Origin of the sequence: Arthrobacter sp. MW3 TE3886, from assembly GCF_041262145.1 — a bacterium.
GTDB lineage: Bacteria > Actinomycetota > Actinomycetes > Actinomycetales > Micrococcaceae > Arthrobacter.
In genome coordinates this window covers 230,687-286,708 of sequence record NZ_JBGCAN010000001.1, presented here as the reverse complement: position 1 = coordinate 286,708, position 56,022 = coordinate 230,687, and the positions used below count along the sequence as shown (strand labels likewise).

54 protein-coding genes, 1 tRNA gene and 1 pseudogene (2 of these 56 only partly in view) are annotated in these 56,022 nt (G+C 67.3%); 33 read left to right on the top strand and 23 right to left on the bottom strand.

Translation table 11 applies throughout. The annotated features are described in order from the left end of the window. Positions 1-953: the 5' portion of a CHAD domain-containing protein gene (locus tag ABH915_RS01355; RefSeq protein ID WP_370116952.1), read on the bottom strand. Its footprint begins 397 nt before the window's first position; 953 of the gene's 1,350 nt are visible here — the first part of the coding sequence; it begins with the start codon at positions 951-953; its stop codon lies beyond the left edge, outside the window. 431 nt (positions 954-1,384) lie between these two features. On the opposite strand from ABH915_RS01355, the gene ABH915_RS01350 reads away from it, so the two are divergent. The 6 genes from ABH915_RS01350 (at position 1,385) to ABH915_RS01325 (ending at position 8,156) form a co-directional block, all read left to right on the top strand. Continuing rightward, positions 1,385-2,599: a PP2C family protein-serine/threonine phosphatase gene (locus tag ABH915_RS01350; RefSeq protein WP_370116950.1), complete on the top strand. Its 1,215-nt coding sequence runs from the start codon at positions 1,385-1,387 to the stop codon at positions 2,597-2,599. A gap of 89 nt (positions 2,600-2,688) precedes the next feature. Then, on the top strand, positions 2,689-3,978 hold the full coding sequence (locus ABH915_RS01345; protein WP_370116948.1) for a PP2C family protein-serine/threonine phosphatase: 1,290 nt from the start codon (positions 2,689-2,691) through the stop codon (positions 3,976-3,978). Positions 3,979-4,070: 92 nt separating this feature from the next. Continuing rightward, positions 4,071-6,041 carry a glycosyltransferase family 2 protein gene (locus tag ABH915_RS01340; RefSeq protein WP_370124910.1) on the top strand — a complete coding sequence of 657 codons (1,971 nt, stop codon included), beginning with the start codon at positions 4,071-4,073 and terminating at the stop codon, positions 6,039-6,041. Then, positions 6,025-6,357, top strand: coding sequence for an STAS domain-containing protein (locus tag ABH915_RS01335; protein ID WP_370116945.1), 333 nt, complete (start codon positions 6,025-6,027; stop codon positions 6,355-6,357). The genes ABH915_RS01340 and ABH915_RS01335 overlap by 17 nt, the downstream gene beginning before the upstream one ends. After that, on the top strand, positions 6,350-6,778 hold the full coding sequence (locus ABH915_RS01330) for an ATP-binding protein (protein ID WP_370116942.1): 429 nt from the start codon (positions 6,350-6,352) through the stop codon (positions 6,776-6,778). The genes ABH915_RS01335 and ABH915_RS01330 overlap by 8 nt, the downstream gene beginning before the upstream one ends. A gap of 151 nt (positions 6,779-6,929) precedes the next feature. Beyond that, positions 6,930-8,156, top strand: coding sequence for a glycosyl hydrolase (locus tag ABH915_RS01325; RefSeq protein WP_370116940.1), 1,227 nt, complete (start codon positions 6,930-6,932; stop codon positions 8,154-8,156). A gap of 76 nt (positions 8,157-8,232) precedes the next feature. Here ABH915_RS01325 and ABH915_RS01320 read toward each other — a convergent pair. The 4 genes and pseudogenes from ABH915_RS01320 to ABH915_RS01305 form a co-directional block, all read right to left on the bottom strand. Further along, positions 8,233-9,985 (bottom strand): annotated as a pseudogene (locus ABH915_RS01320) (biotin carboxylase N-terminal domain-containing protein). Continuing rightward, positions 9,985-11,592, bottom strand: coding sequence for a 5-oxoprolinase/urea amidolyase family protein (locus ABH915_RS01315; protein WP_370124909.1), 1,608 nt, complete (start codon positions 11,590-11,592; stop codon positions 9,985-9,987). The pseudogene ABH915_RS01320 and the gene ABH915_RS01315 overlap by 1 nt, the downstream one beginning before the upstream one ends. 130 nt (positions 11,593-11,722) lie before the next feature. Beyond that, positions 11,723-13,063 carry an MFS transporter gene (locus ABH915_RS01310; protein ID WP_370116937.1) on the bottom strand — a complete coding sequence of 447 codons (1,341 nt, stop codon included), beginning with the start codon at positions 13,061-13,063 and terminating at the stop codon, positions 11,723-11,725. Positions 13,064-13,157: 94 nt separating this feature from the next. Then, complete coding sequence (locus ABH915_RS01305) at positions 13,158-13,916, bottom strand: LamB/YcsF family protein (protein ID WP_370116935.1); 759 nt, start codon at positions 13,914-13,916, stop codon at positions 13,158-13,160. 106 nt (positions 13,917-14,022) lie between these two features. On the opposite strand from ABH915_RS01305, the gene ABH915_RS01300 reads away from it, so the two are divergent. The 6 genes from ABH915_RS01300 to ABH915_RS01275 all read left to right on the top strand — a co-directional run bounded on the left by ABH915_RS01300 (position 14,023) and on the right by ABH915_RS01275 (position 18,861). Further along, a complete protein-coding gene (locus ABH915_RS01300) occupies positions 14,023-14,715 on the top strand; it encodes a GntR family transcriptional regulator (protein WP_370116933.1) in 693 nt (230 codons plus the stop codon). 140 nt (positions 14,716-14,855) lie between these two features. Continuing rightward, entirely contained in the window at positions 14,856-15,791 is a 936-nt protein-coding gene (locus tag ABH915_RS01295; RefSeq protein ID WP_370116930.1) for a LacI family DNA-binding transcriptional regulator, read from the top strand. Then, positions 15,751-15,882: a hypothetical protein gene (locus tag ABH915_RS01290; protein ID WP_370116927.1), complete on the top strand. Its 132-nt coding sequence runs from the start codon at positions 15,751-15,753 to the stop codon at positions 15,880-15,882. The genes ABH915_RS01295 and ABH915_RS01290 overlap by 41 nt, the downstream gene beginning before the upstream one ends. A gap of 76 nt (positions 15,883-15,958) precedes the next feature. Further along, a complete protein-coding gene (locus tag ABH915_RS01285; RefSeq protein ID WP_370116924.1) occupies positions 15,959-16,909 on the top strand; it encodes a ribokinase in 951 nt (316 codons plus the stop codon). A 21-nt stretch (positions 16,910-16,930) separates the two neighbouring features. Further along, the gene (locus tag ABH915_RS01280) at positions 16,931-17,401 is read left to right on the top strand and encodes an RpiB/LacA/LacB family sugar-phosphate isomerase (RefSeq protein WP_370116921.1); all 471 of its coding nucleotides are present in this window, start codon (positions 16,931-16,933) and stop codon (positions 17,399-17,401) included. A gap of 101 nt (positions 17,402-17,502) precedes the next feature. Continuing rightward, the gene (locus tag ABH915_RS01275) at positions 17,503-18,861 is read left to right on the top strand and encodes an MFS transporter (RefSeq protein WP_370116918.1); all 1,359 of its coding nucleotides are present in this window, start codon (positions 17,503-17,505) and stop codon (positions 18,859-18,861) included. A gap of 88 nt (positions 18,862-18,949) precedes the next feature. Here ABH915_RS01275 and ABH915_RS01270 read toward each other — a convergent pair whose 3' ends face one another. Beyond that, on the bottom strand, positions 18,950-20,014 hold the full coding sequence (locus tag ABH915_RS01270) for a LacI family DNA-binding transcriptional regulator (RefSeq protein WP_370116915.1): 1,065 nt from the start codon (positions 20,012-20,014) through the stop codon (positions 18,950-18,952). A 1-nt stretch (position 20,015) separates the two neighbouring features. Further along, positions 20,016-21,266 carry a Gfo/Idh/MocA family protein gene (locus tag ABH915_RS01265; protein WP_370116912.1) on the bottom strand — a complete coding sequence of 417 codons (1,251 nt, stop codon included), beginning with the start codon at positions 21,264-21,266 and terminating at the stop codon, positions 20,016-20,018. A 170-nt stretch (positions 21,267-21,436) separates the two neighbouring features. On the opposite strand from ABH915_RS01265, the gene ABH915_RS01260 reads away from it, so the two are divergent. The 6 genes from ABH915_RS01260 to galK all read left to right on the top strand — a co-directional run bounded on the left by ABH915_RS01260 (position 21,437) and on the right by galK (position 29,391). Continuing rightward, a complete protein-coding gene (locus tag ABH915_RS01260) occupies positions 21,437-22,393 on the top strand; it encodes a carbohydrate ABC transporter permease (RefSeq protein WP_370116909.1) in 957 nt (318 codons plus the stop codon). Between the two features lie 12 nt (positions 22,394-22,405). Further along, the gene (locus ABH915_RS01255) at positions 22,406-23,338 is read left to right on the top strand and encodes a carbohydrate ABC transporter permease (protein WP_026538061.1); all 933 of its coding nucleotides are present in this window, start codon (positions 22,406-22,408) and stop codon (positions 23,336-23,338) included. A gap of 70 nt (positions 23,339-23,408) precedes the next feature. After that, positions 23,409-24,749, top strand: coding sequence for a sugar ABC transporter substrate-binding protein (locus tag ABH915_RS01250; protein ID WP_370116906.1), 1,341 nt, complete (start codon positions 23,409-23,411; stop codon positions 24,747-24,749). 107 nt (positions 24,750-24,856) lie between these two features. Next, on the top strand, positions 24,857-27,022 hold the full coding sequence (locus tag ABH915_RS01245; RefSeq protein WP_370116903.1) for an alpha-galactosidase: 2,166 nt from the start codon (positions 24,857-24,859) through the stop codon (positions 27,020-27,022). Between the two features lie 63 nt (positions 27,023-27,085). After that, positions 27,086-28,222 carry a galactose-1-phosphate uridylyltransferase gene (gene galT, locus ABH915_RS01240; protein ID WP_370116900.1) on the top strand — a complete coding sequence of 379 codons (1,137 nt, stop codon included), beginning with the start codon at positions 27,086-27,088 and terminating at the stop codon, positions 28,220-28,222. Then, positions 28,219-29,391, top strand: coding sequence for a galactokinase (gene galK / locus ABH915_RS01235; RefSeq protein WP_370116897.1), 1,173 nt, complete (start codon positions 28,219-28,221; stop codon positions 29,389-29,391). The genes galT and galK overlap by 4 nt, the downstream gene beginning before the upstream one ends. A gap of 69 nt (positions 29,392-29,460) precedes the next feature. Here galK and ABH915_RS01230 read toward each other — a convergent pair whose 3' ends face one another. The 8 genes from ABH915_RS01230 to ABH915_RS01195 all read right to left on the bottom strand — a co-directional run bounded on the left by ABH915_RS01230 (position 29,461) and on the right by ABH915_RS01195 (position 35,409). Continuing rightward, positions 29,461-30,303 carry an urease accessory protein UreD gene (locus ABH915_RS01230; protein WP_370124908.1) on the bottom strand — a complete coding sequence of 281 codons (843 nt, stop codon included), beginning with the start codon at positions 30,301-30,303 and terminating at the stop codon, positions 29,461-29,463. A gap of 143 nt (positions 30,304-30,446) precedes the next feature. Then, a complete protein-coding gene (gene ureG / locus ABH915_RS01225; RefSeq protein WP_370116894.1) occupies positions 30,447-31,064 on the bottom strand; it encodes an urease accessory protein UreG in 618 nt (205 codons plus the stop codon). A gap of 46 nt (positions 31,065-31,110) precedes the next feature. Next, complete coding sequence (locus ABH915_RS01220) at positions 31,111-31,776, bottom strand: urease accessory protein UreF (RefSeq protein ID WP_370116891.1); 666 nt, start codon at positions 31,774-31,776, stop codon at positions 31,111-31,113. Positions 31,777-31,965: 189 nt separating this feature from the next. Continuing rightward, positions 31,966-32,448: an urease accessory protein UreE gene (gene ureE, locus ABH915_RS01215; RefSeq protein ID WP_370116888.1), complete on the bottom strand. Its 483-nt coding sequence runs from the start codon at positions 32,446-32,448 to the stop codon at positions 31,966-31,968. Between the two features lie 19 nt (positions 32,449-32,467). Further along, positions 32,468-34,258, bottom strand: a complete 1,791-nt coding sequence (gene ureC / locus ABH915_RS01210; RefSeq protein WP_370116885.1) for an urease subunit alpha — start codon at positions 34,256-34,258, stop codon at positions 32,468-32,470. Then, positions 34,255-34,650, bottom strand: a complete 396-nt coding sequence (locus tag ABH915_RS01205) for an urease subunit beta (RefSeq protein WP_370116882.1) — start codon at positions 34,648-34,650, stop codon at positions 34,255-34,257. The genes ureC and ABH915_RS01205 overlap by 4 nt, the downstream gene beginning before the upstream one ends. 8 nt (positions 34,651-34,658) lie before the next feature. Beyond that, positions 34,659-34,961 carry an urease subunit gamma gene (locus tag ABH915_RS01200; protein ID WP_018775629.1) on the bottom strand — a complete coding sequence of 101 codons (303 nt, stop codon included), beginning with the start codon at positions 34,959-34,961 and terminating at the stop codon, positions 34,659-34,661. A 127-nt stretch (positions 34,962-35,088) separates the two neighbouring features. After that, positions 35,089-35,409 (bottom strand): DUF6221 family protein, encoded by a 321-nt coding sequence (locus ABH915_RS01195; protein ID WP_370116879.1) that lies wholly within the window; start codon positions 35,407-35,409, stop codon positions 35,089-35,091. Between the two features lie 97 nt (positions 35,410-35,506). Here ABH915_RS01195 and ABH915_RS01190 point away from each other — a divergent pair, with 97 nt between their 5' ends. Then, positions 35,507-35,842 (top strand): hypothetical protein, encoded by a 336-nt coding sequence (locus ABH915_RS01190; protein WP_018775631.1) that lies wholly within the window; start codon positions 35,507-35,509, stop codon positions 35,840-35,842. Between the two features lie 105 nt (positions 35,843-35,947). On the opposite strand, the gene ABH915_RS01185 is transcribed toward ABH915_RS01190, so the two are convergent. After that, positions 35,948-36,118: a hypothetical protein gene (locus ABH915_RS01185; RefSeq protein ID WP_018775632.1), complete on the bottom strand. Its 171-nt coding sequence runs from the start codon at positions 36,116-36,118 to the stop codon at positions 35,948-35,950. A gap of 147 nt (positions 36,119-36,265) precedes the next feature. Here ABH915_RS01185 and ABH915_RS01180 point away from each other — a divergent pair, with 147 nt between their 5' ends. Continuing rightward, positions 36,266-36,700 carry a Type 1 glutamine amidotransferase-like domain-containing protein gene (locus ABH915_RS01180; protein WP_370124907.1) on the top strand — a complete coding sequence of 145 codons (435 nt, stop codon included), beginning with the start codon at positions 36,266-36,268 and terminating at the stop codon, positions 36,698-36,700. A 193-nt stretch (positions 36,701-36,893) separates the two neighbouring features. Further along, positions 36,894-37,457 (top strand): dihydrofolate reductase family protein, encoded by a 564-nt coding sequence (locus tag ABH915_RS01175; RefSeq protein ID WP_370116874.1) that lies wholly within the window; start codon positions 36,894-36,896, stop codon positions 37,455-37,457. Positions 37,458-37,614: 157 nt separating this feature from the next. Here the strand turns inward: ABH915_RS01175 and ABH915_RS01170 are convergent, their stop codons facing one another. After that, entirely contained in the window at positions 37,615-38,370 is a 756-nt protein-coding gene (locus ABH915_RS01170; protein WP_370116872.1) for a LysR family substrate-binding domain-containing protein, read from the bottom strand. A 133-nt stretch (positions 38,371-38,503) separates the two neighbouring features. Here ABH915_RS01170 and ABH915_RS01165 point away from each other — a divergent pair, with 133 nt between their 5' ends. Together ABH915_RS01165 and ABH915_RS01160 are read left to right on the top strand one after the other, a co-directional pair. Further along, entirely contained in the window at positions 38,504-38,908 is a 405-nt protein-coding gene (locus ABH915_RS01165) for a DUF5997 family protein (protein ID WP_018775636.1), read from the top strand. A gap of 141 nt (positions 38,909-39,049) precedes the next feature. Continuing rightward, a complete protein-coding gene (locus ABH915_RS01160) occupies positions 39,050-39,658 on the top strand; it encodes an NADPH-dependent FMN reductase (RefSeq protein WP_370116869.1) in 609 nt (202 codons plus the stop codon). A 29-nt stretch (positions 39,659-39,687) separates the two neighbouring features. Here the strand turns inward: ABH915_RS01160 and ABH915_RS01155 are convergent, their stop codons facing one another. Continuing rightward, complete coding sequence (locus tag ABH915_RS01155) at positions 39,688-40,065, bottom strand: VOC family protein (protein WP_370116866.1); 378 nt, start codon at positions 40,063-40,065, stop codon at positions 39,688-39,690. A 198-nt stretch (positions 40,066-40,263) separates the two neighbouring features. Between ABH915_RS01155 and ABH915_RS01150 the strand changes: the two genes are divergently transcribed. Then, positions 40,264-40,896, top strand: a complete 633-nt coding sequence (locus ABH915_RS01150; RefSeq protein ID WP_370116864.1) for a hypothetical protein — start codon at positions 40,264-40,266, stop codon at positions 40,894-40,896. A gap of 52 nt (positions 40,897-40,948) precedes the next feature. Continuing rightward, positions 40,949-41,587: an NADPH-dependent F420 reductase gene (locus ABH915_RS01145; RefSeq protein WP_370116862.1), complete on the top strand. Its 639-nt coding sequence runs from the start codon at positions 40,949-40,951 to the stop codon at positions 41,585-41,587. A 54-nt stretch (positions 41,588-41,641) separates the two neighbouring features. Here the strand turns inward: ABH915_RS01145 and ABH915_RS01140 are convergent, their stop codons facing one another. From ABH915_RS01140 to ABH915_RS01125, 4 genes are all read right to left on the bottom strand, one after another. Then, on the bottom strand, positions 41,642-42,124 hold the full coding sequence (locus ABH915_RS01140; RefSeq protein ID WP_370116859.1) for a pyridoxamine 5'-phosphate oxidase family protein: 483 nt from the start codon (positions 42,122-42,124) through the stop codon (positions 41,642-41,644). Between the two features lie 139 nt (positions 42,125-42,263). After that, positions 42,264-43,838, bottom strand: a complete 1,575-nt coding sequence (locus ABH915_RS01135; protein WP_370116856.1) for an APC family permease — start codon at positions 43,836-43,838, stop codon at positions 42,264-42,266. Then, positions 43,835-44,773: a universal stress protein gene (locus ABH915_RS01130; RefSeq protein ID WP_370116853.1), complete on the bottom strand. Its 939-nt coding sequence runs from the start codon at positions 44,771-44,773 to the stop codon at positions 43,835-43,837. Before ABH915_RS01130 ends, ABH915_RS01135 begins: the two co-directional genes overlap by 4 nt. A 54-nt stretch (positions 44,774-44,827) precedes the next feature. Further along, positions 44,828-46,216, bottom strand: coding sequence for an NAD(P)/FAD-dependent oxidoreductase (locus tag ABH915_RS01125; protein WP_018775644.1), 1,389 nt, complete (start codon positions 46,214-46,216; stop codon positions 44,828-44,830). Positions 46,217-46,410: 194 nt separating this feature from the next. Here ABH915_RS01125 and ABH915_RS01120 point away from each other — a divergent pair, with 194 nt between their 5' ends. Then, positions 46,411-47,103 (top strand): TetR/AcrR family transcriptional regulator, encoded by a 693-nt coding sequence (locus ABH915_RS01120; RefSeq protein ID WP_370116850.1) that lies wholly within the window; start codon positions 46,411-46,413, stop codon positions 47,101-47,103. 198 nt (positions 47,104-47,301) lie between these two features. On the opposite strand, the gene ABH915_RS01115 is transcribed toward ABH915_RS01120, so the two are convergent. Beyond that, positions 47,302-47,384, bottom strand: a tRNA-Leu gene (locus ABH915_RS01115). Between the two features lie 384 nt (positions 47,385-47,768). Here ABH915_RS01115 and ABH915_RS01110 point away from each other — a divergent pair. The 7 genes in view from ABH915_RS01110 to pknB are tightly spaced (at most 6 nt apart) and all read left to right on the top strand, a layout consistent with a single transcriptional unit that may run on beyond the window. Continuing rightward, the gene (locus ABH915_RS01110) at positions 47,769-48,518 is read left to right on the top strand and encodes a DUF3662 and FHA domain-containing protein (RefSeq protein WP_018775646.1); all 750 of its coding nucleotides are present in this window, start codon (positions 47,769-47,771) and stop codon (positions 48,516-48,518) included. After that, positions 48,515-48,997 carry an FHA domain-containing protein gene (locus ABH915_RS01105; RefSeq protein ID WP_018775647.1) on the top strand — a complete coding sequence of 161 codons (483 nt, stop codon included), beginning with the start codon at positions 48,515-48,517 and terminating at the stop codon, positions 48,995-48,997. The genes ABH915_RS01110 and ABH915_RS01105 overlap by 4 nt, the downstream gene beginning before the upstream one ends. Before the next feature lie 2 nt (positions 48,998-48,999). Continuing rightward, a complete protein-coding gene (locus ABH915_RS01100; RefSeq protein ID WP_370116845.1) occupies positions 49,000-50,787 on the top strand; it encodes a PP2C family serine/threonine-protein phosphatase in 1,788 nt (595 codons plus the stop codon). Continuing rightward, positions 50,784-52,229, top strand: coding sequence for an FtsW/RodA/SpoVE family cell cycle protein (locus tag ABH915_RS01095; RefSeq protein WP_370116842.1), 1,446 nt, complete (start codon positions 50,784-50,786; stop codon positions 52,227-52,229). Before ABH915_RS01100 ends, ABH915_RS01095 begins: the two co-directional genes overlap by 4 nt. Further along, positions 52,226-53,683, top strand: a complete 1,458-nt coding sequence (locus ABH915_RS01090; RefSeq protein ID WP_018775650.1) for a penicillin-binding protein 2 — start codon at positions 52,226-52,228, stop codon at positions 53,681-53,683. The genes ABH915_RS01095 and ABH915_RS01090 overlap by 4 nt, the downstream gene beginning before the upstream one ends. After that, positions 53,680-55,515 carry a protein kinase gene (locus tag ABH915_RS01085; RefSeq protein WP_370116839.1) on the top strand — a complete coding sequence of 612 codons (1,836 nt, stop codon included), beginning with the start codon at positions 53,680-53,682 and terminating at the stop codon, positions 55,513-55,515. The genes ABH915_RS01090 and ABH915_RS01085 overlap by 4 nt, the downstream gene beginning before the upstream one ends. Positions 55,516-55,521: 6 nt before the next feature. Further along, positions 55,522-56,022 carry the 5' end (the start) of a Stk1 family PASTA domain-containing Ser/Thr kinase gene (gene pknB, locus ABH915_RS01080; RefSeq protein ID WP_370116836.1) on the top strand. The gene runs 1,470 nt beyond the window's last position, so the window shows 501 of its 1,971 coding nt (coding positions 1-501); it begins with the start codon at positions 55,522-55,524; its stop codon lies off the right edge, out of view.

The following is a 56,022-nucleotide window of genomic DNA, read 5'->3' as shown; positions in this document are numbered from 1 at the left end:
ACTTGGCCCAGCCACTTCAGTTCGGCCTGGAGTTCCCGCACCGCTGACCGGTTGAAGAGTTTGCGATAGGTGGCCAGGGCGGACCGCGCCCGGCGGGTCGCGGACCGCATCTTGTGGACGGAATCCGGTGTCCCCATCCGCACGCCCGGATCGTTGGCGATGAAGTCGCCGATCCGCGCGTCCAAGTAGGCGGTCACGACGTCGACTGCCGGCCCCTTCTTCCGGGGCGTCGGAGTCCGGGGACTGAACTCGGCCGGCCAGGCATCGCCCAGGGCACGGGCGACTTTGGAAGGAAAAGCGGAGTGGCCGGCTCCGGTAGATGCCAGGGTTGCGGCGGCAGCCTCGAAGAGCTCCGCTGTGCCGTGGACGAGTTCGAGCTCCCATTCACGCCAATCGACGGCGGGTCCCCGCGGCCGCAGGGCCTCGGCATGAACGTGGTCGTCGGCGAAGTCGGCCAGGTGCTCACCGCCAGGCCCATAGAGCCGGTAGGTGGTTCGCCGCGTGCTCAGCCGGGCGACGGGCACGAGTGCGTCGCCGCGGATGAAGACCTGCAGATGGTCGGACAGTTCTTCCGGAACAGTCTCCGGCTGGCCCAGCGGCGCATGGATCTCCTCCCGCTGGTCCGTTCCGGCGGGAAGCTTGAGGTGCCAGCCCTCATCGGCTCCGCCCGTGCGGCGCCGCAGGGTCATGCGCCGTGCCCCGAGGGCCAGGGCCGGCGTATCGAAGTACACAGCCTCAAGCTGATCCGTCACAGGCTCCGCGACGTGGTCCACACCCTCGATTTCCTGCAGCTCCGGCAGCGCCGCGGAGATCCCGGCGTCGTATTTTTGTTCCGTTTCAAGTTTTCCCGGGGTGTCCATGGCGGTCAGGACTCCCCACGGGACGCGCGTTCCCGCGGCAGCGAACTCATGGGCCTGTTGATGACCGTCATGGCGGGCCTCCTCTACTGGCACCGCTGGAACATGGCCTTGGTTCTGCGGCTGGGCGTGTCCGGCGGTGCCTTGGCCGGTGCGCCCAGCCCGATTCTAGGCTCTGCGCGAACCGGCGACCAGACCGGTCGTCGACGGCTGTTTGGCCCGTTCGGCAAAGACATCGGGACAGGCCTCCTGCGGCTGCCCCCACGCCGCGTGAGACAGGAACGCCCAGGACTTACCCGGGCGGGCGTTTCACCGTTCAAAGTATTTGCGGACGGCACGGGAACGCACGTTTAAGACGCGACAACGCCCCGGGCCCCGATCGACGGTAGGGTAGCCTGACCGAGTTCCCGCCGGCTGGCGATGAGCTCGATCGAAGGTGGGAGCCCGCCGCGGGGGCAGCGTACTCCCACGTCAACCGGCCGTGACAGCCTCGATGGGCTCAATCGCCTCAGATGTGTGAAGGACGTATGACAAGCACGGGCCACGAATCCGAATCCCGACTCCGTGGGGCTGAAGCTCCGGAATGGGCGCGGCTGGAGGACCTTTCCAGAACCGGCCTTCTGGACACACCCTCGGAGGAACGGTTCGACCGGATCACGCGGCTCGCTCAGGGGCTTTTCGGCGTCAGTGCGGCCAGCATCTCCCTGATCGCCGAGAACCGGCAGTTCCTGAAATCCTTCGTCGGTCCGCTCGCCCGCGAGTCGGAGCGGCGTGACACGTTCTGCACCGAGACGATCAAGTCCCAGGGAACCATGATCGTGGAGAACGCCCTCACCGACGAACGCTTCCGGCAGAGCCCGCTCGTGACCGGCAATCCCCACATCCAGTTCTACGCGGGCCATCCCCTCACCGGGCCCGGCGGGACGCACGTCGGAACGTTCTGCATCATCGACCAGGCGCCCCGGGCATTCAGCGCAGAGCAGCAGAAGATCCTCGAGGACCTCACTGCAATCATCCAGCGCGAAATGAACCTTTCGTGGGACATCGACAACGGAGCCCGGGTGCAACGGGCCCTGCTTCCGCCCACTCCCCCCGCGCCGGCCGGCTACTCGCTGGGCACCTGCTTCTACCCCGCCTCCGGACTCAGCGGTGACTTCTACGAGCTCGGCACGACAGCGGCCGGCCAATTCCGCATTACCGTCGGCGACGCCATGGGCAAAGGCATCGGTCCGGGCATCGTGGCCGGCACCGTCCGGTCCGCCTTCGCCCACACCGGCTGGGAAGCCGAGCCCTCCCGCGTCTTCGAGGACGTGGCCGGGAGCCTCGACGATACCCTGGCCCGTGTGGGGTCTTATGCGACCGTGTTCCATGCGCTAATCGACCCTGCCACCGGCACAGGCCATTACGCGGACGCCGGCCAGGGACTGAGCTACATCCTCCGTTCCGACAACACGATTGAACGCCTGTCCCCGACCGGGCCGCCACTGGGCCTGATATCCGGCCAAAGCTGGGACACGCACGCGTTCAGGCTCGCCCCGGGTGATGCCATCCTGATTCCGACCGACGGCCTCCTGGACCTGCACGGCGGCGACCTCGGCCGTCTCGCCGCAGCCCTGGACAGCCGCCAGGCCCAGGATCATCCGGACACCGCCGTGAAGAAACTGTGCGACCGGCGGGGAAAGCGCGGCATCCTGGACGACATCACGGCGGTCCTGTTCCAGCGCGAACCAGAATCCGCCTAAGTGCGCCCGCCGTGTGCGCCGCACCGAGGCCCGGTAGGATTCCTTCGGGACGAACGCCGGGCAAGACTTGGCGGATCAAGGGGGAGTCAGTGGCTGTAACGCGTGAAGCCATCCTGACGGGTGTGGACGAACTCTCACCGTTCTGGAAGCAGGTCCCGTTCCTGGTGTTCTTCATCGTGGCCGCGGTCATGAGCAGCACCATCCCGACCCTCACAGTGAGCGATTGGGGTGCCCTGGTTGCCGGTGCGGCCCTGACGGCTGCCGCGACCGGGTACGCCGCGGCGGCGGCCCAGCCGGGTCCGGCACGATTTGCGGCGATCGTACCGTCCCTGGATTTCCTGGCGGCCGGCGCTTTGCGCCACGGCACCGGAGAGAGCCACTCAATCTACGCCTCGATCGTCCTGCTGCCGGTACTTTGGTTCGCGGCCAGGGAGGGCCGCCACAATGTTGGCTACGCGGCCGTGGGCGCCACGGTGGCGATCATGGTCCCGTTCGCCCTCGGCTCCAGCATCGATGCGAACCCGAACGAACTTTTCCGCGGGCTCTACAGCACGCTCATCTTCGTCCTGGGCGCCTTTGTGGTCAACGAGCTGGCGCGGCGGGCACGCCGCCGCCTGCACTCCGCACGGGCCCAGGCGGCCGCGGCAACGGCGGAACTCAGCCGGGCCGCCCAGATCCAGCGCTTTCTGCTGCCGAAGAACGCCGCTCCCCTGCCCGGTTACCAGACTGCCGGGGCCTGCATCCCCTCCAAGGCCGTCGGCGGAGACTTCTTCGACTGGTACCTGATCGAGGACGGCCTTGGGTTCACCCTCGGCGACGTCATGGGCAAGGGCGCCGGGGCCGGCATGATCGCCGCGACCACCCGCGCCGTCATCCGCAGCGCCAAAAACAGCGAAGACCCTGTGACGGCGCTGACACTGACGCAGGACTGCCTTGCCACCGACCTGAGCCAGGCCGGCTCGTTCGCGACACTGTTCCACGCCCGGCTCCGGGCCTCCGACGGGCGGATCCTGTTCTCGGACGCCGGCCACGGCTTGACCCTGGTTATCCGGACAGATGGCACTTGGGAGAGGCTCTCCTCGGAAAACATGCCGGTGGGCCTGCTTCCGGACAGCCGGTGGGAATCGTTCGAGACCCGGCTGAACCCGGGAGACATGATTGTCAGCTTCAGTGACGGCGTCTTGGACCTCTACGACGGAACCCTCGCCGCCGTCGACGAAATCGGAAAACTCGGCGTCGCCGCGGAGTCCGCGAAAGACCTCGTGGACTCCGTGCACCGGCGGGCACAGGGCACCTCCAACCCCGATGACGTCACCATCCTCGCCGTCCGGCGGGACGGCCAACGCCCGCTCACCCCTCGCGAAAGGACGCTCGTGTGACCGAAACGCCGCGCAACCCAGACCCCGACGGCGCCGACGCGCCACAGCAACGCTCCGGGAGCGCCGCGCAGCTCTTCGGGGTACGGCTCCTCGTGCTCCTGACGTTGCTGGCCGGCGTCAACTACGTGGCCTGGCGCTGGCTCGCGTCACTGAACTGGGACGCGTGGTGGATCGCCGTGCCGCTGGTCGCCGCCGAGACCTACAGCCTGATCGACGTGCTGCTCTTCGGGATGACAGTCTGGCGGCTAAAATCCCGCACACCCCCGGCACCGGCCCCCGCGGACGCCACAGTTGACGTTTTCATAACGACGTACAACGAGCCGCTGGATCTGGTGATGACGACGGCGCTTGCCGCCCAAAAGATCCGGCACCCGCACAGCACCTGGATCCTTGACGATGGTGACAGGCCCGCGCTCCGGCAACTGGCCGCGGCGAGCGGACTGGGGTACGTGACCCGAAGCGCGGAATGGAGCGGGATGCCCCGGCACGCGAAAGCGGGGAACCTGAACAACGCCCTGATGCAAACCGAGGGCGAGTTCCTGCTCATCCTCGACGCGGACCAGATCCCCGAACCGGACATTCTGGACAAGACGCTGGGCTACTTCAACAACCGCAAAGTCGCCCTCGTCCAAACGCCCCAATATTTCAGCAACGTCCCGGCCGACGACCCCCTGGGCAGCCAGGCCCCCTTGTTCTACGGCCCCATCCAGCAGGGCAAGGACGGCTGGAACGCTGCCTTCTTCTGCGGCTCCAACGCCATCCTCCGCCGGGAGGCCCTCATGCAGCTGGGACTGTCGGGGTACGTCAAGGAAACCGAGAAGAGTATCCGGCGCGCCCTCAGCGCATCCCAGGCGGCCATCCGCAAGGCACGCAAAGCGGCGACCGGCGAATCCTTGCTTATGCAGCGCACCCTTGACGAGGTCGAAGCGGCAACCGACGAGGCCCGCCGCCGGCTCGACGCCGGCGACTCACTCAGCGAAATCACGTACCGGGCACGACGCCGGGTGGACCAGGCCGTCCAGGCACTGGTGCTGGCCGACGTGTCCGCCCTACAGGCCGACCTGGAGGAGATTGCCGCAATGTCGCCGGTGGAGGTCGGTGACGCCGGGGTACCGGTGGTGACCGACGATGCCGTGCAGCGCATGGCGGCCCGGGACTGGTCTCCGCTCGGGGCAATCGAGTCCGTGCAGGCGGTGCTGGACGCGTTGTCGGTCGAACGGACCGACGAGGCCCAGCCGGTCATGCCGCTGGCCACGATCTCCGTGACGGAGGACATGGCCACGTCCATGCGCATGCACGCCATGGGATGGCAAAGCGTCTACCACCACGAGGTCCTGGCCTACGGGCTGGCACCCGAAGACATCGGAACCATGCTGACCCAGCGCCTGCGCTGGGCCCAGGGCACCATCCAGGTGTTCCTGCGGGAGAACCCGCTCCTTCAGCGCGGGCTGAAGCTGGGCCAGCGGCTCATGTACTTCGCAACGATGTGGACCTACCTCAGCGGCTTCGCCGCCGTCGTCTACTTCGCCGCGCCGATCATTTACCTGATCTTCGGGATCCTGCCCGTCACCAGCCTCAGCGCCGACTTCTTCCTGAGATTCATTCCGTTCATGGTGGTCAACCAGCTCCTCTTTGCCGTAGCCGGCAGGGGCATCCCCACCTGGCGCGGTCAGCAGTACAGCCTCGCCCTGTTCCCCACCTGGATCAAAGCATGTACGACGGCGGCCCGGAACGTCTGGTTCGGACACCCCCTCGGCTTCGCCGTCACGCCGAAGGACCGCCAGTCCGGAGGTCCACGATGGAGCCTGATCCGCCCACAGATCGCCGTGTCGGTCGTACTGTTCATCGCGTCGGTTGTTGGGATTGGGCGGCTCGTTGCCGGAATGTCCGAGCCGATCGGCACACTCGTCAACGTATTCTGGGTGGTGTTTGACCTGATCGTCATGAGCATCCTGGTGCGGGCCGTCCTGTACCGCGGATACCCTGCCGGCAGTTCCGGCGATGACCCCGACACCAGAAACGAGACCTCCACCGAAAGGGCCCTCCGTGGACCTGAGCTATGAAGTGAAAGACAGCTACGCCGAGATAACAGCCGCCGGCCGGCTCAACATGGTGTCGGCGCCGAAACTGCGGGAACTGGTGGCGGAAGTTGTCGCTTCGGGCTCCGCCCGGATCGTGATCAACCTCGAAGCGACAGCGTTCATGGACTCGTCCGGGCTGGGAGCGCTCATCGGGTGCCTCAAGGCCGCCCGGCAAGCCGGCGGCGACCTTCGGATCGCGGCCGTCCAGCCCCAGGTTCAAATGGTCCTGGGCCTTACCAGCATGGACAAAGTCCTGACTTCGTACCCCTCCGCGGCTGAAGCTTTCGGGGATGACTGACATTCTCGCCCGGCGGACGCTCCGCCAGAAGGCACTTCCGGAGGCCATTGAGGCCGTCCATACCGAGCTCGACAAGCTGTGGGAAGACGCTTCCTTCGTCCCGGACATGGACCGCATGACGTTCGCCACGGCCGTGATCGAAGCTGCCAGCAATGTTGTGCAGCACGCCATTCCCGAATCCACGAAACCGGTGGAACTCGGGGTGGACATCAGCGCCACGTCCATCAGGCTGGAAGCCCGGGTCAGTGCCTTCGATGCCGCCTGCCCCGACCCCATTGACACTGACGCCGCCATGCCGGACGGTGAGGCTGAATCAGGGCGCGGGCTCGCTCTCATTCGCGCCCTGGTCACCACCGTGACATTCAAGCGCCAGGACGGGACCAACACCTGGATCCTGTCAAAGTCCCCGCTGCACGACTGAACGGAATCCTTGGACAATCCTCGGGATCTCCTGCTCTTTTTGGCCCCGGAGCGGAACCGTCCTGACGGACACTGGATACTAAGGCTTCCCGTAGGCAAGCTGCGTCCCGTCAGGATGCCCCGCTTCGCCGGGGCCCGGCCCAGGAGTCACGATGAAGCCGTTGAGAGGCCTGGCCTGCGTACTTGCCCTGGCGGTCTCGGCCCTGTTATTCGCGGCGGTACCCGCCCAGGCCGCCTCCCCGTCCCTTAGCCTCAGCCCAGCCAAGGGCCCGGCCGGAACCGCGGTGACCGTCACCGGCACCGGATTTCCCAAGAAAGGCTCCGGAACCGTGAGCGCCGGAGCCAGTTCCGCCGCCTTCAAGGTCAGCGCCTCCGGATACTTCACCGCCGACGTCGTTATCCCGCAAACGTCCCAGCCGGTCCTTGACGTCCAAGCCGTATCCGGCACCGTCAAGGCATCGACGGGCTTTACAGTCGTCGCGGCCGCGGCGGTGGCGGAACCTGTGCCGCCCGTCATCAGCAGCTCGCCGCTGCGCTTCGGCGTCGGCACGCCCGGCGGGCCGCTGGCCCAAGCGGAATTGGACGGGGCCGCGTCCCTCACCGGGGAGGCGCCGTCGGTCATTCTGTCCTACAAGGACTTCAATCAAGGCCCGCCCATCACGGAACTGGATGCTGTTCGCAGCCGAGGCGCCGTAGCCCTGCTGACCTGGGAGCCATGGGCTTGGGGCGGCGGAACCGATCAGCCGGCCTATGCCCTGGACCGCATTACGGCCGGTAACTTCGACCCCTACCTGCGGCAGTGGGGCCAGACGCTGGCGGCCTGGGGGCATCCAGTGATGGTGCGCTTCGGCCACGAAATGAACGGAAACTGGTACCCCTGGTCTGAAGGAGTCAACGGCAACGAACCCGGCGACTACGCTGCGGCGTGGCGGCACGTCCATGACGTCGTAGCGGCTACCGGCGCCTCCAACATCTCCTGGGTCTGGAATCCCAACGTTCCGTATTGGGGGTCAACCCCGCTCGACGGCCTCTATCCGGGCTCCGCCTACGTGGATGAAGTAGCCCTCGACGGTTACAACTGGGGTACATCAGCAGCCTGGAGCAGCTGGCTTTGGCCATCGGAGCTCTTCGGCCCGGGCCTGTCCGAACTGAGACGACTTGCCCCAGGCAAACACGTGCTCGTGGCAGAGACGTCATCTGCCGAACAAGGCGGGTCCAAAGCCGACTGGAACACGGCATTGATCAGCTATCTGGCTGCCCAGCCCGACGTCACAGCAGTTGTCTGGTTCAACTTCAACAAGGAAACAGACTGGCGGATCGACAGCAGCCCCGGCTCCGCCACCGCCCTGGCATCCGCCCTGGCAGCGCGGCCCAAATAGCCAAACAAGCAAGGCAAAGGGCCGCTTCCGCTAGCGGAAACGGCCCAGTCACTCGCCAAACATCAGCAGAATGTGGCTACCCGATCAGCGCGAGCACCGCGCCGGCCGTGACAACCCCGCCCGCTTCGGTGCGGACGTCGGTGACGGTGCCGTCCCGGTGCGCGGAGACCTGGGTTTCCATCTTCATGGCCTCAAGGACCACCACCGGATCCCCGGCCGAGACTTCGGCTCCCGGCTCGACGAGCCACTTGACCACGGTCCCGGCCATGTCCGCGCGCAGCTCCCCCGGGTCGGCAGCCGCGGCGGCACCGCCGTCGGACACCGAAGACACGCCCGCGGGCAGCGGACCGCCCCCGCGGGCCCAGCCGTCGAGCAAGTCCGCCGGAAGGCCGACGGCGAGGCGCCGGCCGTCCACGTCGACCGTGATGGTGCGGCGTGCGCCGTCGGGGGCGGTGGTGCTGTAGTCGGGGTCGGCAGGGATGCTGTCCGCGAAGTCGGTTTCGATCCAGCGGGTGTGGATGCCGAGGCCGTCCCTGGAGGTGAAGTCCGCGGGATTCCAGCACGGCCCGGTGGAACGGCAGCACGGTGGCGACGCCGGTGATGCGCATTTCGGCGAGGGCCCGGCGGGCGCGGCGCAGGGCCTGCTGGCGGTCCGCGCCGGTGACGATCAGCTTCGCGAGCAGGGAATCGAACTGCGGTGCGACGAAGGAGCCGGAGCGGACGCCGGTGTCGAGGCGGATGCCCGGGCCGGTGGGGCCGGCGAACTCTCCGATGGTGCCGGGCGAGGGCAGGAAGCCGCGGCCCACGTCCTCGGCGTTGAGCCGGAATTCGAAGGCGTGTCCGCGCGGCGCCGGGTCTTCGGTCAGGCGCAGCGGCTCGCCCGCGGCGATCCGGAACTGTTCCTGGACGAGGTCGATACCCGTGGTTTCCTCGGTGATGGGGTGCTCCACCTGCAGCCGGGTGTTGACCTCGAGGAAGGCCACAGTGCCGTCCGCCGCGACGAGGAATTCCACCGTTCCGGCGCCGGAGTAGCCCGCTTCCCGGCAGACAGCCTTGGCGGCGTCATAGATCAGCGTGGTCTGCTCGTCGCTCAGGAACGGCGCGGGGGCCTCTTCCAGGAGCTTCTGGTGACGGCGCTGCAGGGAGCAGTCGCGGGTTCCGACGACCACGACGTTGCCGTGCGCGTCCGCCAGGACCTGCGCCTCGACGTGGCGGGGACGGTCCAGGTAGCGCTCCACGAAGCACTCGCCCCGGCCGAAGGCGGCAACGGCTTCACGGACGGCGGAGTCGAAGGCTTCCTCGACCTCGTCGATGGCCCGGACCACCTTCATGCCGCGGCCGCCGCCGCCGAAGGCGGCCTTGATGGCGATCGGCAGGCCATGCTGTTCGGCGAAGGCGCGGGCCTCGGCCGCCGTGTCGACGGGACCGTCGCTGCCGGCCACCAGGGGTGCGCCGGCCCGGACGGCGGCGTCGCGGGCGGTGATCTTGTTGCCCAGCAGGCGGATGGCGTCCGGGCTGGGGCCGATCCAGGTCAGTCCGGCGTCGAGGACGGCCTGGGCGAAGTCGGCGTTCTCGGAGAGGAAGCCATAGCCGGGGTGGACGGCGTCCGCACCGGACTGGGCCGCCACTGCCAGGAGCTTGGGGATGTTCAGGTACGTGTCCGCGGGCGAGTTGCCGTCCAGGCTGAAGGCAACATCTGCGGCCGAGACGTGCAGGGCATCGGCGTCGATGTCGGCGTAGACAGCGACGGACGCCAGCTGCGCGTCGTCGCAGGCCCGGGCTATGCGAACCGCGATTTCTCCACGGTTGGCGATCAGGACCTTGCGCATCAGTTACTCGCTTCTTCGTTATTGGTGGCGTGTTCGGTGGGGGTGTGTTCGGCGGGGGCGGATTCGGCCCAGCGGAAGCGGATCTTGCCGCCGATCGGGACCTGGGCGGCGAGGTCCAGCTGGGAGTCGACCACCACGGCGATCACCGGGTAGCCGCCGGTGATCGGATGGTCGGCCAGGAACAGCACGGGAAGGCCCTCCGGCGGAACCTGCAGGGCGCCGGCGACGGTGCCTTCGCTGGGCAGTTCGCCCTGGCGGCTGCGCTGCAGCGGGGTACCGTCAAGCCGCATGCCGACGCGGTTGGACTGCGGCATCACGGCCCAGTCCTGGGCGGTAAAGGAGTCCAGTGCCGCCTGATCGAACCAGTCGGCGCGGGGGCCGGGGACGACGTCGAGGACGGTCACCCCGGTGCCCGGGTAGTCCGGCTGCAGTTCGGGATTTCCGACGACGCCGCTCTCGGCTTCTCCTCCGGCGCCGAGTTGCTGCCCGGCGGTCAGGGGCGCAGGACCGATCCCGGACATCGTGTCCGTGGAGCGGCTGCCCAGTACCGGGGCGGCATTCACCCCGCCGCGGACCGCGAGGTAGCTGCGGAAGCCGCTCTGCGGCGCACCGATGCTGAGCGTTTCGCCGTCGAGCAGCGCGAAGGGAGTGGCCACCGGCACTGTCCGCTGCCACGTATCGCCGGCCTCGTCCGGTGCGGAGGCGATGCTCAGTTCCGACGGCGCCCCGGCGACGGCGAGGACCCGGTCCCCCACGGCCTGGACCTTGAGGCCGCCGGCGACGGTCTCGATGCCGGCTGCGCCGGGGGCGTTGCCGACCAGGCGGTTGGCCCGGCGCAGCGAGGCCCGGTCCAGCGCGCCGGCGGCGGAGACGCCCAGGCCGGAGTGGCCGTCCCGGCCGAGGTCCTGGATCAGGCTCTGAAGACCCGGTGAAACGATCCGGAGTCCATCGGCGGAAGCTTCTGCGACTACCGCCGCGGGCTCCGCTACCGGCTCGGCCGCCAGCGCGAGTGCATCCCGGACCGGACGGAACTGCACCCGGTGGCCAGGGGCGACCAGGGCGGGCGGCTCCCGGTCCAGGTCCCACATCTTGGCGTTGGTGCGCCCGATCAGCTGCCAGCCGCCGGGGGATCGGCGCGGGTACACGGCCGAGTAGTTGCCGGCCAGCGCCACGGAGCCCGCCGGAACAGCGGTGCGGGGCGAGCTGCGGCGCGGCACTTCCAGCTGCTGGTTCTCCCCGATCATGTACCCGAATCCGGGGGCGAAGCCGGCGAAGGCAACGGTCCAGATCTGCCCGGAGTGGGCGGCGATCACGCCGTCGGCTCCCAGGCCGGTCAGCCGCCCGACTTCGGCGAGGTCCTCGCCGTCGTACACGGTGTCGATGACCACCAGCTCGCCGTCGCGCTGCACGGGTGCGGTGAGGTCGAGCTGCATCAGGCGGGCGGCGATGCGCCGGGCCGAAGCCGGGGATTCGGCCTTGACCAGGACGGTCTCGGCCGCGGCCAGGATATCCCGCTGGCCCGGCAGCGGTTTCTCGAGGAGCAGTGCCTGCAGGGCGAGCACGTCCTGGGTGCCGGAGAGCTCAGCAAGGACCGCGCGCGTTCCCACGGCCCGCACGGAGCGGACCTTGTGAACTGCGGTTTCGCCTGCTGCGGCCGCTTGTACCTTCAGGGGTTCCCCTGCTGTCTCAATCACGAGTTGCCTCAATCATTGTGCCGGTGAACAGGATCCGCACCGCTCAGGCGCGGGCATCTTGCAGGAGCCGCTCTTCTTCCTCGGTCTGCGGGTTGCGTCCAATGGCCAGTCCGATCACCGTCACGATCGAGGCGACCGCGAGGTAGCCGGCGATCAGGAACCAGTTGCCGCTGACGGCGAAGAGGGCGGTGAAGACCAGCGGGGCGACGGCGCCGCCGATCACGCCGGCCAGCGTGTAGGCCAGCGAGCTGCCGGCGTAGCGCAACCGGGCCGGGAACTGTTCGGTGATGTAAGCCGCCTGCGGGCCGTACATGAAGGCGTGGAACGCCAGTCCGATCACAATGCCGACGGTAAGCATGAACACCGACTTGCCCTGGATCATGAGGAAGAACAGCGGGATGTACGCGGCCGTTCCGACGGCGGCGACGCCGTAAACGAGGCGGCGGTTGACGCGGTCCGTGAGGGCGCCCGCCGCCGGGATCAGGACCAGCTGGAAGGCGGAGCCGATCAGGATGGCGCTGAGGACGTTGCTGGTGGTCATGCCCAGTTCTTTAGTGGCATAGACGGCCATGAAGACGGTGAGCAGGGAGTAGAGCACGTCCGGGCCGACACGGGACAGGGCGGCCGAAACGAGGGCGCGCGGTTCCTTGGTGAAGACCTCCTTGATGGGGGCCTCGGGCTGTTCACCGTGGGCCTTGATGGCCTTGAAGACGGGGGTTTCCTCGAGCTTCAGCCGGATCAACAGGCCGAAGACCACCAGGATGGCCGAGGCGAGGAAGGCTACACGCCAGCCCCAGGAGAGGAAGTCTTCGTTGCTGAGCGTCGCGGCCAGCACGGCAAGGACGCCGTTGGCCATCAGGTTGCCGGCGGGCGGACCGATCTGCGCGGCGGAAGACCAGAAGCCGCGCTTCCGGGGGTCGCCGAATTCGCTCGAGAGCAGGACCGCGCCGCCCCATTCGCCGCCAACGCCGATTCCCTGTGCCAGGCGCAGGAGCACCAGGATGGTGGGAGCGGCCAGGCCGATGGTGGCGTAGCCCGGCAGCACGCCGATCAGCACGGTTGCGATGCCGATCAGCAACAGGGTGGTCACGAGAACGTTCTTGCGGCCGATCTTGTCACCGAGCCGCCCAAAGATGACACCGCCGATGGGTCGGGCGAGGTAGCCCACTGCAAAGGTCGAGAAGGACAGCAGCAGTCCGACGAATTCGTCGTTGCCCGGGAAGAAGACCTTGGGGAACACCAGGGCCGAGGCCACGGAGTAGATCGCGAAGTCGTAGTACTCCAGCGAGGTGCCGGTGAGGCTCGCGATGTAGGCCTTGAGGGCGCCGGGTGGGAGCTTCCTCTTGCCGGCGGCCGGGGTGGCCTGATGCGGTGCTGCAGTCATGGTTTCCTCCAGGTGTGCGGGGTGCTGCCTGTTGCTTGGGTTTATGTGCGGGTGGTCCCGGCGGAACCGGGGTGTGAAGCGGTGAAGCTTCAACTTAGACGAAGGCGGCGGTGGTGATGTCCGCGGCGTTGAGCGCCTCGCGGACAGCAGCGGCCATGGCGACGGCGCCCGGGGAGTCACCGTGCACGCAGATGCTTTCGGCGCGGATTTTCAGGATGGAGCCGTCGATGGTGCGGATGGCGGAATCGGTGGCCATCCGGAGGACATGCTCAGTGACGAGCGCGGGGTCCTCCAGCACGGCTCCGGGGAGCGTACGGGACACGAGGGTGCCGTCCGGGTTGTAGGCCCGGTCCGCGAAGGCTTCAGTGACCGCGCGGAGCCCGGCGGCCTCGGCGAGGCGCAGCACTTCCGAGCCCGGCAGGCCCAGGATGGGCAGGTTCGGATCCACGGATTTCACGGCATCGACGACGGCCTTCGCCTGGGCGGTGTGCGAGACGATCGCGTTGTAGAGGCCGCCGTGCGGCTTGACGTACTTGACTGCGCCGCCCTCGACGGCAGCCAGCGCCTGCAGGGCACCGATCTGGTAGACGACGTCGTCGGCCAGTTCGATCGGGTCGATGTCCAGGAAGCGGCGGCCGAAGCCGGCCAGATCGCGGTAGCCGACGTGGGCGCCGATCACGACGCCGGCGGCAACCGCCTCGCGGCAGGTCCGGCGGATGACGCTGGGGTCGCCAGCGTGGAATCCGCAGGCCACGTTGGCGCTGGAGACCGAGCGGAACATCGCCGTGTCGTCGCCCAGGGTCCAGCGTCCGAAAGACTCGCCAACGTCGCTGTTCAGGTCAATGGTTGCCATTTGTGATCCTCGTCTCATGATAGCCCCCTACTAGGATGCATCAATTTCTCGGATTGTTCAACAATCCGACGATTCAACATTGGGACAATCGTGTAGATTCGGCACTATGACCACTCCCGATGGGGCTGCCGGCTCCGCCCTCGGCGCAGCTGCCGCGCGGCTGCGCGTGGCCGTCCCCTCCGTGGCGGACCGGGTGGCGGCCGAGCTGCGCCTGCAACTGGCGGAAGGCCTGCTCCTGCCGGGAGCCCGGCTCACGGAGTCGAGCATCGCCGAAGACCTGGGCGTCTCCCGCAACACGGTCCGCGAGGCCTTCGCCGAACTGGCGGCCGAGCGCCTGGTGGTCCGGCACCCGAACCGCGGCGTCTTCGTGGCCAGCCTCGAGGCCGGCGACATCCATGACGTCTATACCGTGCGCCGCGCCATAGAAGTCAGTGCGATCCGCGGCGGCGGCAGCCCGGAGCGCGTGGCCGCGGTCCGGGCAGCGGTGGAAGAGGGCAAAGCCGCCGCCGCCGCCAATGACGAGGAAGGCCTGGGCAGCGCCAACCAGCATTTCCATGGCGCGATCGTGGCCCTGGCGGGCAGCCGGCGGCTGGACACGATCATGTCCCAGGTCCTGGCCGAGATGCGGCTGTTCTTCCATAAGGCCACCGTGGATGCGCACTTCTACCGGGGCTACCTGCCGGACAACGAGGAAATCTGCAAAGCGCTCGAAGCCGGGGAGCTGGACCGCGCCGGCACGCTGCTGCTGGCCTATTTAAACCGGTCCGAGGAGCGCCAGGCCGCCGTCCACGGCGAGTAACCCTGGTCCGGCCGGCACCCCCGCGACCCGCACCCTGGCCTCAACCAACCATTGACAGATCGTGGCTGCCGTCACATAATTGTGGAACCGATTCCATGGAATCGATTCCATGACCGGGTTGAGTGCGAAAGGCGGCAGCAGTGACGGGTCCATCCATCACCATCAAGGACGTGGCGGCACTGGCCGGCGTCTCCCCCGCCACGGCGTCCAGGGTGCTTTCGGGAAACCCGGCAACCTCCGCCGAGTCCCGCCAGAAGGTGGCCGCCGCCGTCGCCGAGCTGGATTTCCACCCCAACGCCCAGGCGCGGGCGCTCCGTTCCACCAGGACCAACGTCATTGGCCTGCTCCTTTCAGATGTCCGCAACCCCTTTTTTGCCGATCTGGCGCACGCCGCCGAGCAGGCCGCCCTCGCGGAGGGGCTTGTGACCTTGCTGGGCAACGCCAACGAGAGCATTCCGCAGCAGGACCGGTACCTGGACACCTTCATTTCGCAGCGCGTGGACGGCGTAATCGCCGCACCACAGGGCGAAGGGAGCTCCAGCCTGCGCGCGCTGCTGGAACGTGAGATCCCCACGGTGTTCGTCGACCGGACCGTCGACGGGATCGACGTCCCGAGCGTGACCACAGACAGTGATTCCGGCATCCGCCAGGCCGTGGAGCATCTCGCCCGGCAGGGTCATGAACGCGTCGGCTATATTGCCGGGCCCCAGACCACGTCCACCGGACGGGACCGGCTCAGGTCCTTCGCCCGCGCCGCCCGTGAGTTCGGGCTCAGCACCGACCCCGCCCTGACGTATTTCGGCGACTTCCAGTCCGCCAGCGGGTCGGCCGGAGCGCACCACCTGCTGGGTCTCGCGCAGCCGCCGACCGCACTGCTGGCCGCCGACAGCCCCATGGCCGTCGGCGCGCTGGCCACCTTGAACCGGAAAGGCCTGCGCATCGGCCGCGACATGGCCCTCATCGCCTTCGACGACATCGAATGGTTTTCCCCTGCTGGATCCACCGCTGACCGTCATCTCCCACGACGTGGAGGCAATGGGCCGCACCGCGGTCAGGCTCCTGCTCGAAGTAATTGACGGGCAGAAGCCGGCATCAGTCGTCCTCCCGAGCGAGCTCATTGTCCGTGCCTCCTCGGGCACTGCAGACCCGAGCCTGGGGCAGCCGTGACAGCAGCGCCCCTCCATTCCGCCCCTATGTATTGCGGCTTGGGGCACCGTTCCGCACCACCGAAGGAGCAGGTCCAATGAGCACGGTTTTTGTGGTCGGAAGCCTCAATATCGACCAGAACATCCGCGTCAGCGCCCTGCCCCGGGCGGGCGAAACCGTCCGGGGCTCGGACGCAACGTACAGCCCCGGCGGCAAGGGCGGCAACCAGGCCGTCGCTGCCGCCCGGGCCGGCGCCACAGTGAAATTCACCGGCGCCGTCGGCGACGACGCCCATGGCCGGCGGATTCTTGAGGTCCTCGCCGGGGCGGGCATCGACGCCGGCCACGTGCGGGTCAGCGGCACCGCCGCCACGGGAACGGCGATCATCGCCGTCGACGACCAGGGTGAAAACCAGATCATCGTGAGTCCGGGCGCAAACGCCGGGCTTGCCGCCGCCGACGTCGAGGCGGGACTCGAAGCCGTCCAGGCCGGCGACGTCCTGGTCCTGCAGCTGGAGATCCCGACGGCGCTGGTCCGGCAGGCCGCGCGGACCGCGAAGAGCCGCGGGGCCTTCGTCATCCTCAACGCCGCCCCCGCCCCGCGGCAGATCGGGGCGCTGCTCGACGACGTCGACCTCCTGGTGGTGAACGAGCAGGAAATCCAAGTCCTGGCCGAACTCGCAGACTTGGCCGGAATCCACGGCAACCACCGGGACCTGGCCCGGATGCTCCCGCCCGTCCTGGGGCCAGCCATCGTGTGCACCGCCGGCGCAGACGGGTCCTTCACCGTCTTCGACGGCAGTCCTGTGCACGTGCCGGCGACGAAAGTAGACGCCAGGGACACCACCGGAGCCGGCGACACGTTCGTCGGCTACCTCGCCGCGTCCCTCGCCGGCAGCCACCGCGACCTGCCTGCCGCCATGGTCCACGCCACGGGCGCCTCCGCTGTCGCCGTGACGCGCCCCGGCGCCATGGAATCGATTCCATGGCTCGATGAAGTACCGACGCCGCCAAACCCCGCAACGCCCCGCCTCAACGTCCTGCACTGAATCCCGCACTTAGGAGACCCCATGAAAATCGCACTCGGCAACGATCACGCCGGCTTCCCCTTGAAGTCCTTTGTCCAGTCAGTCCTGGAGGATCTCGGCCACGAGGTCATCGACTGCGGCGCGCCCAGCGAGGCGCCGGTCGATTTCCCGGACATCACCCGTGCCACCTGCGACCTGGTCCGCACCGGCGAGGCCGAGCGCGCGGTACTGGTCTGCGGGACCGGAGTCGGCGCCGTGATGGCGGCCAACAAGATCCCGGGCATCCGCTGCGCCCTAGGGCACGACGTCTATTCCGCCCACCAGAGCGTGGAACACGACGACGCGAACGCCATCGCCATGGGCGCCTGGCTGATCGGCAGGGCCACCGCCAAGGAAGTCCTCCAGTCCTTCCTCGACGCCAAATTCGACAACGACGAGGACACCATCCGGCGGGTCCAAAAACTGCGCGAAATGGAGCTCGAAGGAGCCAGGGAGTTGGCCGCCGAAATCTGAACCGGCCCGCACCGCACCGCACCGCACCGCACGACAAACGTTTACCTGGCCTTCGGCACACCGCCCAAGGCTGCCCAGCAATATCAAGGGAGATATAGAACATGACGGCAGCATTCACGGACCGGCCGCGCCAGGCCGCCCACGGTTCACCCGGAAAGATCAAGACCGCCATGGCTTCGGCCGCCGGCACATGCGTGGAAAACTATGACTTCGTCGCCTACGGCACGGCCGCCGCCCTGTACTTCGGCAAGGTCTTCTTCCCCAACACGGATCCCGTGGTCGGAACGCTTCTGGCCTTCGCCACCCTGGCGGTGGGCTTCCTGATGCGGCCCATCGGCGGAGCCGTGGGCGGCTACCTCGGCGACAAGTACGGCCGCAAGCCCGTGCTGGTCGGCGCGCTGCTGACCATGGGCATCGCCACCGTCCTGATCGGCTGCCTCCCCACATACGGGCAGGTCGGGATCCTCGCACCCATCCTGCTGGTCATCATCCGGATGATCCAGGGCCTGGCCTTCGGTGCTGAATGGGGCGGCGCCGTCATGATGACGTTCGAGCACGCACCGTGGAAGAAGCGCGGCCGTTTTGCCGCCATTCCGCAGGCGGGCAACCCGCTGGGCATCACGCTCGCCAACGCCGCCTTCCTGCTCTCCGCCTCCCTGCAGACCGACTGGGCCTGGCGCCTGCCGTTCCTCGCCAGCTCCATCCTTATCGTCGTCGGCCTGGTTGTCCGGATGAAGCTTGAGGAATCCCCCGAGTTCGAACACACCAAGGCCATGGGCGCGATCGTCAAGAACCCCCTGGCCACCGTGTTCAAGAACGACTGGCGGAACATCCTGCGGGTGATCTCACTGCGCGTCGTGGAGAGCTGCGCCTACTATGTCACGGCCACCTACCTGCTCTCCTACATCACGAAGAACAACCCCGACGACCGGGCCGTGGGCCTGACCGGAATTGTGATCGCGAGCCTTCTTGCCATCCCGGTCACGCTGATCGCCGGCGCGCTCACCGACCGCATCGGCCGCCGCAAGCTCTACCTCGGCGGAACCATCGCCGTCATTGTCTTCGGCTTCCCGATGTTCCTGCTCAGCAACACCGGCAACCCGTTCCTGATCGTGCTGGCGTTCGTGATCGGCATCGGCATCATCCACGCGACGTTTACCGGCACGCAGGGTGCCTGGTTCGCGGAGCTGTTCCGGACCAACACCAGGACGTCCGGCGCCTCCATCGGATACCAGGTTGCGGCCTCGATTTCCGGGTTCGCGCCCTTCCTGGCCGTGCTCCTGGCCTCCATCTTCGGGTGGGCCGGCGGCGCCTCGCTGTACGTCCTGGTGGGTGTGATTGGCCTGATCGGCGTGCTGAACACCCGCGAAACCTGGGGTGCCAAGGAAAAGGCTGAAGTCGACGCCATCATCGCCGGCGAACCGGCCGCCGCGGAGGACCAGACGGCGGCTGCCCGGTAGCCGCACAGCGACTGCGCGCACAAAATGAGCGACCCGGGTTGGCTTCATAGAGGCCGACCCGGGTCGCAGCAGTCTGCGGTATCCGGTGCTAGTTCCCGGCCGCTGCCGCAAGGACGGGGACGGGCACCGGCGCGCAGCCGCAGGACGCGCGCAGGACCAGGTCCACCGGAAAGATCCTGTTCCGGGTCGGAGACACGCCGTCAAAGCCAATGAGCGCCTCGACGGCGGCCTCGGCCATGGCCTGCACGGGCTGCGCGACCGTGCTCAGCGGCGGCCAGCTGAACTCCGCCTCAGCCGAGCCGTCGAAGGAGAAGACCGCCAGGTCCTCGGGGACCCGCAGCCCGGCCTCGGACACCGCGCGCAGCAGGCCGACAGCCTGCAGGTCGGAACTGACAAACACGGCGGTGGGGCGGTCCGCGGCCGCGACCAGCCGCTGCCCGGCCCGGTAGCCGCCCTGCCGGTCGAAGTCACAGCGCAGAATGGGCCCTTCCGGGAGGCCGGCCTCCGCGAGGCCCTGCTGCCAGCCGACCTCTCGGGCGTCCAGATCATTGCCGGCGTTCATGCCCATGACCAGGGCGATGTTGCGGTGGCCGTGGCCCACCAAGTGCTCGACGGCACGCCGGGAGCCTTCCAGCAGCTCCACGCCGACCGAGTTGAAGCCCGGCACCTCGGTGCTGTGGTTGAGCAGCACCGCGGGGATTTCCGAATGCTCCAGCTCGGTCAGGTCGGGTTCGAACAGCACACTGGAGAGGAAGACCCCGTCCACGCGGCGGCTCGCGAGGTTCCTGACCTGGCGGCGCTCATTGGCCGCCGATCCGCCCGAGTTCGCCAGCAGCAGGGCGTAGCCGCGCGCCGCCGCGGCTTCCTCCACGGCGCGGGCCAAAGTGGCGAAGAAGGGGTTGGTGGTGTCCGGGACCACCATGCCAAGCATCTCGCTGGAGCCCAGCTTCAGTGCCCTCGCCGCGGCGTTCGGCCGGTACCCCAGGGCGCTGATGGCCTCGCGGACTTTCGCGGCCGTCACCGGGGAGACCCGCTTGGGGCCGCCGTTCACCACATAGCTGACGACGGCGGTGCTGACGCCCGCCAGCCTGGCCACGTCTTTGCGGGTGATCGTGGGCCTGGCGGAGGCGGGCGAGTGTGGCACAGTGACCATGCTACCGCCGGAGTTCCCCGGCAAAGCCTTCCTCATTGGTTCCCTGCGCAGGCAGCCGGACGGGGGCGTCGCCGTGGTCCGGCACGGGCAACCGCTCCCCGCCGCGGAGGGCGGACTCGTGCGCCACGATCCCCGGCAGCGTGTAGCGGGCGGCTTCCCAGGCGTTGACGGGCGGGAGCGCTCCCGTGGCGACGGCCGTGGCAAAGTCGTCCACCAGGAAGTGGTGGCTGCCCTCGTGCCCATTGTGAAGTCCGCGGAACTCGGCCGGAAGCCGGCCGGCGTCGTGCACGGCGGCCAGCCCGGAGCTGAAGGCGTCCCGCAGGGCGGGCGCGACACCGGCCAGCGCCGGATCGTCCGCGGCGAGCGTGGCCCGGGTGGCCAGTTCGTCGCTGACATCGGTCACGGACTCCTTGTCCTGCCACACACTGACCAGGGCCAGCTGCTCGAAGCTGGCTTCGGTGCCGAAGTAACGGAAGCGGCTCTCGCGCAGGTGGGACGGGTAGCCGACGCGTCGCATCTCGTTGATGCGCATGGACCCGCCGGTGGAAAGCTCGAACAGCGCGGTGGCATTGGAGAAGTCGTTGCCGAACATGCTGACGTCCTTGTCGAACACACCGTCCCCGCGCTCATCGCGGACGCCAATGCAGCTGACGCTGACGGCATGGCCGCCGATCGCGCCCAGCACCCCGCCGGTGGAGTGGGTCGGGTACAGCATGGGCGGGTAGCTGGCGGTGCGCTTCCAGTCCTCCCCGCCGCTGTACTGGTAGGCCTCGTAGAAGCCGAGATCCATGTCGTGGACGTAGTCGCCCTCGGCGTAGAAGATGCGGCCAAAGGCGCCTTCAGCCTTGCGCTTGCGGGCATAGACGGTGGCGGGGTTGTAGTAGCTTGTCTCGCCCATCATGTAGGTCAGGCCCGTCTCCCGGACAGCCTCGATGATCCGGGCGATCTCGTCCTCGCTGATGGCCATCGGCACTGCCGAATACACATGCTTGCCCGCCCGGAGCGCCTGCAGCACCAGCGGGCCGTGCGTCCAGCGCTGGGTGAAGATCGCGACGGCGTCGAGGCCGCCGTCGAGCATGGCCTCAAAGCTGGGATAGGTCCCCGCCAGGCCGAGCCGCTCCCGGAGGGCCTCGGCCCGTTCCGGCAGGACGTCGGTGACATGGACTTCTGAAATCGCGGGATGGGCGTCGAAGAGTTTGGCGAAGGCGCCTGCGAACTGTCCGGCGCCGACGATTCCTAGTGAGAAAGTCATGCACGCAAGTTTCACACCAGTTTCTACTCGAGTCAATAGCAGGTGATGAGCAGAAAGTTTCCGCCCGGAAACATAAAAGAAATGGTTGCGCATTGAAAAGTTACTCGTGTAGATTCAACGTCAGTTGTAATCCACGTCACAGCATTCATGTCACAGCGGAGGAACCACCAATGACCACCACAACTGCCCGCGGAGCCGTTCCGGCCCGCAAGGCGACCGGAACGGGAACGGGCAATGCCGCCCCCCGTGGCCGGCGCCGAACCCGCAGCGACCTGAGGGTCGCCCTTCTCTTCATCACCCCGGCCCTGATCGGCTTCGTGGCCTTCTACCTCGTACCAAGCATCCGGGGCGTCTACCTCAGCTTCACCGAGTACAGCGTCCTGGGAGATCCCACCTGGATCGGCACCAAAAACTACACCGCGATCTTCGCGGACGATCTGTTCTGGAACGCCATGGCCGTGACGGTCCAGTACGTGGCACTGAACATCGGCTTCCAGACCGCGATCGCCCTCGGCCTGGCGCTCCTGATGCACAACGTCGCCAAGTCCACCTTCATCCGCGGCGCCCTGCTGCTGCCCTTCCTGGTGGCGAACGTGATCGTTGCACTGCTCTGGTTCTGGATGCTCGACTACCAGCTGGGAATCGTCAACGAGGTCATCAACTGGCTGGGCCTGCCGCGCATCGCCTTCTTCGGCAGCGAGCAATGGGCCATCCCCACCATCGCGGGCGTCAACGTCTGGCGCCACATGGGCTACACCGCCCTGCTGATCTTCGCCGGCCTGCAGTCCATCCCCAACCACGTGTACGAGGTCGCCTCGCTCGACGGCGCCTCCCCGACCCGGACCTTCTGGAGCATCACGATGCCGCTCCTGCGGCCCGTGCTGGTGCTGGTCCTGGTGGTCACCGTGATCGGCTCCTTCCAGGTCTTCGACACCGTGGCAGTGACCACCGGCGGCGGCCCGATCAATGCCTCCCGCGTCATCCAGATGTACATCTACCAGAAGGCCTTCGGTGAATCCGACTTCGGCTACGCCTCGGCCCTGTCCGTCATTCTCTTCGTCATTCTCGCTCTTGTGGCCTTCGTCCAGATGAAGTTCCTCAAGGGCAACGAATCGGATCTGGACTAAGGAACCCCAGCCATGACTACCTCCGCCCCTTCCCGCACGAAGCCCGCCACCACCGTTCCCGCTCCCAGGAAGCCGGTCAACTGGCGCCGCGTCGGCGCCTGGGCCCTCGTCGCCGTCGCCGTCGCCGTGACGATCGCGCCGTTCCTCTGGATGCTCCGCACCGCACTGTCCAGCAACGCCTCCCTGGCCTCGAACGCCAGCAACCTGCTGCCGGCCGACTTCAGCCTCGGCGCCTTCAAGCGCGTCCTGGGGCTGCAGAGCCCCGAGGAAGCCATCGCCGAGGGCGGCTCCGGCGCCGCTATCAACTTCTGGCTGTACCTGCGGAACTCGGTCATCTTCGCCACCGTCACCACCGCCGGGCAGGTGTTCTTCAGCGCGATGGCCGCCTACGCCTTCTCCCGGCTCCGCTGGCCGGGCCGGAACGTGGTGTTCGGCCTGTTCCTGGCCACCATGATGGTCCCGCCGATCTTCACAGCCCTGCCCAACTTCCTGATGATCAAGAACCTCGGCCTGCTCAACACCTTCGCCGGCCTGGCCCTGCCGTTCCTGTTCATGACCCCCTTCGCCATCTTCTTCCTGCGCCAGTTCTTCCTCTCCATGTCCCGCGAGGTGGAAGAGGCCGCCATGCTCGACGGCGCCAAGCACGTGCGGATCTTCTTCCAGATCGTGCTCCCGAACGCCGCGGCCCCGCTGGCCACGCTGGCGCTGCTGACCTTCATCGGCCAGTGGAACGAGTACTTCTGGCCGCTGCTTGTGGGCCAGGACGAAAGCGTCCGCGTCCTTACCGTGGGCCTGGGCGTCTTCAAGTCCCAGTCCCCGCAGGGCGCCCCCGACTGGTCCGGCCTGATGGCCGCAACGCTGATCGCGGCCCTGCCCGTCCTCCTGCTCTTCATCGCCTTCGGCAAGCGGGTGGTCAACTCCATCGGCTTCTCCGGCATCAAATAACCCCGACCCAACACGCACTCCCCCGTCAACAAGCGTTCCCTCAAAGAAGCATTTCCACGAAAGGTCCACCATGAAGAAGACCCTAGGCGCCGTCGCTGCCGCCGCAGCCATCGCCATCTCCCTCTCCGCCTGCGGCGGGTCCGCCCCGGCCTCCACCGAGGCGAAGGGCGAAATCAACTACTGGCTGTGGGACGCCAACCAGCTCCCGGCCTACAAGCAGTGCGCGGACGATTTCACCAAGGCCAACCCGGACATCAAGGTCAAGATCACCCAGCGCGGCTGGGACGACTACTGGACCACGCTGACCAACGGCTTCGTCGCCGGCACCGCCCCCGACGTCTTCACCAACCACCTCTCGAAGTACCCCGAATACGCCGGGAAGAAGCAACTGCTCTCCCTCGACGAGGCAGTGGCCAAGGACGGCATCAAGCTGGAGAGCTACACCAAGGGACTCCCCGAGCTCTGGGTGGGCCAGGACGGCAAGCGCTACGGACTACCCAAGGACTGGGACACCGTGGGCCTCTTTTACAACAAGGCCATGACGGACTCCGCGGGCCTGACCGCCGAGCAGATGGCCAACCTGGACTGGAACCCGCAGGACGGCGGCAGCTACGAGAAGGCAATCGCGCACCTGACTGTGGACAAGAAGGGCGTGCGCGGCGACGAGGCAGGCTTCGACAAGAACAACGTGGCCGTCTACGGCCTCGGCCTGGCCGGCAGCGGCTCCGGGCAGGGCCAGACCGAGTGGAGCTTCCTCAGCGCCACCACCGGCTGGACCGCCACGGACAAGAACCCCTGGGGCACCAAGTTCAACTACGACGACCCCAAGTTCCAGGAGACCATCGCCTGGTGGGCCGGACTGACCGAGAAGGGCTACATGCCCAAGCTTGAAACCACCGTCGGCGCCAGCCTGGCGGACAACTTCGGCGCCGGCAAGGCTGCCATCAACACCACCGGCGACTGGCTGATCGGCCAGTACCAGAGCTACAAGGGCGTGAAGACCGCGTTCGCCCCCACCCCGAAGGGCCCCGATGGCAAGCGCGCCAGCATGTTCAACGGCCTGGCCGACTCCGTCTGGGCAGGCACCAAGAACCCGGCAGCCTCGGTCAAGTGGGTCGAATACCTCGCCTCCACCGCCTGCCAGGACGTCGTAGCCTCCAAGGCCGTCGTGTTCCCGGCACTTACCAGCTCCTCCGAGAAGGCAGCCGAAGCGTTCAAGGCCAAGGGCACCGACGTCTCCGCCTTCACGACCCACGTCAAGGAGGGAACCACGTTCCTGTTCCCGATCGCGGATAAGGCAGCCAAGGTGGACGGCATCATGAAGCCGGCCATGGACGCCGTCCTCTCCGGCAAGAAGCCTGCCAGCTCCCTCACCGAAGCCAACGACCAGGTCAACGCCCTCTTCAAGTAGGCCCCTGAAGCCATAGCCGCCAGCCACGGCGGCGCCCGGTGCGCGGGATCTCCCGCCGGGATCCCGCGCACCAGCACCTGACTTCCGCACAACTGAAAGCGAATCCCATGCACCCCGTGCACCTGCGTTCTGCCGGCACCAGCGTCCTGCTGGCCTTCGACTCCGGCGAGGCCGAGATCGTCCATTGGGGCGCCGACCTCGGGGAGAACCTCCCCGACCTGGCGATCCTCCGCGGACCGGTCCCGCACTCCGCCCTCGACATTCCCGTCACCGCCGGGCTGCTCCCGCAGGCCTCCTCCGGCTGGGCCGGGCGGCCCGGGCTGCGCGGGCATCGGAGTACCGACGGCACCCCCGGCGGGGACTTCTCGCCGGCCCTGCGGGTGGTTTCCGCCGAAGTTCAGGACGGCGGCCGCGGAGTCCTCATCATCCACCGGGATGCCGACGCCGGACTCGACGTCAGCTCCGAACTCACCCTGCACCCGGGCGGCCTCCTGGAGCTGGCGCACACCCTGACCAACAGCGGCACGGCCGCGTACCAGCTCGAGGAACTGGCCTCGGTGCTGCCGGTGCCGCGGGACGCCACGGAGCTGCTCGACCTCACCGGACGCTGGTGCCGCGAAAACCACCCGCAGCGGCACGCCGTCCAGCAGGGCACCTGGGTCCGCACGGGCCGGCACGGCCGGACCGGCCACGATTCCTCGCTGCTCGTGGCCGCCGGGACCGCCGGTTTCGCCAACCGGCGCGGCCAGGTCTGGGCCACGCATTTCGGCTGGAGCGGCAACCACGAGCAATACCTCGACAGCCTTGCCGACGGCCGGCGCATGCTCGGCGCCGCGGAGCTGCTCGGCTCCGGCGAGGTGGTGCTCCACCCCGGCGCCAGCTACCAGACGCCGCCGCTCTTCGCCGCCTACTCCGGGCGCGGCCTGGACGGCATCACCGAGGCCTTCTACGACTGGTTCCGCGCCCGGCCGCAGCACGTGGACACCACGTCCGGACGGGTCCGCCCGGTGGTGCTCAACACCTGGGAGGCCGTGTACTTCGACCACAGCCTCGAACCCCTGCTGGAACTGGCCGATTCGGCCGCCGAGCTCGGCGTGGAACGGTTCGTCCTCGACGACGGCTGGTTCCGCGGCCGCCGCGACGACCATGCGGGCCTCGGCGACTGGTACGTGGACGAAGGCCTCTGGCCCGACGGCCTCACCCCGCTGATCGACGCGGTCACCGGCCACGGCATGGAGTTCGGCCTGTGGGTGGAGCCGGAGATGGTCAACCTGGAGTCCGACGTCGCGCGCGAGCACCCGGACTGGATCGTGGGCCCGTCGGTGCTTTCCTACAAGGACGGCGGCCGGCTCCCGCACCCCTGGCGCCACCAGCACGTCCTGGACCTCGCCAACCCGGAGGCCTGGCAGTACATCTTCGGCCGCCTCGACGCGCTGCTGCGCGAGAACGCCATCGCCTACCTCAAGTGGGACCAGAACCGGGACCTCACCGAGCACGGCCGCGGCGGCCGCCCGTCCGTTCACGAGCAGACCCTGGCCGCCTACCGTCTCTTCGACGCGCTCAAGGCAGCCCACCCGGATGTGGAGATCGAAAGCTGCTCCTCCGGAGGGGGCCGTGTGGACCTCGGCATCCTGCAGCGCACCGACCGCGTGTGGGCATCGGACTGCAACGACGCCCTGGAGCGCCAGACCATCCAGCGGTGGACCCAGTCGGTCCTGCCGCCGGAACTCGTCGGATCACATATCGGCCCCACCACCTCGCACACCACCGCCCGCACCCACGACATCTCCTTCCGCGCCATCACCGCCCTCTTTGGCCACTTCGGCATGGAGTGGGACATCCGCACAGCCACGGACGGGGAGCGGGCCACGCTGCGCCGCGCCATTGCGCTGTACAAACGCCACCGTGCGCTGCTCCACTCCGGCAAGCGCGTCAACGCGGACACCGCCGAGCCCACCTTGAGCGTTCACGGTGTGGTGGCGCACGACGGCGGCGAGGCCCTGTTCGCGGCGGTGTCCCTGGCGTCCGCCCCCGCCGAGGTCCCCGGACTGGCCTCGCTTCCGGGCCTTGACCCGCAGCGAAACTACCGGGTCCGGGCCGAACTGCCCACCCCTCTCGACGGCGACTACGCGCACACCTTCACCCAGATCCGGCCGCCCGCCTGGCTGGAAGACGGGGCCGTCGCCACCGGCGCCTTCCTGCAGCACGTCGGCCTGCCCCTGCCGGTCCTGAACCCGGAGCACGCCCTGCTCCTGCACGTCCAGGCCCTCTGACCGTCCGGTCCCGCCCCTGCTCCAGGGTCGGCATCGCCCGTCCCCCATCCTTGAAGGAACCCCATGACCAGCATGATCAGCCGCGTTGACGCCCCGGCGTCGGTGTCCGCGGTGACCAGTACCCGCCTCGCCGACGGGCGCGAGCTCCTGTTTTTCGACGACACCGCCCATCCCCTGGAGCGCCCGTCGAGGGACCGCCGCGACCTTCCCGAACGCGGCCCGTCCGGGGAAATCCGGTACGACGCGCTGACCGGGGAATGGGTGGCGGTCGCCGCGCACCGGCAACACAGGACGCATCTTCCGCCGGCGGACGAGTGCCCGCTGTGCCCGGGCACCGACGCGCGGCCCTCGGAGATCCCGGCGGATTACGACGTCGCCGTGTTTGAAAACCGCTTCCCCTCGCTCGGCCCGGATCTCGCCGCGGCCCCGGCCTCCCCGGGCTGGGGCAGCCGCGGGGTGGCCGGCGGCCGGTGCGAAGTGGTGGCGTTCACGTCTGCGCACACCGGAACCTTTTCCGCGCTCAGCAACCGGCGCGTGCGCACCGTGATCGACGCCTGGGCGCACCGGACCGAGGCCCTCAGCGCCCTGCCCGGCGTGGCACAGGTGTTCTGCTTCGAGAACCGCGGCCAGGACATCGGCGTGACACTGCACCACCCGCACGGGCAGATCTACGCCTACCCGTACGTCACGCCGCGGGCCGCGGTCATCGCCGCGGCCGCCCGGCAGTTCCATGAGGCGGCAGGCGGGACGGCCACCCTGACCGGAACCATTCTGGCGAGTGAACGTGCCGACGGCGCCCGGATGGTGCTCGAGGGCGAATTCTTCAGCGCCTATGTGCCGTTCGCGGCCCGCTGGCCGCTGGAAGTCCATCTGGTCCCGCACCGCCAGGTTCCGGACCTCGCCGCACTGACCGGCGGCGAGCGTGACGAGCTCGCCGTCCTGTATCCGGACCTCCTGGGCCGCCTCGACAGGCTCTACGGCAGCCCGACGCCGTACATCAGCGCCTGGCACCAAGCCCCCCTTGACCCGGTTTTGCGCCGGTCCGGGTACCTGCACCTGCAGCTCACCTCCCCGCGGCGGGCCGCGGACAAACTCAAGTTCTTGGCCGGCTCCGAGGCCGCCATGGGCGCCTTCATCAACGACACCACCCCCGAAGAGGTCGCGGCCCGGCTCCGGGACGCCAGGACAGGAACGGCATGACCACCACCGACACCACAGGAACGGCCCTGACGGACGCGCTGACCCGCGCCTTCACTGGCCACTTCGGCCACGAGCCCGACGGCGTCTGGCAGGCACCGGGACGGGGCAACCTCATCGGCGAACACACGGACTACAACGACGGCCTCGTCCTGCCGTTCGCCATCAACCGCACCACCACCGTGGCCGTGGCGGCCCGGGCGGACCGCACCGTGCGGCTGGCCTCCGCGTTCGCGGGCGCTGACCCGGTCGAATTCGATCTCGACACCTTCGTCCCGGACCAGGCGGCCGGCTGGTCCGCGTACCCGGCCGGGGTGGCGTGGGAGCTGGAACGGGCCGGCATCACGGTGCCGGGCTTTGACCTGTTCGTGTCCTCCGATGTCCCGGTCGGCGCCGGGCTGTCCTCCTCCGCCGCACTGGAATGCGCCGTCGCGCTGGCTTTGTCCGATCTCACCGGGGCCGGCCTGGGCCGCGCCGAACTGGCGGCCATCGGACGCCGGGCCGAAAACAACGTGGTCGGCGCCCCCACCGGCATCATGGACCAGTCCGCCTCGATGCTCGGCACCAAGGACTGCGCCGTCTACCTGGACTGCCGTGACCTCAGCTCCCGCCCGGTGCCGCTCGGACTGGAGGAGTCCGGGTTGGTCTGCCTGGTGATTGACACGAAGGTCTCGCACGCCCATGCCACCGGCGGGTACGCCGAACGCCGGGCCTCCTGCGTCCGGGGCGCCCGGGCCCTGGGCGTCGGCGCCCTCCGCGACCTCGACGGTGCCGATCTGCCCCGGGCGGAGCGCATCCTCGACGACGTGACCTTCCGCCGGGTCCGGCACATCGTCACCGAGAACGAACGGGTCGCCCGGACCGCGGAACTGCTCACGTCCCACGGACCCCGGGCTATCGGGGACCTGCTGGACGCCAGCCACCGTTCCATGCGGGACGACTTCGAGATCTCCTGCCCGGAACTGAACCTGGCCGTTGACACCGCGCGCGCCAGCGGGGCCCTTGGGGCCCGGATGACAGGTGGCGGGTTCGGCGGCTCCGCCATCGCCCTGGTTCCGGTGGACGACGCCGCTCGGGTCCGGACCGCGGTCCTGGCCGGCTTCGCCGCGCGCGGGCTCCGGGCCCCGGATGTCTTTACTGTCCTGCCGGCAGAGGGCGCGCGCCGGCTGTAATCAGCGGCGCGGGTCGGGCGCTCAGCGCCCGAAGCCGGCGCAGCGCGGCCGTCTGCCCGGTCGTGGCCTTCAGTACTTCCTCAGATCCAGCGGATCCTGGCCGTACCAACGCTTGCGCAGCAGGGCGGTGGCGGCCCCGAGCACGCGTTTGAGTTCCTCCGTGCTGTTGGAGAGCGATCTCAGCACCAGCCCGGCCGTTCCCAGCACGGCGGCCGTGAGCGAAATGCCGGTATGGGCGCCGTACCCGGCCGTAATCTCATGCAGCTCGTCGGCGAGGGCCTGGTCCACGCGCGGGTCCACCACCATCAGCGACCCCAGGTGGCTGTAGCCCTCCATGAACGCCATCCCCGTCACATCGCCCAGGGGCGGGCGGATGAGCACGTTGTCCAGGGCCAGCAGCCCGCCCGCCTCACCGACGGACGCCTCCGACTCGACCCGGATTTCGGTCCGGAGCCGCAGCTCCTCGTACCGGAACGTGGCCCCGTCCGGCGACCACCCCGGGGTCACAATTTCGGCCATGATGAGGCTCGAGGACGGCCGCACCGTAACGCACGTGTTCTGCCGGTAGCTGGCCTCCCGGTAGGCGATCACCTGATCCGGGGCCAGCTCCAGCTGTGCGCCCTCCCCGAGCCGCAGCCGCATCCGCTGTTCGGCAAAGGATCCCGGAGTCCGGTAGATTTTGGTGGCCGACTGCGTGGCGAGCAGCAACTTCGCCCCGTCCGCCACCTCGACATCGATCACATACAGGTCAGCCCCAAGATAGGCCCCGCCAGGATTGACGAGCACATAGCAAACCTGCCCGCTGCCATCCAAGTAATGCGGCCGCAGAACCCGCAAGGCCCCCCGATGGTACTGATGCGTGGCAACAGATTTATCCCCACGCGCGGCGACCACGAGTTCGAGCTGACCCATGGGTTCCCGGGCGCTCTGGTTGGCTCCGGCGGCTTCGCCGGATTTGGGGCCGTGCCCGCTTCGCGGTGCCCGCCACGCCGCGGCCCCAAAATCCGGCCTCGCCGCCTCAGCGGTTAGCTCGCCGGGACTGACCCGGGGTGCGCTCATGGCGCCAGGTCGAGCATCAGGACGTCCCGCCGCACCCAGTCGATGACGCGTTCCAGCCCTTCATCGGTCTTGAGGTTTGTGAAGCAGAACGGCTTCTCGCCACGGAATTCCTTGGAGTCCCGCTCCATGACGGCGAGATCCGCGCCAACGTGCGGCGCGAGGTCGGTCTTGTTGATGACGAACAGGTCGGACTTGATCATGCCCTGGCCTGCCTTGCGCGGGATTTTCTCGCCCTGGGCCACGTCGATGATGTAGATCGAGAAGTCCACCAGTTCGGGGCTGAACGTGGCGGAAAGGTTGTCGCCGCCGGATTCCACAAAGATTACCTGCAGGTCAGGGTGCCGCCGCTTCAGCTCTTCGATGGCCGCTGTGTTCATGGACGTGTCTTCGCGGATGGCGGTGTGCGGGCAGCCGCCGGTTTCGACGCCGATGATCCGGTCCACCGGCAGGATCCCGTTGGCGGCGAGAATCTTGGCGTCCTCGATCGTGTAGATGTCGTTGGTGATGGCCGCCATGGAGATCTCCCGGCTCATGTGACGGGTGAGCCGCTCCACGAGCTGGGTCTTGCCGGCACCCACCGGGCCGCCGATGCCGATTTTTACGGGCTCAGACATATTCTTCTCCAGACATATTTCTTAAAACACTTTTCATACAGATCTGTTAGCTCATAAACATGCGGGCGCGCTGGCGTTCGTGCCGCATCTGCGAAATTTCGAGACCGGGGCTGACCGCCCCGAAGTCATCAGCCGTGAGGTGACTGACCCGCTCGACCGCGGAGGCGACGTCGTCGGCAGCGTTCCGCAGCAGCCGTTGGCCGGCGTTCTGCCCCAGCGGGATCGCCCGGACGGCGTTCTGCGTCAATGACGTGACGGCGGCGAACAGGTAAGCGGCGAGGGCCTCCGGCAGCGGGACCCTCAGGGACCGGGCGACGACGGCGAACGCCACCGGCTGATGCCCGGCGGCACGGCCGGAACCCAGCAGCTCCCGGTACTCCGCCAGTTCAGCGGACGGGAAGATCTCGGCGCCGATCTCCAGCAGCCGGCCGCCCATCTTGGTGCTGGCCTCGCGCAGCTGCCGGGGCAGCAACTGGGCGGTCAGCAACGAATCCAGTTCGGCAACAGTGACACCCTCATAGAGGAACCGGATGGCCAGGGCGTCCGAGTACGTCAGCTGCTGTGAAATGAACGCCGCCAGCCACACCCCAAAGCTCGCCTCATCCCGCACCAGCCCGCGCTCAATGTAAGTCTCAAACCCAAGAGAGTGAGCAAACGCCCCCGTAGGCAAAGCGGAATCCGTCAGCTGCTGCAACGCCAACTGGTAAGTCATAACGGGCCCCACGACGCAAGGCAAGCTGTCGAACCTGCGAAGGCGGGTGATAGGGGTCGCGGCGTGGCGGGCACCGCGATGGGCCCACTGCCGCGAGGGTCCCGACTCGAGCTTGCGAGAGTTGGGAGCGGCTGGGGACGGGCACGACCCCTATCACCCGCCGCAGCGCCCCAGCCGCGAAAGAGAAAACTAGTGCGAGTGTTCGGCATGGCGGAAGGGGACGGGCATCACGCGCTCCTGGCGGTCGTAGGGCGCTCCGACGTGTTTGAGATAGTCCTCCACGGTGTGGTCGTACTGGCAGACCATCACCTCCGCCCCGTACTCCGAGGAAGCGTCGAAGAACTGGGCCTGCAGGTGCCGGTTGCCCAGTGAGTGCGCCACCACCCCCATCTCGTGGATGGAGCGGGGGGCGATCACCAGGACCTCGGTGGGCAGCACGGACACCACGATCATGTTGGTGTCGGCCACGTGCAGGATGTCCCCGTCGCGCAGGTCCCCGGAACCGGCGGGGAGGCGGATGCCGAGTTCCTTCCCGTGGTCGGTGGTGACGCGCTGGATGCGTTTGACCAACTGGGCGCTGGGCAGCACCACCTTTTCCCGGTGGAGCCCAAAGTAGGGGTCCGGACCCGGAGGGAGGTCGTGGGTGTTGCCGAGCACCTTTTCGATGATCATGGTGGTCTCCTCTGGAAGCCTAGAAAAGGAAGTAGCGCTGCGCCATGGGCAGCACGTCCGACGGTTCGCACGTGACGTCCTCGCCGTCGACGCTCACCTGATACGTTTCCGGGTCCACCTCGATAGCAGGGGTGGCGCCGTTGTACTTGAGGTCCGCCTTGGTGAGGCTGCGGATGCCGGACACCGGCCGGATGACCTTCTCCAGTCCAAGCTCCGCCGGGACCCCGGCCTCGATCGCCGCCCGGGAGAGGAAGGTGATGGAGGACTGCTGCAGCGCTTTGCCGTAGGCGGCGAACATCGGCCGCATGGTGCGCGGCTGCGGGGTGGGAATGGAGGCGTTGGCGTCCCCCATGAGGGCGTAGGCGATCTGGCCGCCCTTGAGCACAAGGTCCGGCTTCACTCCGAAGAACGCGGGGTCCCAGAGCACCAGGTCCGCGAACTTGCCGACCTCCACGGAGCCGATGGAGTCGGCCATGCCCTGTGCGATGGCGGGGTTGATGGTGTATTTCGCCACGTAGCGCTTCAGCCGGAAGTTGTCGCTCTCCGCGCCGAGGCCGGAAGCGGCGCCGTGGCTGCCGCCGTCGGGGTCCTTGAGCACGCCGCGCTGTTTCTTCATCTTGTCCGCCACCTGCCAGGTGCGGATGACCACCTCGCCCACCCGGCCCATGGCCTGGGAGTCCGAGGACGTGATCGCGAAGATGCCCAGATCCTGCAGGACGTCCTCTGCGGCGATGGTCTCGGCGCGGATGCGGGAATCCGCGAACGCCACGTCCTCCGGGATGTCCGGGTTCAGGTGGTGGCACACCATGAGCATGTCCAGGTGCTCTTCGATGGTGTTGCGCGTGTACGGCAGGGTGGGGTTGGTGGAGGCCGGCAGGACATTGGGCAGCCCGGCGATCTTGATGATGTCCGGGGCGTGGCCGCCGCCGGCGCCTTCGGTGTGGAACGTGTGGATCACGCGGCCGTCGATAGCCCGGATGGTGTCCTCCACGAAGCCGCACTCGTTCAGGGTGTCGGTGTGGATGGCCACCTGGACGTCGTACTGGTCCGCGACCTGCAGCGACGTGTCGATCGAGGACGTGGTGGAGCCCCAGTCCTCATGGACTTTCAGCCCGATCGCGCCAGCGCGGATTTGTTCGGCCAGGGGTTCGACGGCGGACGCGTGGCCCTTGCCGAACAGCCCGATGTTGATGGGGAGCCCTTCGGCGGCCTGCAGCATTCGGCCGATGTGCCATGCGCCCGGCGTGACCGTGGTGGCTTTGGTTCCCTCGGCCGGGCCGGTGCCGCCGCCGACCATCGTGGTCACGCCGCTGCACACGGCGGCCGCGACCTGGTCCGGGGAGATGAAGTGAATGTGGGAGTCCACCCCGCCGGCGGTCAGGATCTTCCGCTCGCCGGCAATGATCTCGGTGCTCGCACCGATCACGATGTCCACGCCGTCGGTGATCTGCGGGTTGCCGGCCTTGCCGATCCGGAAGATGTGGCCGTCCCGGAGGGCGACGTCGGCCTTGTAGATGCCGGTGTAGTCCAGCACGACGACGTTGGTGATCACGGTGTCCGGGACTCCGCCGCCGGAACCAATACTGCCGGAACCAATACTGCCGGATCCAGCACCGTCCCGGGTCAGCTGGCCGTTCTGGCCCATGCCGTCGCGGATCACCTTCCCGCCGCCGAACACCACTTCCTCACCGTAGACGGTGAGGTCTTGCTCGATCTCCAGGAACAGGTCGGTGTCGGCCAGGCGGATGGCGTCGCCCGTCGTCGGGCCGTAGAGGTCCGCATACTGCCTGCGGGATAGCTCGAAGCTCACTGCGCGTCACCTTTCCGTTCGGAAACGTGGAGTTCGGAAACGTGGAGTTCGGAAACGTGGAGTTCGGAAATGTGGAGTCCGGTCTCGTCGAGTGGGCCGTTGACGGCGTTGCTGAGTCCGTACACTTCACGGCTGCCCGCGAGCTCGATCAGCCTCACGGTCCTGCTGTCCCCAGGTTCGAACCGCGCGGCGGTGCCGGCCGGGATGTCCAGCCGGCGGCCGTAGGCGGCCGCCCGGTCAAACTGCAGCGCCGAATTGGCTTCGGCAAAGTGATAATGCGAGCCCACCTGGACGGGACGGTCGCCGGTGTTGGTCACCGCGACGTCCACCGCCTCACGGTCGGCGTTGATGACCAGCGGCGCGGAACTGAGAACGTATTCTCCCGGAATCATCGAAGCTCCTAGCGGATCGGGTCGTGGACGGTGACGAGCTTGGTGCCGTCCGGGAAGGTTGCTTCGATCTGGACGTCGTGGATCATTTCCGGCACGCCCTCCATCACGTCGTCGCGGCCAAGGAGGGTGGTTCCGTAGCTCATGAGCTCCGCCACGGTCCGGCCGTCCCGGGCGCCCTCGATCAGTTCGTAGCTGATCACAGCGACGGCCTCGGGGAAGTTCAGCTTCAGTCCGCGGGCCTGGCGGCGGCGGGCGAGATCCGCCGCGACCACGATCATGAGCTTTTCCTGCTCACGGGGCAAGAGGTGCATGACGGTATCCCTTCAAGAACCAGCCGGCTGGCGGACCGCAGACGCCGCGGTGTGACCAGCGTAGGCCGCGGAGATTTCCTGCAGGTTTCCGGGACCCGTGAACATCTCCGGGGTTAACCGCTAACGGCTATCCCGTGATCCGCCAGTGCGCCTGGAATTCGGGGTGGTCTGCATACGGCAGCGCCAGGGTGTGCAGGGAGAGCGTGGTCCATTCGATGACGTCCGGCACCCATCCGGCGTCGGCGGGTTCCTGGCTGACCAAGGCGGCCAGCATGGATTGGCGTGCGGATTCAATGATGCCGATGAGTTGGCGCTTGGCCTCGCACTCGCGGAGCAGGCGGCGTTCATACCACTCGCCGGAGACGGCAAGCGTGGGGTCGCCGAGCAGCTTCAGGGCGGCGGCTTCGTCTTCTCTAATGCGTGCGGTCAGGAACTCGACGATGTCCACTCACCGAGCCTATGCGCGCCGGTGCTCACACGGCTACGGCCAGGTGTTTGCCCTTTTTCCTCAGGCCGGCACCATCCGCGCTTGTTAGGGTGGATGGATGAAACGACGTCTCGCCGCCCTTGCCGCTGCCGCCTTCTTGATCGGACTTACCGGCTGCGCGCAAGTGCAGGACGCTACCGAAAAGGCCGTCAACGACGGGGCGTCCCAGGCTGCGACGGCGGCCGGCAATGAAGTGAAGAAGCAGGCGTGCGCCATCGTGGAGAACGGCCTGGTCAGCGCCAAGGACAAGGAACTGCTGGGCGGTCTTGTCGCCAGCGCGGAAGCCGCGGGTGCTCCCGCCGAGATCACCACCCCGCTGCGCCAGATCGCCGACTCCGGCGACCAGGTTCCGGCCGAATCCGTCAAGGCCCTTCAGGACGCCTGCGCCAAGTAGCGGGCAGCACCCCCTGGCGTGTGGAGTTCGGCGCCTCGTGGCGGCGTTCCGTGATCGCTTGGTCTATGAATGAGGAGGGTGAGGGGCCAGTGCGCCTGACTTCAGTCATTGCCGCTCTGCGTGTCCTTTGGGAGGCAGGGCTCGCTTCAGCTCGGCAATACGCAGCCGGAGAAAGACGATCACGAGGATCAGAACGTACAGTGCCAAGCCGATCAGCACGGCAGTGAAGATCAGATAGAGGACGTACGAGATGCCAAAGACTTCGATGTTGTTCACTGATTACCCCCAATAGTTGTGTCTTCGCGGTAGCCTACGTGGCTAGTCAGGCCACCTTGAGATTTGCGTCCCAGCGAACTCTGGACAAGGTCTTGCTGGGTGTGTCCCTATTTAAGGGCCGAGCGCGAGGCCGGCGGGGCTTAACAAATCGGCCGTGAGTTCCAGCCCGGTCCCGCGTCTTCAGGCACATCCACCATCCGCGCGAACTTTGGGGGCACGTTTGAAACTCTTGCTTACGTCAGGCGGCGTGACGAACCCGAGCATCCACTCGGCGCTCGTGCAGCTTCTCAACAAGCCGATCGCCCAGTGGGAGTGAGTGCCGGGAGCATGGTGATGACGCCCCGGATCGGGGAGTACTTCGTCGAGTGGCCGTCCGCGCCGGACGATCGCACCCTGGGGGTGGTGGACTTTTCGATCTTCCCGCACTTGAACGCTTTCCCGACCAACACTCTGGCCCACGCAGAGCGGTGGGCCGCCGACCTCGGCGGCCCGGCCTATGCCATCGACGAGCAGACAGCTATCAAGGTCGTCGACGGCTCCGTCGTGGTGGTTTCCGAAGGAGAATGGACGAAGTTCGGGTGATAGCAAACCGCCGGAGTGACCCGTTCGCGGGTCCTTCATCGGGCAGCTCGGTTGAAACGTGGGCCGAAGGGCTATGGCGTCCAGATCTTTGGCAGTTACGGTGGCTCCATGAGGGACGGGAGGCTGCCGATCATGTGCGGGACGGCAGAGTCCAATGACGCCCTCGACCACGACGAGACGGAAGGCTGGCGCCGTGCGGAAACTGATCTACGGCATGAACGTGACCCTGGACGGCTACATCGCCGCGGCCGGCGACGACATCGGTTGGGGCGGGCCGAGCGAGGAACTGTTCCAATGGTGGCTCGACCAGGAGCGGGCTAGCAGCCTGTCGCTGTACGGCCGCAAGCTCTGGGAGACCATGAGCTCCTACTGGCCGACCGGCGACCAGCAGCCCGACGCCACCGCGGCGGAGATCGAGTTCGCGAGAAACTGGCGGGACACGCCGAAGGTGGTGTTCTCCTCGACTATCAACAAGGTCGACTGGAACACCCGCCTGGTCACCGGCGACGCGATCGCCGAGATCACCCGGCTCAAGGCCGGGGACGGCGGCCCGATGAGCATCGGCGGCGCAACGCTCGCCGGGGCTGCCATGCGGGCCGGCCTGATCGACGAGTACGTGCTGGCCACCCATCCGGTCCTGGTGGGCGGCGGCACGCCGTTCTTCACCGCGCTGGACAGCTGGGTGAACCTGGACCTGGTGGAGACTCGGACGTTTCCCGGCGGCGTGGTCCTGACCAGGTACGAGGCGAGGCGCTAAGCACTATTCCTCCGCGCGGTCGAGGAAGGACTCCACCGCCAGTGGCCCCACGTCGACGGGCAGCAGATAGTCCGGAATGTGCCTGCCCTACGCACCGCCCCGGCGACCTCAGCCAGCGACCACAGAACGCCGCCAAAGCGCGTCCAACTCCAAGGGCCTAGCGTTTCCCCTTTTTCCGGGATCCCTTGCCGCGGCCCTTGTCCGGGTTGGGAGCATAGCGCTGCGCCACCTTGGGCTTCTTCGCGACTCCGGTGCCGCGCCGGTCCGGTTTGGGCTCGCGTTTGGGTTTCTCCTGCTGCGCCGAGGGCTGGCGGGAGCTCGCGGCGGTGCGTCCGCGGACAATCCCGATGAATTCCTCGATGACCTCGTCCGTGGCGTCGCTCGGCCAGGCCAGGGCGATCTCCGTGCCGGGCGCCCCCGTGAGTTTCCGCGCCACGGTGTCCTTGACGTTGAAATGCCGGGCCACGGACATCGGCAGGATCACCAGCCCTGCACCGGACGCCACCACCTGCAGCGCCATCGCCGGGCCGCCGAGCTCCTGCACATCGAGAAACGTCTCGGCGGCGAGGTCCGCCAGGTCCACTTCTTCAAACAAGGAGACCTCGTGCCCCTTCGGTGCCACCACCACGGGCTGCTCCTCGTAGAGCGGAATCACGCTGAGGCCCTCGCGTTCCACCGGGAGCCGGACGAAACTCAGGTCCGCGGAACCGTCGCGGAGCACGGACAGTTGCGCGCCGTCGTCGGACATAAAGGAGTGCAGCGGAACATCGGGCATCCGTTCCTCCCAGCGGCGGATCCATTTGCCCGGTGTCACACCGGCGACGTACGCGAAGCGCAGCTCCCGCCCGACTGCGACGGCTGGGACGACGGCGGTTTCGTCGGGGGTCTGGGATGGTTCTTCTGCTGCGGACACATGTTCACAGTACCGCCCGGGGTGGCGCGGGGGTCCGCCGCGATGGCGGCACCGTGCTGATCCGGTGCCGGTTTGGTGCCGGTTTGGTGCTGGTTTGGTGCCTCGCAGTGCTCTGGCCGGATACCCTTGGACTATGACCTCCGCAAACTCCCAGTCCATGAAACCGGCCACCGTTGCCAAGAAGCTTGGCATCTACCTGCCGGCGACACCCCAGGAGTTTCAGGATTCAACCATCACCCGCGCTGATTTTGCCGATCTCCAGGCCAACCCGCCTGAGTGGCTTGCGGAACTTCGCCGCAACGGCCCGCACCCGCGCCCCGTGGTGGCGCAGAAGCTCAACGTCTCCATCGCCGGACTGGCCCGCGGTGGTGTTGAGGAAGCGCTGACGACGGCGGAAATCACCGCACTGCTCCAGGCTCCCCCCGCGTGGCTGGTCGCCGAGCGCGCCACCCACGCCGCCGTCCGCGCCGAGGCCCAGCGGGTCAAGGACGAGGCCGCCAAGAAGGACGCCAAGAAAGCCCGCGCCAAGGCCGAATAGCGGCACGCGCTTTCTCCCGGCCCCTCTTTCCATCCCGCGGACGCAGGACTACGCTCGCGGAATGGTTCGGGGCCGCCGGTCCGATCCCCTCCGTATCCCAATTCACCTGCCACCGGCGGCGTATCGGGAAGGAACAAGGCCATGGCCTTCAAGATCGGATATTTTGTCGGGAGCCTCTCGAGCAACTCCATCAACCGCACGTTGTCCCGGGCGCTGATCCGGCTTGCACCTGCGGAGCTGGAGTTCACGGAAATCCCCATCAGGGACCTGCCGTTGTACAGCCCGGATTTTGATGCCGCTTTCCCACCTGCTGGGCAGGCCCTCAAGGATGCCATCGCGGCTTCCGACGGCATCCTGTTCGTCTCGCCGGAATACAACCGGTCCATTCCCGGAGCGCTCAAAAACGCCATCGACTGGGGATCCCGGCCCTGGGGCACCAACTCCTTCGCCCGCAAGCCCACCGGGATCATCGGCGCCTCCCCCGGCGGCATTGGAACGGCCGTGATGCAGTCCTCGTTCCGCAGCGTGCTGAGCTTCCTCGACGCGCCGCAGCTGAATGCGCCGGAGGCGTACATACGCTTCGTCCCGGAGGTCTACGGCGAGGACGGCGAGGTCAAGGACGAGGCCACGGCCGGTCTGCTGCGCCACTACATGGAGGAGTATGCCTCCTTCGTGGCCCGGGTCCTGGCCGCCAATGCACCGGGCCATATCGGCGACCAGCACCCGGACAAGGACAAGGTGAGCCGTTAGGCCCCGTCCGGGGTGCGGTGGTCCGGCACCTAGTCCTGGTGCAGCTGCACGAAGTTCCCGCAGCCGTCATCCAGCACCACGCTGGTCCCGCTGGGCCCCTCGGACGGTTCCCCCTGGAACATCACGCCCTTGGCCGCCAGCCGCTCATATTCGGCGCGCACGTCCGGCACGCCAAAGACAATCGCGGGTATCCCGGCGTCGTGCAGGCCGTTCATGTAGGCCGCACCGATCGGGTTGTCACTGGGTTCCAGCAGCAGTCCGGCGCCCCCGGCGCCATCGGGGTCCTTGACGATGAAGAGGTTGTGCTCCGGCATCGCCATCAGGGTTTCGAACCCCAGCGTGCCGGTGTAGAACTCATGGGCCGAGGCTGGATCCTTGACGTGGATGCTGCACATTTTCAGTCGCATGGCCCCTAGGGTACGCCGGGAGGCTCGGCGGCGGAACCGCGACGCGGCGTTCGCACCGGGCCTTGGCGCCCTGGGTTTACGTCCGTGCTGGCGCCGGGCGCCACCTCGACCGGCGGGGCATTGACGGCCCCGCCGCCAGGGATTCCAATGGAACTAGCGGAACAGCGCCCGCCCGGGACCGTTCCGGGGAGGTGCGCAATGACGCTTTCACTATCCGGTGCCCTCGCGGCCTGGCAGTTCCTGGCCCTCGCCATGCTCGTTGCCGGGGCAGCATTCGCCTCGGTCTATTTCGCCGTCAAGCATCTGGCCGTTAAAGACGGACCCTCCGAAGGCGCGGACGGCGCGTTTTGGGACGCTTTCGCCGGACTCGCCGTCATTGTGCCCGCCATCGTCCTGGCCTCCTCCACATGGCCCTGGGCCGGCCTGGCGCTCGGGGTGCTGGCCGTGGGGGCTGCCCTGGCGGCCTTGGCAGCGGCACCCCGGCTGCTCCGCCGGCAGGAAGCCCGCCGGGCCAGCCGCGAGACCCGGCTCTTGAACGAGGCGGCCGCCGCACGGCACCGGAGCGCCCTCGCCCGGTGGCAGCGGTACGAACTGGATCCGGGTTTTTCGATTGACTATCCCGCGATGAGCGATACGCGGCAGCCGGAAACCGCGGCACTGATCCGGGCGATCAAGGCCGCCGAGGGCCTCGGCGGCCGTACGGACCGTCCCTGCACCGATGCCGCCTACGCCCCGGCCGTTGAACGGCTGGAACATGCCCTGGCTGCCGCCGAACGCGCGGCCGGTGTCAGCGCCGCCGGGCTGCCTGGCCCGGACCACGCGCACGGCTGATTCCCGGGATTGCCGATCCGGCAGTTCGCCGCCACCTTCGAAAGGTTCCATCATGACTGACATCACGATCATCGGCAGTGGAAACATGGCACGGGCCATCGGCACCCGGGCTGTCGCCGCCGGCCGTTCCGTCCAGATCCTGAACCGGACGCCGGAGAATGCCGCCAAGCTCGCTGCTGAACTTGGCGGCACTACGAGCTCCGGCGGCCTGAGTGAGGTTCCCGAGGGCGACATCGTCTTCCTCGCGCTGTACTTCGGCCCGGCCAAGGAAGTGGCCACACATTTCGGCGACACGCTCAGCGGCAAGACGGTCGTGGATATCTGCAATCCGATCGACACCGAAACCTTCGACTCGCTGGTGGTTGCCCCGGGAACGTCGGCGGCCGAAGAAATCGCCGCGCTGCTCCCCGGCGCGCGGGTGGTGAAAGCCTTCAACACCACCTTCGCGGGCCCGCTCGGGTCCGGTGCGGCCGGTGGCCAGCCGATGGATGTCTTCATAGCCTCGGACTCCGAAGAGGCCCGCAACGAGGTTGCGGTCTTCGCCGAAGCCGCCGGGCTGCGTCCGCTCCAAGTGGGCGGACTGCGCCACGCCCGCGAACTCGAGGGCTTCGAGTTGCTGGTCATGGCGCTGCAGGCTAACCCCGCGTATCCAACCTTCAACTGGGGCACCGGCCTGAAAATCACCGACTAGGCAGTCAGCCGCCCCCGCCGGCCCGGCTCAGCGCGACGGGCCAGGTTCAGCCGGCTACAGCTCGACCGTTCCGCTGTCGCCGACGCTCATCCGGCTGTTGGTCACCTTGGACTTGATCCACTGCAGCACGGTGGCCGCCGTGCCGCCCGGGCTGGTCCAGTACTCGGCGGAGTCCGAGTCGACGTGGAGCAGGACCACCTCCGGGGTGTCCGGTCCGTCCGGGAACCAGGCCTCCACCACCTGATTCCACATGTCGTGGATCAGCTTCCGGTCAGTGACCACTTCAGCGGTCCCGGCCACCGAAACCCACTCGGTGCGCTTGCCGAAGGAGACGTTCACCGCCGGGTTGGCGCGGATGTGGGCCACCTGAGAGGTGGTCGCCGACGTGAAGAACCACATGTCGCCGTCGTCCTTGACCTCCTGGACGGCCAGCGGCCGGCTGACGAGGGCGCCCGTTTCGTTGATGGTGGTGAACATTCCGATGTGCGAATCGTTGATGATGTCCGTGACCTTGCTGATGCTTTCGGCATCCGACATGCTCTCACCTCGTTCTGGTTCAAACGGAGGAAGGTCCCCCTCCGGACAGCCTATTGGTAAGTGTGCTTACTTTCCAATGGCTGCCGGACGGGGACCTTCCCTGAACCTTCCCTGAACCTTCCCTGAACCGGCAGTGGACTCAGTGCCCGCGGGTCAGGACCTTGCCCCTGAAGAACTCGGGGCGGAGCTTGGCCATGACCAGCATGAGCACCACGCCCAGCAGGATGACGCCCATGCCGAGGATGAAGACCAGCCCCACACCGCCAATCGAGGAACCTGATCCGTACGCGGGATCCATGGAGTCGTAGGCGGTCTTGAAGAACATGACCAGCAGGATGACGCCGCCCAGGAGTGGCGCGAGGAACTTGAAGAAGAAGGCCCTGGCTCCGCTGAACGCCTCGGCGCGGAAGAACCAGACACAAGCCAGCGCGGTGATGCCGTAGTAGAAGCAGATCATCATGCCCAGGGCCGTGATGGTGTCCCACAGTGCGTTTTCCGACGTGGTCCGGGTGATGACATAGAACGCGGCGGCCGCGACGGCCGAGGCGATCGTGGCATAACTCGGCGACTTGTATGTGGGGCTGATCCTGCCGAACTTCTGTGGCAGCGCCCGGTAATGGCCCATGGACAGCAGGGTGCGCGCCGGCGAGACAAATGTGGACTGCAGGGACGCGGCGGAGCTGCTCAGGATGGCCAGGGACATCAGGATGGCGAACGGGCCCATCACCGGTCCCGCCAGGACGGCGAAGATGCTGCCCTGGTTCTCCGGGTTTCCGGCGCCCAGCCCCGTGTCGCCGATGCCGGCGTAGCTCAGCGTGGCCAGCGCAACCGTCATGTAGATGATCACGATGACCAGTACGGTGATCGTGGCGGCACGGCCCGGGGTCTTCTCCGGGTTCTTGGTCTCCTCGTTCATGGTCAGCGTCACGTCCCAGCCCCAGTAGATGAAGATGGACAGCGAAACGCCGGCGGCGAAGGCGGAGAAGGATCCCACGGCGAAGGGGTTAAACCAGTCCGGGGAGATGGCCGTGGCGTCAAAGGCGGTTCCGTTGGCGACGTGGCTGAACGCTGCGATCGAGAACCAGGCGAGGACCAGCAGCTGAAATCCCACGAGCACGTACTGGACGGACTTGGTGGTTTCCATGCCGCGGTAGGAGATCCAGCACGCGAGGGCGATGAACACCAGCGTGGTCGCGATATTCAGCGGCAGGTTCGTGGTGAGGTCGGCGAGTTCGGGATTGCCGAAGATCTGCGCCAGCATGAGGTAGAAGAAGTCCACAGCGACGGCGGCCAGGTTCGAGAGCACGATGATGGTCGCGGCGATGAGTCCCCAGCCGCCCATCCAGCCAATCCAGGGGCCGAACGCCCGCGAGGCCCAGGTGAAGGAGGTCCCGGCGTCGGGCATGGCGTTGTTCAGCTCCCGGTAGCCGAAGGCCACCAGCAGCATGGGGACAAAGCCCACCAGGAAGATCGCCGGCAGTTGCACGCCGACCTCGGCCACGGTGGGACCCAGGGCCGCCGTGAGGGTGTACGCCGGGGCGATACAGGAAATGCCGATGACGACGGCGCCGATGAGCCCCACCGATCCGGCTTTCAGGCCCTTTTCACTCAGTCCGTGCTGCTGTTCGGTGTGCTGTCTTGGGTTTTGTCCTGTGTGCTGTCCTGTGTGTTGTCCCGTGTGCGACGGATTGGGCGTCGCATGGTCTGCGCTCATTGTTGTGCCTCTCGGGGGGTGTCACTCGACGCTGAATGATTGAGTTGCTTGAGTTCATAGCCGCTGGGGACCACGATCATCGGCACCGGCAGGGCGCGCAGAATGCGGCCCGCTGTGCTGCCGAGGAAGATGGACCGGCCCTTGGCAAGCCGGCTGGATCCGATCAACAGGACCTCGCCGTCTTCCCAGTCCAGGCGGTCCACGGCTTCCTCGATGCTGCGTCCGTGGGCCACGACGATTTCCGTCTTCGCCTCCACCTGGGCCTCCGCCTTCGCCTCCCCTGAAACTTCCGGCCCGCCGGCAGACAGTGCGTCGGCAAGGCACTTGGCCGCATACTCCCGGGCAGCGTCGGCTGAATCGGCCGCATCGCCGCCGTCGAGGGCCAGAAGCGACACCACGCGCAGCGGCACGTCCCGGTTCGACGCCATGCCTAGGGCGAAATCGAGCAGTTTCTCCGCGCCGGCCCGGGTTCCGAGCCCGCAGCTGATCCGGGTCAGGGCCTCCTGGCGGTAGTAGCCGTGCGGTGCCAGGGCCACCGGAACGGTCGAGGCGTGGAGAAGTGCGCTGGCCACCGACCCGACCGTGAACCGTTTGAAGATCCCGGTGCTGGTGGCTCCGATGATGAGCATGTCCGCGCCCAGTTCCTCGGCCGCCTCGATCAGTGCGTGCGCGTCGGAATCATGGCTGCGGATGTGGGCCTGCGCCGGGACACTGGATGGAACCAGCGCCAGTGCCTGGTCGAGCCACTCCTGGGCCTGCTCATTGAGCAGATTTTCGAAGCCGGCCTTCGGTGCGATGGCGTGCCCGGAGTGCTGCACTTCGGGCACCACCAGCACAAGGTCCAGGCTCGCCCCCCGCCCGAGCGCTAGGGAGACGGCCAGATTGACCGCATCATGGCCTCTGGCATTGGCTGAATACCCCACTACGTAACGCATCTGGCCGCTCTCCTATCTGAACTGGACTGCATTCAACTGAATTGTTGGGATTTTCTACGAGGCGACGGACGCGCGGTCCGCAGCTGCGACGATCCTGGCCGCCGTGAGCTGCCCCATCCGGACGGCGCCGTCAACATGCTGGTAGCCCTCGGCCGCAAGGTCCGAGCAGGACCAGTAGATCGGCCCGACCGGCGTCAACTGGTCCTTGCCGTAGCGGTGCAGTCCGCCCAGGTCGTAGCTGGCAGCGTAGGCCCCCCGGGTCCATTCCTCCGAACCCCAGTCGGACTCGTAGTAGACCTCGGGATCCAGGGCCTTTTCGCCGAGGAAGGACGCAATCGATTCGAGGATGGCGCGGCGGCGGTCCTCCGCGCTGAGCTCGAACATGGCGTCGGCCTTCTCATCCGAGACAAAGCCCACCAGCGTGCCGCGCGGGTCCTCGTGGTTTGTGTTGTCGTAGACCTCCTGCACAATGGCGCCGGCGCCGAAGGCGGTTCCGGACAGGCCGTCTTCGCGCCAGAACGGGCTGCTGTAGACGGCGTGGACCTTGATGACCAGGCCAAGTGACTGGTGCTGGTGCATCTGGTGCTGGCGGCGGGGCAACGGCGGGTTAAAGGACACCCGGGTGTAGAGGTTCGGCGGCACGGCCATAATGACGAAACGGGCGTTCACCGTGGCCCGGTCGGAGACGGCCGTGACACGGTAGCCTCCGCTCGCGTCCTCGGCCCAGTTGATGGTGCGGACCGGGCTGCCGAGGACGACGTCGTCGCCCAGTTCAGCGGCCTGCAGCAGCGAAACCTGCTGCATCCCGCCGACAACCCGCTTGTCCAGGATAAAGTCCTCATCCGTGAGGTTGGTGAAGGACCCCGCCGAGGCAGCCATGAGGACGGCCTGCAGGGCGGAGAAGGCGTGGGCCGGTTTGGTCAGCATGCCGCCGGCGATGAACAGGCCGATGTTGTTGCAGGCTTCCTCATCGGTTGAGTTCTGCCGCAGCCAGTGGTGGAAGGAGATGGTGTCCAGCTCGCGGGCCTTGGGGTGTGCCCACGGCTCCTCGGGGTCCATCTCCGCGGCCAGGGAGTCCAGCAGGGCCGTGAGCTTGTCCATTTCGACGGCGGTGGTTTCGCTGACCGGGAAGGTGTCACCGGTGTACAGGGTCCGCTTGCCGTCCGCGCCTATGTAGACGGATTCGCCGTCGCGGTAGCGGGAATAGGTCTGCAGCCCGAGCTCATCCAGGAGCCCCAGGAGCCCCGTCTGGTCCGGCGAGACCCACTGGCCGCCGATCTCGAGCATGGCCCCGTCAACCGTGTCGGTCCAGGTCCGGCCGCCCACGCGGTCCCGCGCCTCGAGCACCGCCACACTGAGCCCGGCCTTCTTCAGCTCGCGGGCGGCGGTCAAGCCTGACGGACCGGCTCCTACGATGACGACGTCGCGGTCAAGTTCCAGCATGATGTTCCTCCCCGTGGCCGCTAGAGTGATGCGGACCACTAAATGAATGGCGTTCATTTAGAATAATAGACCTTCAGCGCGCTTCGGGGAAGACCCTCCGCCTAATGAATTTCGCCCGTAAAGTAGGGGCAGAACGGGCTCACCCCGACACCGCCAGCCAGGCAGAGTAGACAAGCAGAGAAGAAAGGCCCGGAATGACGGCAGCAACCAGCGCCCCCGCCGATCCGCACGGCCCCGCCGCCAAGCCCCGCCGCCGCGCGGGACGGCCCGCCGCGGCCGTGCTGGACCAGAACGGCATCACTTCGGCGGCCCTGCAGCTGATTGGCAAGAGCGGCTACGACGGGTTCACCATGGCTGCCCTGGCGAGGACCCTGAACGTGGCGCCCTCAGCGCTGTACAACCATGTCTCGTCCAAACGGGACGTGCTGGTCCTCGTCCAAGACCACTTGACCTCGTTCGTGGACGTCACCGCCTTCGAGGCCGGGGACTGGGAACAGGCCGTGAGGGATTGGGCCTGGAGCTACCGCGATGTATTTTCCAAGCACACCCCGCTGATCCCCGTCATTGCCGTACTGCCCGTGGCTGACGCGCCCAAGACACTGGCCATGTATGAGGCCGTCAGCGCCGGTTTCAGCCGCGCAGGCTTTCCGCAGGAACGCATTGTCCCGGCCATCGTCGCGATCGAATCCTTCATCTTTGGCTCCGCCTACGACGTCACGGCGCCGGCGGACATCTTCGATTCCGGCACCATGGCCGCGTCGACACCGCATTTCACCGCCGCCGTCCAGCGTCTGGCCGAGGAAGGCCATGAAAAACCGGCCGATGTCGCCTTCAGGATGGGACTTGAGGCACTCCTCGCCGGGCTCGGGGCGCTGCGCGCAGCCTAGCGGGGGTGTCTGTGGGGTAGGTCCGCCGCGGAGTTTCCCCACTTTTGACGGACCGACGCCGCCAAACACCGGCGGGTCGGCGCAACACGCCGGCCTGAGCCTTCGAATGCGGGGAACCCCGGAAACCCCGACGCCGGCCGCCTCCGCGTGGGTTAAACGAAAGAACCCCGGTCCAAGACCGGGGTTCTTTCGATTGCGTGCGCGAGGGGGGATTTGAACCCCCACGCCCTTTCGGACACTGGCACCTGAAGCCAGCGCGTCTGCCGTTCCGCCACTCGCGCGCAACTTCTTCCACTCGGATAGGGCCGGTTTCCCGGACCGCCAACCTCGTAAAAGCAGCGAGATCAAGCATAACGGACAATTGCCGGAAAACACCAATCGAGCCCCCGGCCCCCCTGCTTGGGGTCGTTTGGCGGCCACATTTGCCCGGCCGCCGGACGTCACGTGGGGACCCGGTGAGGCAGCCCGGCCGGCGGTGTCCACGCACGTCAGGGCCCGGCAGCCGCTCATTTTGACGCCGCCACCGCGGCGTCCGTTGAGGCCATTCCCAGACACGCCCAGTAGTATCTGATGTAGGAGTGTCCGCTGAGCGCGGGCTCGCAAAAGTTGGAAACCGAGTTCCGGAACGAGCGCTGCCCTGCAGCCAACAGGAAAGGAGAAGGACCATGGGATTGCTGGACAAAGTCGAGCGCGGCATCGAAAAGGCCGTCCGCGGAGTCTTCTCCACCGGTTCCCGCGCCCAGGTTGAGCCTGTCGAGATCGCGAGCCGCCTCCGCACCGAAGTGGACAACAAGGCCATCACGATCGCCGCGGGACGCACCCTGGCCCCCAACGTTTTTGACGTACTCCTCAGCAGCGACGACTTCCAGCGCGCCCAGGAATGGGGCACACCGCTCGCGGAGGAACTGTGCGACGTCGTCATCAACCATGTCCGGAGCCAGGGCTACACTCTCCAGGGCCCGGTCCGGATCAGTTTCCGCCGCGATGAGGAGCAACGTGCCGGGAATTTCGACATCACGTCGCGGACCGAGAAAGCCTCCGCCCCTTCCGTGCCCGCGCAGCCGGGCGTCCATGGCAACGTACCGGCGGCCCCGACACGCCAGCCGGCCCAGCTTCAGCCGGTACTGGACATTGACGGCCAGCGCTATTCGCTGAACGCGCCCTCAATCGTTCTCGGACGGTCCTCCGAAGCAGACATCCTTATTGACGACACCGGCGTTTCGCGCCGCCACCTGGAAATCCGGACTGGGCCTGGTACGGCCCAGGCGATCGATCTCGGCTCCACGAACGGCAGCTACGTCAACGGCCAAAAGATCGTGGGCAGTTCGGATCTTGCTGACGGCGCCACGATCATGATGGGACGAACCAAAATCATCTTCCGCCTACTGCCCGCCCACCCAGGCGGCCGCGCATGAGCGAATTGACCATCACGGCCCTGCGTTTCGGGTTCCTCATCCTCCTGTGGGTGCTGATTTTCAGCATCGTCTCGGCCATGCGCCGCGATCTGATGATCGGCCGCAAGGCGGCGGCCGGGGCCCCCACGGCACGCCAGGTGCGCAAGAATCCTTCCCTCGCCGAACCGCCGCCGGCCCCCGTCAAACAGCAGGCCCGCCAGCTGATCGTGACCGAGGGACCGTTGAAGGGCACCACCATCGCCCTCGCGGCGAGTCCCATCCTCCTTGGCCGGGCACAGGAAGCCACCCTCGTCCTGGAGGACGACTACGCCTCGGGCCGCCATGCCCGCCTGTTCCCGCAGGGCAGCCGCTGGTTCATCGAGGACCTTGGCTCCACTAATGGCACGTATCTGGCAGACCAGCAGCTGACCCGGGCCCTCCCGGTGGAGCTGGGCGTCCCCGTGAGAATCGGCAAGACGGTCATCGAATTGAGGCCGTAGCCATGGCTGCCCCGGAATTTCCCGCAGACAGGGCCGAAGGCAAAACACCTGCCCCGAAGCGGCCGCTCATCATGCGCTACGCCGCGCGTTCAGACGTCGGCCGAATACGCGCCAAGAATGACGACTCCGCCTACGTCGGCCGGCACCTAGCCGTCGTTGCCGACGGCATGGGTGGCCATGCCGGCGGCGACGTCGCCTCCGCCGCGACCGTCCTGGACATGATCCACCTGGACCATGACGACTACGACGGCGACGCCGGCACCGTCCTCGCCGACGAAATCCAGACGGCCAACTCCCTGCTGTCAGAACTGGTCCACATCAATCCCAAACTCGCCGGGATGGGTACCACGGTCACGGCCCTGCTCCTCGCCGAAGGAAAGCTCCACTTCGCCCACATCGGCGACTCCCGGGCCTACCGGCTGCGCGACGGCGAGTTCGAACAGGTCAGTGTCGACCACACCTTCGTCCAGCGGCTCATCGATGAGGGCCGGCTCCGCCCCGAAGAGGCCGAAACACATCCGCACAAGAACGTCCTCATGCGCGTGCTGGGGGACGTCGATGCCAGCCCGGAGCTGGATCTCGACACACTGCCTGTCCAGGCCGGGGAACGATGGCTGCTCTGCTCGGACGGCCTGAACTACGTGGCCGGCCACGTCGTGGAGCGCACCGTCCGGGAGACGAAGGACCTGGGCGAATGCGCCGACCTGCTGATTGAACTGACGCTGGAAGCTGGCGCCCCGGACAACGTGACCGTGGTGGTAATCGACATCGCCGAGCCGACCCGCGATGACGTCCGAACCGCCGCCGTCGACGTCGTTCCCGCGCCCGCAGCCGCCGGGACGTCGGCGCCCGCCGCATCGGCCGGGCCCCTGGCCGGCAGCACCGTCGGTGCCGCGAAAACCCCCGGCGAGTCCGGAACAAAAGACAACTCCGCCCAGGACACCGGGTCCGCCGCGCCGGCCGCGGCGGCAGGAGCATCCGGCCCGCCGCCGGCCGACCCTGCCACAGGGTCCCCGGCCGGCGGCACGCCGCCGGCGGCCGCCGCGCAGAAGGCCGCCGAGGGCAAGGAGCCCGAGACCACCACCGACCCGCACCTGGGCGAACACCTCTCGGCCGAAGTCCTGCGTGAAGAACTCTCCATGCGCCCCCACGAACTTGTCGGGGCCGCCGCCGCAGCAGCGAAATCAGGGTCCATTCCTTCCATCGCCGGACGCACAGTGGCCCGGCGCGCGGCCACGGTCCTCACGCACAAGTCCGAACAGGACCGCGAGGAGGCCGAGGACTTCAGGCCCGCCGGTCGGCCGCGCCGGTGGCTCACGGTATCCATTGCCGCAGCGATCGTCTCGCTGCTGGCCGTCGGGCTCTGGCTTGGCTACGCCTGGACCCAGACGCGCTACTACATCGGCGAACACGATCAGCATGTGGCCATCTTCAACGGCGTCTCGCAGCGTCTCGGACCCATCCAGCTTTCCACCCTCGAAGCGGTAACCGATATCAAGATGTCCGACCTTCCCGAATTTTCGCAGCAGCGGGTGCGCCAGACGGTGCCCGCCCGCGATCTCTACGACGCGCAGCGGATCGTCAAAAACCTGGAACGCACCGGCACGACCGCCCCGGCCGATGAATGCCTCACCCCGTCCCCCGCAGCGACGGCCGCCGGCGCCACCCCGTCCCCCGGCACGACAGCCAAGCCGGGCTCCACGGCGACGCCAGGTGCCGCGGCCTCCCCTGGAGCGGCCAAGCCGTCGCCATCCGCCACCCCGACTACGAATTGCGAGGGGGCCAAATGACACCCATCGACCCCGTGCCCAGGCCACGACGAAACGTGGAGCTTGTCCTCCTGGTCCTCGCCCTCGCTGTCGGGATCGGCGCCCAGGCACTCGTGGGCGTGGACCGGCAGAAAGCGTTCGATACCGACTTCTGGTTCCAGTCCGGACTCCTCGCGCTGGCCGCCCTCGCCTTCCATGTGGTGCTGCGGCTCCGCGCAAAATATGCCGATCCGGTAATACTTCCGCTTGTGGTCGCCCTTAACGGGCTGGGCCTGGCCATGATCCACCGGCTGGACAGGGTGGGCGAAGACACCGGCAACAACCAGCTGCGCTGGACCCTGGTGGCCATGGCGGTTGCGATCGCGGTCATTTGGTTCCTCAAGGACCACCGGGTCCTGCGCCGCTTCACGTACATTTCGCTGGCCATCAGCGCCGTGCTCCTCATCCTGCCGCTGGTTCCCGGCATCTCGGCCGGAGAGGTCCTGGGTGCGAGCGTCTGGATCAAGATCGGTTCCATGACCTTCCAGCCGGGTGAAATCGCCAAGATCACGCTGGCCATCTTCTTTGCCGGGTATCTGTCGTCGAACCGGGACCTGATCCTGCTGGCCGGCCGCAAGATCGGCCCGGTACAGTTCCCGCGGTTCAAGGACATGGGCCCCATGATCACCGCCTGGCTCGTGAGCATCGGCGTGCTGGTCTTCCAGCGTGACCTCGGGTCCTCGATCCTGTTCTTCGGCCTGTTCCTCGTCATGATCTACGTCGCCACGAGCCGCATCAGCTGGGTGATCATCGGCCTGGTGCTGATTGCCGTCGGCGGCTTCGTCGCTGCCCGCGTGTTCTCGCACGTGGCCCTGCGGATCGACGGCTGGCTCAACGCCTTCACCGATGAGGTCTACGGCCGGCAGTTCGGCGGCAGCCTCCAAATTGTCGAAGGCCTGTTCGGCATGGCCAACGGCGGCCTGGTCGGCACCGGCCTCGGCCAGGGCCGGCCCAACCTGGTCCCCTTCGCCAACAGCGACATGATCATCGCCTCCTTTGGTGAGGAACTCGGCCTGATCGGCGTCTTTGCGATCGTCCTGATGTACCTGCTGCTGTTCACCCGGGGCTTCCGTGCCGCGCTGGGCACCCGCGACGCGTTCGGCAAACTGCTCGCCACCGGGCTCTCGTTCGCGATTGCGCTGCAGTGCTTTGTGGTGATCGGCGGCGTGACGCGCCTGATCCCGCTGACCGGACTTACGACGCCGTTCCTCGCCGCCGGCGGGTCCTCGCTCCTGGCGAACTGGATCATTGTGGGTTTGCTGCTCATGATTTCGCACTCCGCGCGCGGCCCGGTGGATACAACGCCGCTGCCGCCCGGCCAGGAACCGGGTGCCCGCAAGAACTTCCCCGTGCTGCCGTCCAAACCGGCGCCGGATCCCCGAAACAGTCCCGACGCACCCACCGAGGCGGTGAAACAGCTGTGAACCAGGCCATCCGCAATTCATGGATTGCCGCCATCGCGATGTTCGTGCTGGTCTTCGGCGCGCTGAGCTATGTGCAGGTGGTCGGCGCCGACGAGCTCAAGGCCAACGCCTGGAACAGGCGCGCCATCCTGCAGAACTACTGCAACGACCGCGGTGCCATCATTGTCGGCGGCACCCCGGTGGCAGAGTCCGTGCCCGCCACGGAGAGCTGCAAATTCCAGCGGACGTACTCCCAGCCGGAGCTCTACGCGGGTGTCACCGGCTACTTCTCCAAGAACTACGGCCTCACCGGACTCGAGAAGTCCATGAACGATGTCCTGGCCGGCAGCTCGGACCAGCAGTTCCTGGACCGGGTGGGCCAGTTGTTCCTCGGCAACCAGCCCAAGGGCGCGTCCGTGGAGCTGACCCTGGACCCTAAGCTCCAGAAGCTGGCGTACGACCTCATCCCGGACGGCATTCGCGGGCATATCGTGGTCACCAACCCGAAGACCGGCGCGGTCCTGGCCATGGTCTCCAAGCCGTCCTATGACCCCAACCTGATTGCCACCCAGGACGCTGCCGCCGAACAGGCCAACTACACCGAGTTGAACCAGGTCCCCGGGATCAACCTGAACCAGAACGTCTCCGGACCCACGGGCGAGCTGCTGGCACCGGGATCAGTTTTCAAGCTCATCGACACCTCTGCGGCGCTGAAATCGGGCAAGTACAACAAGGACAGCGACCTGCCCAACCCGGCCGAAATGTCCTTCCCCGGCATCGACTACAAGCTGCCCAACTATGCGGGCGGCAACTGCTACACGCGCACGACGGCGTCGTTCGCGTTTGCCCTGCAGCAGTCCTGCAACACACCGTTCGCCAGCATCGCCCTGGACCTGGGGCAGAAGGCCATCGGAGACGAGGCCGGGAAATTTGGCTTCGGCCAGGACTTCGGCGACCAGCTCAAGCTGGACAGCGCCCCAAGCTTCTTCCCGAGCGAACCGCTGGACGACGCCGGGCTGGCGCAGTCCTCGATCGGCCAGCGCGATGTCCGCGCCACGCCGCTGCAGATCAACACCATGACGGCGGCGATCGCCAACGACGGAGTGCAGATGCAGCCGAACCTGATCAAGGCCGTACGCGCCCCTGACCTGCGCACGATCAGCGAACCGAAACCGCAGGCCCTGCGCACCGCCACGACTCCGGAAATCGCACGGCAGATCAACGAGTGGATGGTCAGCGTCGTCGACGACGGCATCGCCAGCCGTGCGGCCGTGCCCGGTGTTCAGGTGGCCGGCAAGACCGGTACCGCGGAACTCGGCAACGGCCTGAACAATTCTTGGTTTACCGGGTTTGCCCCGGCAAACGACCCGCAAGTGGCCGTCACCATCGTCATGGAAGGCGTAGACATCACCACTGGCGCAAACCTAACCAGTCCGAACGCGAAGAAGATTTTTGAGGCGGTGTTGAATAAGTGAGGCCTACTTCGGGAATCACCCTCGGCGGCAGATTCCAGCTGACCACGCGCATTGCGATCGGCGGCATGGGAGAAGTCTGGAAAGCCAAAGACCTGATCCTTGGCCGCATTGTCGCCATCAAGGTGCTCAAGGAGGAATACACGGGCGACCCCGGATTCCTGCAGCGCTTCCGCGCCGAGGCACGCCATACCGCCCTCCTGAACCACGTGGGCATCGCCAACGTCTTCGATTACGGCGAGGAAGAGGGTTCCGCCTACCTGGTCATGGAACTGGTTCCGGGCCAGCCCCTGAGCAGCATCATCGAGCACGAACAGGTGCTGTCCCCGGACCGCACCCTTTCGATGATCGCGCAGACGGCGCGTGCCCTGGCCGTCGCCCACGCGCAGGGCCTCGTGCACCGCGACATCAAGCCGGGAAACCTGCTCATCACCCCCGACGGCCGCGTCAAGGTCACCGACTTCGGCATCGCGCGCCTGGCCGACCAGGTTCCGCTGACCCAGACCGGCCAGGTGATGGGCACCGCCCAATACCTGGCACCGGAACAGGCCACGGGGCAGACCGCCACCGGAGCCTCGGACATCTACTCCCTCGGCGTGATCGGCTACGAGTGCCTCACGGGCCACCGGCCGTTCTCCGGGGAATCCCAGATCGCCATCGCGCTGGCCCAGGTCAACGACGCACCGCCGCCGCTGCCGGACACGCTGCCCAGGCCCGTCCGCGCCCTGCTGATGTCCATGCTGGCCAAGGATCCGAAGAACCGCCCGGCCGACGCCATCAAGCTCTCTGAGGCGGCCGAGGCCATCCGCAACGGTGATATCGCCGCCGCACACGCAGCTGTGCCGGGCATGCTGCTCTTCGAGGCAGCCACCGGACCCATCACGGCCCCCGTCGACGTCCCCACAGCGGCCACCAGCGTCATTGGCTCCAACGCGGCAGAGGACAAGTCGACGTCCGCGACGTCCGCGCTGCCGGTCGTGGGCGCCGCGGGTGCAGGTGCAGCCGCGGGCCTGGCAGCCGGCGCTGCCGCCGCCAGCGGCTACGGCGCCCGCAACGCGCTCAACCGCGCCGATGCCCTGGCGGCCGAGCGGAGCTGGGTGCAGGAAGAGGAAGAGGAAGACTACGACGAACCGGAGGAGCCGAAGCGCCGCGGGCGCAGCCCGTGGACGTGGCCGCTGATTGCGCTGATCCTGCTGGTGGTGTTCGCCTTGGTCGGTGTGGTCCTGAGCCAGGCCGGCAGTCTCTTCCCCTCGCAGGGTCCGGCCACGAGCAGTGCCACGTCCAGCATCGCGAAGCCGAGCAGTGCCACGCCGTCGGCGTCGTCCGCTTCCCCGTCCGAGACCCCCACCCCCACGCCCACCTCCGCGACACCCACCGAGTCCACCCCGGCAGCGGTCAACCTGATCCCGGATGCCTACCTGGGGCGGCCTTTCAACGAGGTCCGCAACGAGCTGATCGGCAAGGGGCTGCAGGTCACCGGTGCTGAAGTTGTCAATGACGCGACGCCGGGCACAGTCACCAACATCGACCCCTCCGGTCCGGTCCAGCCCGGGACCACCATCACCGTCAGCTACTCCAAGGGCCCGGAAATGGTCGAGGTCCCGTCCATCAAGGCAGGCACCAGCGAGGCTGGGGCCCAGCAGGCTATCCAGGACGCCGGGTTGCGCTGGGCCAAGGGAGCCGATGTCAGTCCCACGAACAAGAATGAAGATCCGGGTACCTTCGTCAGCTCCGAGCCTCCTTCCGGGTCCAAAGTGGCCGCCGGAAGCGTCGTGACCTACCACCTCGCCAAGGCCACGACCACATCCCCTTCACCTACCAAGTCCGGACCCTAAACGATCATGAGCAATACACCCCGCACTCCGTCGCACAGGGAGGAACGCCCGGCGAACACGCAGCGCGTCCTCAGCGGGCGCTATGAGCTGGGTGAGCTGATCGGCCGTGGCGGCATGGCGGATGTTTTCCGCGGCCTCGACACCCGGCTGGGACGCACCGTGGCCGTCAAGCTGCTCCGCCCGGACCTGGCCCGGGACCCGCAGTTCCAGGCCCGGTTCAAGCGCGAGGCCCAGGCCGTCGCGGCACTCAACCACCCGTCGATCGTGGCCGTCTTCGACACTGGGGACCACGCGGTCCCCGGTGACCACGACGACAGCGTCCGGGTGCCCTACATCGTGATGGAGTTCGTTTCCGGCAAGACCATCCGCGACATGGTGCGGGCCAAGGACGTGACCATCGATCAGGCGATCGATTTCACGCTGGGTGTGCTGTCCGCACTCGATTACAGCCACAAGGCCGGAATCGTGCACCGCGACATCAAGCCCGCCAACGTGATGTTTTGCCCG

Bases quoted from the DNA above. Each gene is read 5' to 3' on its own strand.
- ABH915_RS01220 (WP_370116891.1), bottom strand. From the start codon at position 31,776: ATGACTTACCAGTTGGCGTTGCAGCAGCTGACGGATTCCGCTTTGCCT.
- ABH915_RS01125 (WP_018775644.1), bottom strand. From the start codon at position 46,216: ATGCTGGAACTTGACCGCGACGTCGTCATCGTAGGAGCCGGTCCGTCA.
- ABH915_RS01190 (WP_018775631.1), top strand. From the start codon at position 35,507: ATGAAACGACGTCTCGCCGCCCTTGCCGCTGCCGCCTTCTTGATCGGA.
- ABH915_RS01105 (WP_018775647.1), top strand. From the start codon at position 48,515: ATGAGCGAATTGACCATCACGGCCCTGCGTTTCGGGTTCCTCATCCTC.
- ABH915_RS01245 (WP_370116903.1), top strand. From the start codon at position 24,857: ATGCACCCCGTGCACCTGCGTTCTGCCGGCACCAGCGTCCTGCTGGCC.
- ABH915_RS01205 (WP_370116882.1), bottom strand. From the start codon at position 34,650: ATGATTCCGGGAGAATACGTTCTCAGTTCCGCGCCGCTGGTCATCAAC.
- galT (WP_370116900.1), top strand. From the start codon at position 27,086: ATGACCAGCATGATCAGCCGCGTTGACGCCCCGGCGTCGGTGTCCGCG.
- ABH915_RS01305 (WP_370116935.1), bottom strand. From the start codon at position 13,916: ATGGCAACCATTGACCTGAACAGCGACGTTGGCGAGTCTTTCGGACGC.
- ABH915_RS01265 (WP_370116912.1), bottom strand. From the start codon at position 21,266: ATGACTTTCTCACTAGGAATCGTCGGCGCCGGACAGTTCGCAGGCGCC.
- ABH915_RS01095 (WP_370116842.1), top strand. From the start codon at position 50,784: ATGACACCCATCGACCCCGTGCCCAGGCCACGACGAAACGTGGAGCTT.
- ABH915_RS01270 (WP_370116915.1), bottom strand. From the start codon at position 20,014: ATGGTCACTGTGCCACACTCGCCCGCCTCCGCCAGGCCCACGATCACC.
- ABH915_RS01300 (WP_370116933.1), top strand. From the start codon at position 14,023: ATGACCACTCCCGATGGGGCTGCCGGCTCCGCCCTCGGCGCAGCTGCC.
- galK (WP_370116897.1), top strand. From the start codon at position 28,219: ATGACCACCACCGACACCACAGGAACGGCCCTGACGGACGCGCTGACC.
- ABH915_RS01255 (WP_026538061.1), top strand. From the start codon at position 22,406: ATGACTACCTCCGCCCCTTCCCGCACGAAGCCCGCCACCACCGTTCCC.
- ABH915_RS01165 (WP_018775636.1), top strand. From the start codon at position 38,504: ATGACCTCCGCAAACTCCCAGTCCATGAAACCGGCCACCGTTGCCAAG.
- ABH915_RS01250 (WP_370116906.1), top strand. From the start codon at position 23,409: ATGAAGAAGACCCTAGGCGCCGTCGCTGCCGCCGCAGCCATCGCCATC.
- ABH915_RS01140 (WP_370116859.1), bottom strand. From the start codon at position 42,124: ATGTCGGATGCCGAAAGCATCAGCAAGGTCACGGACATCATCAACGAT.
- ABH915_RS01280 (WP_370116921.1), top strand. From the start codon at position 16,931: ATGAAAATCGCACTCGGCAACGATCACGCCGGCTTCCCCTTGAAGTCC.
- ABH915_RS01310 (WP_370116937.1), bottom strand. From the start codon at position 13,063: ATGACTGCAGCACCGCATCAGGCCACCCCGGCCGCCGGCAAGAGGAAG.
- ABH915_RS01160 (WP_370116869.1), top strand. From the start codon at position 39,050: ATGGCCTTCAAGATCGGATATTTTGTCGGGAGCCTCTCGAGCAACTCC.
- ABH915_RS01155 (WP_370116866.1), bottom strand. From the start codon at position 40,065: ATGCGACTGAAAATGTGCAGCATCCACGTCAAGGATCCAGCCTCGGCC.
- ABH915_RS01135 (WP_370116856.1), bottom strand. From the start codon at position 43,838: ATGAGCGCAGACCATGCGACGCCCAATCCGTCGCACACGGGACAACAC.
- ABH915_RS01150 (WP_370116864.1), top strand. From the start codon at position 40,264: ATGACGCTTTCACTATCCGGTGCCCTCGCGGCCTGGCAGTTCCTGGCC.
- ABH915_RS01285 (WP_370116924.1), top strand. From the start codon at position 15,959: ATGAGCACGGTTTTTGTGGTCGGAAGCCTCAATATCGACCAGAACATC.
- ABH915_RS01120 (WP_370116850.1), top strand. From the start codon at position 46,411: ATGACGGCAGCAACCAGCGCCCCCGCCGATCCGCACGGCCCCGCCGCC.
- ABH915_RS01260 (WP_370116909.1), top strand. From the start codon at position 21,437: ATGACCACCACAACTGCCCGCGGAGCCGTTCCGGCCCGCAAGGCGACC.
- ABH915_RS01290 (WP_370116927.1), top strand. From the start codon at position 15,751: ATGGGCCGCACCGCGGTCAGGCTCCTGCTCGAAGTAATTGACGGGCAG.
- ABH915_RS01130 (WP_370116853.1), bottom strand. From the start codon at position 44,773: ATGCGTTACGTAGTGGGGTATTCAGCCAATGCCAGAGGCCATGATGCG.
- ABH915_RS01275 (WP_370116918.1), top strand. From the start codon at position 17,503: ATGACGGCAGCATTCACGGACCGGCCGCGCCAGGCCGCCCACGGTTCA.
- ABH915_RS01230 (WP_370124908.1), bottom strand. From the start codon at position 30,303: ATGGGTCAGCTCGAACTCGTGGTCGCCGCGCGTGGGGATAAATCTGTT.
- ABH915_RS01200 (WP_018775629.1), bottom strand. From the start codon at position 34,961: ATGCACCTCTTGCCCCGTGAGCAGGAAAAGCTCATGATCGTGGTCGCG.
- ABH915_RS01145 (WP_370116862.1), top strand. From the start codon at position 40,949: ATGACTGACATCACGATCATCGGCAGTGGAAACATGGCACGGGCCATC.
- ABH915_RS01100 (WP_370116845.1), top strand. From the start codon at position 49,000: ATGGCTGCCCCGGAATTTCCCGCAGACAGGGCCGAAGGCAAAACACCT.
- ABH915_RS01110 (WP_018775646.1), top strand. From the start codon at position 47,769: ATGGGATTGCTGGACAAAGTCGAGCGCGGCATCGAAAAGGCCGTCCGC.
- ABH915_RS01350 (WP_370116950.1), top strand. From the start codon at position 1,385: ATGACAAGCACGGGCCACGAATCCGAATCCCGACTCCGTGGGGCTGAA.
- ABH915_RS01325 (WP_370116940.1), top strand. From the start codon at position 6,930: ATGAAGCCGTTGAGAGGCCTGGCCTGCGTACTTGCCCTGGCGGTCTCG.
- ABH915_RS01330 (WP_370116942.1), top strand. From the start codon at position 6,350: ATGACTGACATTCTCGCCCGGCGGACGCTCCGCCAGAAGGCACTTCCG.
- ureG (WP_370116894.1), bottom strand. From the start codon at position 31,064: ATGTCTGAGCCCGTAAAAATCGGCATCGGCGGCCCGGTGGGTGCCGGC.
- ureE (WP_370116888.1), bottom strand. From the start codon at position 32,448: ATGATCATCGAAAAGGTGCTCGGCAACACCCACGACCTCCCTCCGGGT.